Genomic DNA, 57,461 nt, shown 5'->3' with positions numbered 1-57,461 from the left:
CTCTTCCCCGTTACCCTTCCGAGCCTGGAAGTCGTGGATATTGTCCGGGGCGGCGCCTCGGTTCATTACGGGCCTAACAACGTGGGTGGCGTGGTGAACTTCGTTACCAAGCCGATTCCGGCGGAAACCTCCCAGACCCTTCGTGAGCGGGTAACCATTGCGGAGGAGACCGGCAACGTCTTTACCGACACCTATTACCGGGTCGGTGGCCGGGCCACTGACAAGCTCGACCTGCAGTTCCAGGCTAATGTCCAGCGCGGCGACGGCTTTCGTGACCACTCCGATACCGAAGTGGATAACCTGATCCTGGATGCCCGTTATTACCTGAACGACCAGCATGAACTGGCGTCGCAGCTGCAGTACTACCGTGTCGATGCCGAACTGCCCGGCGCCCTGACGCCACAAGCCTATGAGCAGGATCGCACCCAGAGCCAGCGTCCCTACGACGGCTACGAAGCGGACATGAGCCGCGCCACCTTCACCTGGACCTACACGCCGACCGACAATATGGAATTCCAGTGGCGCAATTTCGTGCACGATGCCGACCGCACCTTCTTCTTCGGCCAGAACCTCAGCGGCACTGGCCACTGGGCGGACCCGGGGCTGGATTCGACTCACGTCGCGGATTCACCACGTTTGTTCACGGCACTGGGCACTGAGCCCCGGCTCGCGATTCGCCATGGCCGCCATGACATCACCCTGGGCGCGCGATTTGTCAGCGAGGATGTGGAGTTCGACGTCAATCGCCTGGAGTTGTCCTCCGGTAACCGTTCCGTGGCACGTGACTGGCACCTGGACACCCGGGCCATGGCCTTCTACGTCAGCGATACCGTGTCCTTCCTGGATGATCGCCTGACGGTAACGCCGGGCCTGCGTTATGAAGACGTTGATATGGATTTCCGCGACAACCTCAGTGGCAACACCGAGGAAAACAACGCGGAGGAGCTGCTGCCGGGCCTGACCGTCGGCTACCAGGCGTCTGATGACCTGTTTGTCTTTGCCAACAGTCAGCGTTCCCTGGTGCCAGTCCAGATTGCCCAGACCACCCGTGAAGGTGCAGTGGCCAATGAAACCGCCTGGAACCATGAGCTGGGCGCACGCCTGCAGGTCACACCGGACCTGTTCTCATCCGCCACCCTGTTCCGTATCGATTATGAAGACCAGATCCAGTTCAATCGCTCAACCAGCCGCTTCGAGAACCTGGGCGAAACCCGCCACCAGGGCATCGAACTGGCAAACCGCTGGAATGTGAACAGCCAGTGGGAACTGGGCCTGGGTTACACCTTCCTGGACACCGAACAGCTGTCCGGCGATAACAAAGGCAACGAGCTTCCCAACGCGCCCACCCATAAGGTCAGCGCCGATGCGGTATATAGCTACCAGGCCTGGGACGCCAGCGTGAACTGGGTGTACGTGAGCGAAAGCTACAGCGATGCCGACAACACCGAAGAAGAAACCAGCAATGGCAGCGCCGGTGAATTGCCGGATTACCACCTGGTGACTGCCCGGGTCGGGCGCGACTTCGCGGTGGGCGGTGATCGTGTGCTGAACCTTGGCCTGGCGGTCAACAACCTGCTGGATGAGGATTACTACTTCCGGGGCGTGGACGTCAGCCCGGTCGGCCGGGTACCTCAGCCGGGCCGAAGCTTCATCCTCGAGGCCCAGCTGGACTTCTGATGGCCTCACTACCGAAACGGATTGCAACGAGCCTGCTGGTTGTCCTGCTTTCGCCTGTATCGGGCTGGGCGGACAACCACAGCATCCGGCTGACGGATGACCGCGGGGAAACCCTGCGGTTGCCCGCTGCGGCAACCCGGCCCGCGGCGATTTCGACTTTCGGCGCGGATGTCGCACTGGCGCTGGGAACAGCGCCGGTCGCGGTCACCGACTACGGACTCCAGGGGGTGCCTGACTACCTGGCGTCACAGTTAAGCGGTGTGCGGGGTCTCGGACCGCGACACCAGCCCAACCTGGAAGTGCTGTCGTCGGTCCGCCCAGATCTCGTAATCGCCATCCGCCGCTATACCGAGAAGGACGGTGATCAGATCGAAGCCATCGCGCCGCTCCTGGCCCTGGACCTGATAACGGTCGAGGACAGCCTGCGGGCGGTGGAGCTGGCAGGCCAGGCGCTGGGTAAGCCGGCCAAAGCGGAGGCACTCAACGATCGATTCCTCGAACACGTTCAATCGCTCGCGCAGCGCAATCACGGCAAGCCCATGGGGACCGTGGCACTGCTGACCAGCGGCAGTGAAACGCCCTTTGTCTACTACGACCACTTTCTGCCCACCGCGCTGCTGGAACGCCTGGGCTTCGACAATGTTGGTGGCAAGCCACCCAATCCCGAGAGCGGCATTCCCCTGGGCTACCGGATCAGCCTTGAGGCCCTGCTGAAACTCAATCCAGACACCATTCTCCTGTTACCCACCAGTCGTCAGCGGGCGTTCACAATGAATCCAATCTGGCCCTATCTCAAGGCCGTAAGCACCGGCCAGGTCTACGAAATGCCGCACTACTGGAAAGAGGGCGCCGGACCCATCGCCCGGGAGCGCATCCTTGATGACATTCAGCGTCTGTTGCTGGCCCCGGACTCCGGCACATGATCGGTAGCGCTTCGACAGCACGCCCCTCCACGCTCTATGTGGCAACACTGCTGTTTCTGGTTCTGCTGTTTCTCGTTGGTCTGATGGCCGGTTCCCAGTGGGTGTCGCCGCTCCAGCTGCTGTCAGCCATTGATGGCACCAGCGGCCTGCTGACGCGCATTACCGTGCTGGAGTTGCGACTGCCCCGCAACCTGCTCGGCATTCTTGGTGGTGCCGCGCTTGGGGTTGCCGGGGCCGTCATGCAAGGCGTTACCCGGAACCCCCTGGCATCCCCCGGCCTGACCGGTGTGATTGCGTCCGCCGCCCTGGCGGTGGTGTCACTTCGAACCCTGAGCTCCCCGGGCGCAATGTGGCTGCCTTTGATGGCGCTGGGCGGGGGCCTGCTCGGGGGTGCTCTGACCTTCGCCATCGCCGGTCGAAGAAGGCTCCAGCCGGAGCGCGTGGTACTCGCCGGCATCGCCGTGACCTCGCTGGCAACGGCACTGACCACCGGCCTTCTGCTGGTATCCGGGGCGGAGGCGGCAGAACTCTACTATTGGCTGGCGGGCAGCCTGATGGGACGGGGCTGGCTCCAGCTCCAGATGGTGCTGCCCTGGCTGCTACTGCCACTCGGTGCCCTGCTGGTCATGCAGCGCCCCTTTCATGTGTTGCAGTTGGACGACGACCTGGCGCTGGCCATGGGCCTGGCCGTCGGACGCTGGCGCCTGACTTTCCTGTTACTGGCATTGCTGCTGGCTGCCGCGCTGGTCGCCTTCACCGGTCCGATCGTGTTTATTGGCCTGGTGGCGCCACACATCGCCCGGCGGCTCACGGGCGATCAGATTCAGCACTGGCTACCGTTGAGCGCTCTGTTTGGAGGACTGTTGCTGCTGGCTGCCGATATCCTGGCAAGGCAACTGGCCTTCCCCCAGGAATTACCCGTCGGTATGCTGACCGCCCTGATCGGAGCCCCATGGCTGATCTACCTGCTCAATTCGCGAGCCTCAACCCGGAGCGCATAACGTGACCAATCCGGCGACGACACCAACCCGCGCAAACCGGCCTCCCGGTGCCAGTCCTGTCGCCAGGCTGTTTCTGGCCGGCGGGCTCAGCCTGGTTGTTGTCATCGTCGCGGGCGTCCAGCTGGGGGCGGTGGACCTTAGCTGGTCCCAGGTGTGGGCGGGGCTCACCGGAGACAGCTCACAACACGTACAGAGAGTCGTCTTCGAACTGCGGCTACCCCGCACCCTGACCGGCGCCCTTATCGGTATTCACTTTGCCCTGTCGGGGTGGCTGTTGCAGTTGCTCAGCCGCAACCCCCTCGCCGAAGCCGGTATTCTCGGCATCTCCGCCGGCGCAAGCCTGGTGGCCGTTATCGCCTTCATCGTCGGTGACTGGCTGGTGTCCAGTGAGAATCCGTACAGCAATACCTCCTTTGCCCTGCAATACCTGCCGCTGTTTGCGATGGCAGGCGGACTGGTGACGGCGCTTGCGGTGTATTGCCTGGGCATGCGCCATGGCCAGCTGTCGCCGGTGAAAATGACGCTGACCGGCGCGGTCATCGCCGGTATGCTGCACGGGCTGACCACCGGCGCACTGGCATTCTGGGGCCACGCCCATACCGAGCTGGTGGCCCAGTGGCTGGCCGGCTCGCTGTACGGTAGCGAATGGCAACACCTGCACACGTTGCTGCCATGGACTCTCGTTGGGCTGATCGGTGTGGTTCTGCTCATGCGCCCACTGAATGTGATGCAACTCGACGACCAACACTCACGCACCCTGGGCCTGGGTCTCAACCGATGGCGTTTCTTTGCCCTGCTGATCGCCACCCTGTTGGCGGCCAGCGCGGTCGGCGTGGTCGGGCCCGTTGGCTTCATTGGCCTGCTTATCCCCCACATCAGCCGCCGGCTGGCCGGCGCTAACCTTCCGGTCCAGTTGGTGTTGTGTGTACTATTGGGTGCGGTGCTGGCAGTACTGGCGGATTTACTGGGCCGAACGCTGTTCACACCCTATGAAGTGCCCGTGGGCGTCGTTTCCGCCGTCCTTGGTGTACCCTTCTTTTTGTATCTATTATCGCGTCAACCCTGAAGGCGGACCCCTTCTCCATGTTACGAACCGAGTCTCTCTCGCTGGCTTATGGCGACAAAACGGTTGTAGACAACGTCTCGCTGATTATTCCCGAGGGTGGCATTACCTGCCTGCTGGGCCCCAATGGCTCGGGCAAAAGTACCTTGCTGAAAAGTTTCGCCGGCCTGTTGCCCCCGCGGTCCGGTCAGGTTTACCTGGACGATCAGCCAGTTGACCAATGGCACCGGGGCAAACTGGCCCTGAGGCTCGCCATGCTGCCCCAGAAGCCGATTGTGCCCGATGGTATCCGGGTTCGGGACTTGATTGCGCTGGGTCGCTTCCCCCACCGTAAATGGTGGCAGAGGAATCTCACCACTGACGACAATGTAACCCTCGACGCTATGGCAATGACCGGGGTATCAGACCTTGCGGAACGACCGGTGGAATCGCTCTCCGGAGGGCAGCAGCAGCGGGTCTGGATTGCCATGGCACTGGCGCAGGAGACTGATATCCTGTTGCTAGACGAGCCAACCACGTTTCTGGATTGGGGCTACCAGTTGGAAGTATTGGAGCTCCTGTCTACGTTAAACCAGCAACAAGGACTGACCGTGGTCATGTCACTTCATGACCTCAACCAGGCCGCGCAATTTGCGGACCGGATTGCGGTGCTGGCTGACGGCCAACTCGACACCATCGGTAGCCCTGCGGAAGTTATTACTGAATCCCTCGTCAACCGGGTATTTCGGGTGCATACAAGCATTACTACGGGGCAGGAAGGTCGTCCGTTTTGCACCGGATTTGCAGAATCGGCTCAAAGCTGGTCCAAGCAACGTCCTCGCTGTGTCGCTACCTCTTAATTCAGAACTCGTAGCCAGCACTCGGGTTCTATCCCGTTACTGCAGATACTTATAACGAAAGAGGCTGAATTTCGGCAGGGGAAGTTTGGTCTATCGGTCAGAACGTAGGCTTGGCGCCCCTGGTCTGCCAGTTCCCCTTGCAGGCAGAAAACTCTATAACGAGTCATGATTTTCGGTACCTATCCTCTAAAGGGGGCCGAATCATGACACTTTCCACCAGTCATTTACCCTGGAACAAGGGAAAACTAGTCGGAAAAAAGTTTCCACTAAAACTCGAACAGACCTGGGCAATCCGCATTCGGTTAGAAATCGCAGAGAATGTCCGAGAACTGGCGATGGTCAACATGGCGATCGACTGCAAACTGCGTTCTTTCGACATGGTTAGGTTATTGGTTCGGGATATTTCCAGAAATGGAGAGGTTCTGGACCGGGCGCAAGTGATTCAGCAGAAAACCAGTCAGCCCGTCAGGTTTGAGATAACAAAAAAGACACGTGAGTCGGTTTAGTCGTGGATCAAACATCGCGGACTCTCTGGTGAGGTAGTGGTTCTCAAAGGAAGCCGGTGATCCTACTTGGGATTATGCCGAGCATCTTAGGCGCCTAAACAAAAGCGAACAATCGAGTCAGGGCTTTCCTCCGGAGCCTCCAAACTAATCACAACCATTTCGTACAGTATGATTGGCGGAGCCTCTTCTGTTCATGAAACCTGCTCATATGCAGTACTTGAGTATGAAGCCATGGACCGTTCCCTGTAGTTTGGCTGTAGGAAGCTCACCCAAGCCTTCCGAGAACCGGAAACGTCGACAACATCCACGACGCAAAGAGTGTCATCCGACCGGTGAGCACCATTACTCCCATTACAACGAGCACCAAGCCAGCAAGCACTCTCAGCAGTCTACTCCAGCGACTGAACCAGCGTACTCGTTGCCGAAAGTGTTCAATAAACAGGGCAGTTCCGAGAAAAGGAAGAGCCAACCCCAACGAATACGCCGCCAGATACAGCATGCCCGCCTCAGCATTGGCATGCGTGGAGCTGAGCGCCAATATGGCCCCGAGTATGGGGCCTATACAGGGTGTCCAGCCGATGGCAAACGCGGCGCCAATTCCCCAGGTTGCAAGATCAGGAATTTAGTCCCCTAAGTTTTGTAAGTCCGTTAAACTGCCCAGAAATCAAATTTGATACCTTCACTGGAAGGGTCGTTGTCGATGATAACCCTCGACCGCCATAGCATCTTGCCGGTACCGCACTCCGGCAGGGTAATGGTTCCCTGGTAAACACCCTGGGCATTCGGTAGCAGCTGGGTGCGGACCACGCCCATGTACATTTCAAGCCCTTCGAAATCCACGATCAGGGAGTCTGCTGTCATGTTATCGAGACGCACACGAATGGGAATCTCTGTCATCGATTCGATGGCTTCATTACCTAAGCCGACTGTGATGGTTTGATCGCCCTTTCGCCCGATACACTGACCTTCAAAAGGTGCGCATCCCTCGGTGGCGTAAAAAGTGACACCGGCATCCAGATCAGGCTTCAGGTACTGCGGCAACACGAAAATTGCAGCGACCACCAGACTGAAACCGGCTATACCGAATAACCATGACCATTTATTGAAGTGCTGCTTCAACGACATTTTCGAGTTACCGAGATTTAAAGGAGTGTTGTCTGGTATCCGTGAGAAGTCAGGAGGGGCTCTCGGCCTGGTTAATGTCCTGACTTTCGTTCTGTTGATAGCGGCGCTGGTCGTCTGTCCATAGTGTTCTCAGGTACTCGATCACCCACTGAATTTCCTCGTCGGTGAGGGTGTCCTCAAATGCTGGCATAGCCAGCCGATCTGTTTTGTTGAAGGGATGCCGCCATCCCTCGGCAATCATCCTGAACAGCATGGCATCACTGTGGCGCCAGGTGTGGCCGGTCTCATCGTGTGGTGGCGGGGGCATTTCGCCTTTCTCATCCGGTTTGTTCCAGTTGGCCGCACCTTCACCCTGCCATCCGTGGCAGGCGGCGCAGTATTGCTCGTAGATCTGGCGACCCTTGGCCACTTCGGTCGGCAAGCTGTCGCTGTTTGGTGGCGCGCCACCGGCCATCAGAAGGGCCGGGGCAACGAGCAAGACCAGCGGGACAAACCACTTATTCATGAACAGGCACCCATTCGCCAGAGGCGTTCCGCGAAAGCAGGTCTCCGTTTTCCGTGCCCACCACGAGTCCTTCCTTGGGTGAGAATGTCAGAGCGGTGATTGCCTGGGGTATTTCAAGGCCAACCCAGGTTTCGCCGCCGTCAGAACTGTGGTGAAGTTGCCCCTCGATTACGGCGTAGACGTTCTCCGGGGCCGAAGGATCGTAATCAATGGCCGTCACCGCCCCTCGCAATTCGCCGGCATCGCCCCAGAAGCAAAAACAGTCCATGGAACGGGCCACACCACGGGTGGTGCCCGCGAACAGCCAGCCACTTTCCATGCTGCCGGGCATATCCGAGTGCAGGAACGCCTGCACCGGCTCCCGGGGTCCACCGTCAACCTTCACCCATTCGCCACCGCCGTCCCTGGATCGGAACATGCCACCTTCACCAAGATAGGCGTAGAGCGTTTCCGGTTGGGTGGCGTGGGCGGCAATGGCGGTGATTCCGAGATCCGGCAGGGTGTCATTGAGGGAATGCCAGCGCTCGCTAGCATACTCATAGCGCCAGATGCCAAGGCCTGGCCCTGCCAGGTACAGGCGTTCGTCCGCGCCCTTTGCCATGGAACGGGGTTGAGCGCCGGAATCGGACGGTGGCAGCGGGATGTCGGCGGCAGTCTTATCATCAAGAACAAGCAGGCCGCTATCCCGAAGCACCAGCAGGGCGCCGGAGGAGTCAGTCGCCAGCGCTTTCACTGCTTGGGCATCATTCGCAGACTCGGCTTGAACCAGGGCCGGCATGACGGCAACCAACGCGAACAGGAAAAGCCTGGAAACGCCAGAATTCAGGCGGTAAACCATCGTTTTCATGGGGCTGACCTCAGTAATCCTTGTGTTCACGGAAAACACCTTGCTTGCCATTGGCATTAAAAGCGATGACCTGGTAATCGTCCTTCCGGCCGGTTTCCATGCCGGGGGTGCCATGGGGCATGCCCGGCACTGATAGCCCAATCGTATTGAACTGCGGGTCCTCAAGGTAGGCGACGATGTCATTGGCCGGCACATGGCCCTCAATCACCAGGTCTCCGATCAGCGCAGTGTGGCAGGACGCCATATCTCGGGGTACGTCGTACTCTTGCTTGATTTCATTGAGGTTGTCGGTTTCAACGATGCGGGTCTCAAAGCCATTGGCCGCGAGGTGCTCGGCCCAGTCCTGGCAGCAACCGCAATTGGGGCTCTTGTAAATGGTGATGGCCTGAACTGTCTTTCCACTCTCGGCTTGCGCAACCGATGACTGGTCAGATTCGTTGGCCTGGATGGCCAAGGTGGCGCCAGCGCCGATAACGACAGCGGCTATACCCGTATAAAGGGCGAGTTTCATGGTCTTCATGGAAAATCCTCGGTTGGAATCGCTTATATGCAGTGCAGGGCTCGGGGATGCACATGCATCCCCGGCCCATAGCTTCAGTTCATGAGGGTGTCCAAATGGTTATTTGGTGCCGGTGTCTTTGTCTTTCATGCCATCGCCACCATGAGCCTGCATCATCTTCATGCACGCTGCGGTCATGGCTTTACGGTCTTCAGGGGACATATCGGACATCATGTTCATCATCCCCATCATGCCGCCCATACCCTCCGTGCCTTGCGAGGACATCATGCCATTCTGCTCGGAGTGTCCGGCCATCATGCCGGCGCCTTCGCCGTGGGCAACGGCAGAGAAGAGGGCAACACTGCCTGCCAGAACGGCGGCGGTTACGGTAAGCTTGAGTTTTGAATTACGCATTTGATTTACTCCAGTTAAAGTCTCGTTACGGATGGACGGAAGTACGAGACTTTGTTGTAAGAATTAACGTTAAAGAGCTTGCCTCCTAGAGGCAAAAATCCGGGTTAAAACTCAGGAGTGGTGTTCTGGAGGAGGCGTAATAGAGGCCAGGAACGGATCCTGGTAGAAGGTTGATCGTGCGGTCAATACCGGGTGGGAGCCCGTATCGGTAAAACCGATGGAATCCCCCGGTAACAGGGCAACGCTGACGCTGACCCCGCATTTGATCAGCCCACTGGCGCTCGGGCAGGCCATGTCAGGGGCTGAGGAACAATCCGTTTCAGTATCTGTTGAGGAGCCGGCGCTCTCAGCCTGAGCCATCATCATGGAACCACAATCCGGCATCGCAGTGTCCGCGTCGCTGTCCGCTATTTTGGACATAGCCAATGCCGGCCCGCTTATCACCAGAAGCAGTGATAGCAGCGCGGAAATAAATTGGCGGGTTGTTGCGGTCATCCTGATTCCAAGCACCAAGCTGTAAAGGTTCAACGCTGTGACACACAGCTCGTCTTTCAGTTCACCAAATCCTAGCAGTTTTTATTTCAATGATACAACGCCATCGATACCCAAAGGCCCAAGGTGAATTCACTTTGGCCATTCTGATAAAAGCCTTGACCTTAAACCTTGCTTCAACGTTATTTTCTTAAGGAGGCTCTGAATAAGTCTCAAAATCAGCGATAATACGGTCATCGTCAACTGCACAGGATTCGTTGCCACCATGGATCAGATCACCTTCTCCGAAGCCGAGTACCAGACCAAGAAGCGTAAAACCCGCCGCGAGATTTATCTGGAACGGATGGACAAGCTGATTCCGTGGAAGCAGTTGGAGAAGAAGGTAGCCCTATATTACCCCAAGGGCCAGACTGGCCGGCCACCGTATCCGCTGCCGACCATGCTGCGAGTCCACTGCATGCAATTGTTCTATAACCTCAGTGATCCTGCCATGGAAGACGCATTGTATGAGATCGAATCCATGCGCCAGTTCGCCGGCCTGAAGCTGGACCGATTGCCGGACGAAACCACCATTCTCAAGTTTCGTCATTTCCTGGAGCGCCATGGCCTTGGCAAGGTGTTGTTCAAAGAGGTGAACAAGCACCTGGAGAAAAATGGTTTGATGCTGCGTGAAGGCAGCATTGTGGATGCTTCCATCATTTCTGCACCAAGCTCCACGAAGAATGAAAGCGGCCAGCGCGACCCTGAGATGCGACAAACCAGAAAAGGCAACCAGTGGTACTTTGGCATGAAGATGCATATCGGCGTGGACGATACGCTCGGCTTGATCCACAGCATCGATACCACCGCTGCCAATGTCCACGACATCGTGTCCGCCGGCAACCTTCTTCACGGTGACGAGCTGCGCGTGTTCGGTGATGCCGGTTATCTTGGCATTCAAAAGCGGGATGAGCATAAAGATCGCCAAAATGTATCCTGGTTCATTGCCAAGCGCCCCGGTTCTCGTAAAAAACTGGACGACCGAAAGCTAAAGGCCGAGAAGCTCAAAGCCAGCGCCCGGGCCAAAGTGGAACACCCATTCCGGTACATCAAGCAGGTCTTTGGCTATAGCAACGTTCGCTATCGCGGCTTGGCCAAAAACAGTAACCGATTGCACTTGCTGGCTGCGTTCAGCAACCTGCTGATGGGTGAAAAATACCTGCTGTCGTAGGGTCAGTTCGCCTGTTTTCCGCCAAAACGGCGGGAAATAGGCAAAAATCGAACAAAACAGAGGGTGATAACGCCAAAATCGCGCTTGAATGGCTTTTTTTCGAGTTGAAAAGCGATTCAGCGATAAATCAGGCGTTAATCAGACCCTCCTTAATCCTCCTCATCCCTGGTCGGACAGTCGCCGCCACGCCCAATTCAGGATCCTACGCAGCTTTAAGATATATCTCACACGAATCCTGCATTGACAATGATAGGGTTGGGGCCGAGTCAGCTGGTCAGGACGACCGGGACTCAACGCCGGCACGGATGCTAGGCAAACGCGACACCTGCCCAGTGGTGTGACGCGCCAAGGAGAGACTTGGCACCACCCCCGCTTGTGACAATTCGCACCCTTTGATCGACCCAATCTTGACCTAGTCAATCAGGATTATCAGAATAATGTTCGAATATTCAGTTTTGGGTCAGAGGTGTTCCATCACTCTCAATGAGCATCGGTTACTGTCCGCATTGCCTTTGGAAAGGTTACGGTATTTGCCTTCTGACCTTACTAGTTGGAAATCCACGTGAACGGGATTAGCGAGCTGAGGACGGAGTTTCGTCGCCGACACAATATGACTACGCCACCCTTCAAGCGTTTGCGTCAATGGAAACCGTCGGCATCGTTACAGAAGATAATATTGAGCTTTCTCATTGGCTCGGCGTGGCGGACCGCAGGATTCTACGATTAGTTCTAGAGTTAAAGTCGGTTCTATTGGATATCGAAGCTTGGCGAACGATGATTCTTGAGCCCTACAAACGGCTTGGCCCCGGTGTCTACATGGTAGGGGCTTTCATCGGATATGACAGAATTGTTGGCGTCGTGGAAGGACGACAGCCAATGGTCAGGGTTTTTTCGTCTAAACCGGACGCGCTGGGCCGGTCCTTCGGCCAAGACACTGAATAGATCTAATTCCGAAACTCTGACACCTGGCGCTCTAGGTTCGCGTACATTGCCAGAAGATCATCCTCGTTGAGCTTTCCTCTGGTGGTTGCCTTAGCCTTATGTTTTTCCAGCTGGCTACGTTGTTCGGCGTAAACATGATGGAGGACGCTGGCTTGATAGTCGCAGCCCTCGTGATTGTTCAGTTGTTTTCGAAGCGATTTGAACTGATCAGGACTGGGAACCTGTTCGAGCTTTTTAGCTATGTCTTTGGGTCGGATATTGAACACTTCTCCCCAATGTTTTACGGCATGCTCCCAGGCCTGAGATAGAGATGCCCGCTCATCTATGTAGAATTTGTTAGCAGCTCCTCGTTTGTTTACGGAGAAATAGCAGGTTTCCTGTGCAGTACTTTTCCCGCTTCCGATGCCAAGCGTGATGCCCTGGAAGCCAACACCGCGACAGGGGAGGGTTGAGGGATGGTCTTTTCCAATGAAATCCAGATATTGAAGTGCTGCGGAGCGGGCCATGTAACGGGCCTCATAGTACTTGGCCCTGGTCTCTTGATACTGGTACCAGAGTTCTTGAGTAATTCTGTTGTTCGGCCTCTTAAGAGAGAAATACTTCTGATAGCGTTTGCCTCGGATGGTGGCAACAACTCGCCAACCGTGGAAGCCAGAGGTCAGCTCCCCTTTTTCATAAAAGCTAATAGCCATGGATAGTCGATCTTTCCCGTCCAAATCACGTTAAAGATAGTACGCAGCCAAGCAGGCGTCGCCTGCTCTACTCTGAGGCCTACGTCAGCTTGCTGCAATCGAAAATGGTCAATAAACTTCTCAGCCTCTTTGGGCTGCAAACTGGAAACACCGACCTTCGGTCAATCGTTGTCGCTTCCTAGGAGTGAAGCATCGTCCATGGAGTGTAAGGCTGCGAGGGACCATACGTGTGCAGCCTTCCGTAAGTTTACACTTGAGAGAGCCTTTACACATCATGGTTTGCGCTTTAAGAATCCTCCCCCTCTTCGTTTTTGTGGTAGCAGGTCTTATCAGTGCTCCGGCTCACGCTTCCAATATAAAAAGTCGAGCAGCGGCCTTTGCCATCCACCGCAAGGAAGTTGGTATGAGCGAATCAAGAAATATCAACCCTACGACTCTGTTGATGCCTGCCTGGATTCAGGCGGTAAACTTCCGGATGGTGTCTCTTTGGCCTCGGTTCAACAGGTCCAAGAGCAGAAAGGCAAGTTACAAAGCTACGAACGGTCTGCGTTCGGGCAAGGTTGGGAAGACGCCGATGGAGATTGTCAAGACAGCCGTACTGAGGCATTGATTGCACAATCCACGACCAAGGTCCGGCTTGCAGATGAACGTCGTTGCAGAGTGGTTTCGGGCCGCTGAATCAGTCCGTTCACAGGCAAAGTCATCCAGAACAGCAGTGAGATCGACATCGAGCATGTGGTCCCGCTGAATGGTTGCCACCGTCAGGCCAGTGCGGTTGTGTGGCAAATCGTACTTGTTTGACTGCGTTGGTTCTTGCTAAGGGTAGAGTTGTCAGAGTTTTTCAGGCGCGATAACCCACTCGTTAACTTTCGTGAATTCAAAATTCAATCGTGACCTTTAATCCACCCCGTGGGCGATTTGAAAAGACGATCTTCCCACCATACCGGCTAACAATGTCTTGAACGATTGCAAGGCCGAGCCCGTGGCCCGGAGTCTGTTCGTCCAGCCTTAATCCTCGTTGACCAAGCTTGCTCAATTCAGCTTCCTCAACGCCGGGACCATCGTCTGTCACGACAATTCGTTTTGAGGGGCCGCGTTGTTCCAATATTAGCTCCACCTCTCTATGTGACCACTTCCCCGCATTGTCCAGCACGATCCCCAGTATTTCAGATAGGTCGTATTCTACAATTGGCCAACGGCTATTCTCTGGGAGAGAACTTGATAACTCAAATGATTTTGCCGGGTATAGTCTTCCCATCATCCACAGAAGGTCCCGTGCTTTTTCTACTGGATAGCAGCTTTTTCCTACCTGCGGCCCAGCAAACCGGCTGCGGCGCATTTCAGCTTCAAGTTGTTTGTCAATATCCCCGAGACGCGCAGCTATTTGCTGCCTTAACTCGCTATCTAGCGGCGTAGAAGTGTCGCTGAGAATTTGTTGGACAGACGCAATCGGAGTTTTAACGCTGTGGGATAGGTTTGCCAGCGCATTCCTCGAGCGCTCCAATCGTTGATCAAGTGAGTCAAGCAGCTGGTTCAACTGTTCGACGAGAGGGTGGAACTCCTCGGGGACAGTCATATCTATACGCGAGACGCTCCCATCCTGGAGTCTTTTCAGTGACGCCTTGAGTCGTGTGACAGAATGCATGGACAAATTGACGCCGAGCCAGATTGCACAAACCAATAGCGAGATAAGTAAAAGAGATGCGATTGCCGTCCATGCATGTAGCTCTGCCTGGCTATTCTTCAATGCGCCGAGGTCTTCTGCAACGATAACAACAAACGGTTTTTCGTTTGCGATGAAGGAACTCCGATATGCCAATATGTCCGTTGGGGCCCCTGCTATTTCAGAATTTTCGACCCGAATCGTGCCCTCTTTTTCCGATTTGATGAGCGGCGATAGTAGCGGTTTCCATGATTCTGGCGAAATGATGGTCCTGGAATCGGAGTGTTGAACAAAAGCATGGTGGAATACGCGCTGAAAGTAATCGCCCGTCTTGAGTCCGTCGAAGGCTCCGTCACTGTCCCGAATCTGATGCTCTAAAAACGAAACCTCCTCTTTCAGCCTGTCCGTGACAAATTCACGGGACATTCTTTCGAGCAGAGCACCATGTGCAAACCAGGCTATTGCCATCAAGGCAACACCTGCGGGCAGCAGTATTACAAGCAGGGTGCCTTTTACAGAGGCAGGTTTCTTAAACGTTGTCATTGAACATATAGCCTTGGCCACGTCGGGTTGAGATTGTGGAATTTCCCACCAGTCTTCGCAGCCTCCGAATATATGCCTCGATAACGTTCGCGCTTGGGCTATCTTCGAGACTGTAAAGCTGCTCTAGCAGTTGGTCTTTTGAAAAGACATGGCCCGGCTTACTCATCAGGCAGCGCAGAAGACGAAACTCTGTGCCGGTAAGTGGATGTTCAGTTCCATCGTCCACCGACAAGCATTGACGATTATCATCCAGCACAAAGCGGCCTGCCTTAACCAATGAATGTGTTCTCCCTTCGCTCCTGCGAACAATAGCATTCAGCCGTGCAATTAACTCTTCGGTCTGGAAAGGTTTTGCGAGGTAGTCGTCTGCCCCTGCCTTTAGTCCAGCCACTTTATCATGCCAGTCATCTCGCGCTGTCAGGATTAGTACGGGAAAGGCAATGTTCTTTGCGCGCCACTTTTTTAAAACATCTAAACCGTTGCCGTCGGGCAGCCCCAGATCCAAGATGCTGACCCGATAATCTTCCTGTTCACCCAGAGTTATTGCTTCTTTTGCCGTATACGCAGGGTCCACGCTGAACCCCGATTTTTCAAGTTGATGCAAAAGGCTGTTTGAGAGCATCTGATCGTCTTCAACCAGTAGTAAACGCATTTTTTTTCCTTTTTGCTGAGCGGCGACTGTGAATTCAACGTAATGTCTTTAGTAGTCCTGAATTCAGCCTAAATAAATTTTTTTGAATTTTCAGTAAGAATTCAGGTTGGTAAGCGATCTTATGTAACGATTCTGGACATTGATCAAGTGTCCTGAAAATACAATTAATTGTTGCTGAACGATTTCACAGGAGAAGATGGTATGAATGTATCAAAGTTGTTGGTAGCGGGTGTGGCCTTTTCAATGTCAGCGGGTGCTTTTGCAGCAGGAGCCCACGGTGGCGGGCACGGGGCTAGCAGCGGAGAACCTGCTAAAGCGTCCGAAGCTGCCCGCACGATCACGGTTGAAATGTACGACAACTACTATGAGCCGGAAGAAATAACTGTGAAGCCTGGTGAAACCGTGAGATTTGTGGTGGAGAATAAGGGCAGTCTTGTCCATGAGTTCAACATTGGCACCCCCGCCATGCACGAGAGCCATCAAAAAGAAATGATGATGATGGTTGAGCATGGCGTGATTCAGGGCGGCAAGCTGAACCACGACATGATGAACATGGATATGGGCAATGGTCATTCCATGAAACACGACGATCCCAACAGCGTCTTACTGGAACCCGGGCAGAGCAAGGAAGTTGTCTGGAAGTTCTCTGATAAAGGCAATATCGAATTTGCCTGTAACGTGCCGGGCCATTACCAGTCAGGAATGTACGGTGACGTAAATTTCGAATAATACAGTGTGCTGAGCGCCGCACGATTGCAAGGGCTGGTGAAGGCTTTCCAGCCTAGGAGTCTGCGCGGCAGAAGCTACATTCTGGCACAATAGATCAAAATTCTTCAGCAACAGGATGACTGATGGGAACCACTTTCCGCCCGTATTCGCCTGGCCAGGAACTGCTTCTTCCCCCGAGCCTGAACGAGTGGCTGCCTGAGGGGCATCTGGCCTATTTTGTCAGTGATGTCGTCGAGGAGTTGGATTTAAGTGCGTTTTATGCCCGCTACGAGGGCAACGGCCGACGCAACTCGCCCTTCGATCCACGAATGATGCTGAAGATTTTGATCTACGCCTACGCCACCGGCGTTTTCTCTTCACGCAAGATCGCCCGGAAGCTGGAAGAAGACGTGGCCTTCCGGGTTCTGGCGGCAGGCAACTTCCCCAGGCATCGCACGATCTGTGATTTCCGCAAACACCATTTGGTTGCCTTCAAGGCCGTGTTTATTCAGGTGGTCCGGATTGCCCGGGAAGCGGAGCTGATCACGCTGGGAACACTGGCGATTGATGGCACCAAGGTTCGGGCTAATGCCAGCAAGCATAAGGCCATGAGCTATGGCCGCATGGGCGAGGAAGGCGATCGTTTATCGAAAGAGATCGATGCACTTTGTCGTCAGGCACGTCAGACAGACCAGTCGGAAGACCGACAGTTCGGCCCGGATAACCGGGGTGATGAACTGCCTGAAGAGCTTCAGTACCGGCAGGCGCGGCTGGAAAAGATTCGTGCTGCCAAAGAGAAATTGGAAGCAGACCAGAAAGAGCGGGACAAGGCTCGGGGTCGGTCCCCGGACGATGATCGGCGCTCACCTCGCGGGGGCCCGAACTTCAAGCGGGATTACGGGGTTCCGGATGACAAGGATCAGAGCAATTTTACCGATCCGCAAAGCCGGATTATGAAAACGGCGGACGGGTTCCAGCAATGCTACAACGGCCAGTTGGCCGTGGATGGTGAATTCCAGCTGATTGTCGCCAACCACCTGGGCAATAATCCCAGTGACAATGGCTGTCTGATACCACTGCTGGATCAGGCAAAAGACACTCTGGAAACCTATCCGGATCAGTGTCTGGCTGACGCGGGTTACCGTAAAGAAGAAGATCTACAGACCCTGGAAGACAAAAGCATCGACGGCTATGTCTCGCTGCGTCGGGAGGGCAAGAAGAGTTCAGAGATAGACGCGAGCCGTTATCCGGCCAGCGCCCGGATGGCCGGGAAGCTGGCCACGGCAACCGGGCGATCGGTTTACGCTCAGCGCAAGCATCTGGTTGAGGCGGTCAACGGCTGGATCAAGCATGTTCTGGGCTTCCGACAGTTCAGTCTGCGGGGCCTTCACGCCGTGCAGGGTGAATGGGATCTGGTCTGTCTGTCGCTTAATCTCAGGCGGATGAGTTCACTGATGAGGCTGAAATAGAGGGTCCGAGGGATCCTTGGGCGTACTGAGTGATCGGACTACGATAACGCATTCGCTGATAACCGTCTTGACTGACTGAATAGAGAGAATCGAGACTCTATTCGGCTGGATATTGTGGATACGTTCTCGGGCCGAACTGTGATTCGACGCGGCGGGGTCACTTGCTCAAAATACTTCTGCCGCGCAGACTCCTAGCTCCAATGAAGTGCAGTTGGGAATAAAACAGATGAAGATACGCCTTTTGACAGGGCTTTTGACCCTGCTGATGCCGGCCATGGTCATGGCCGGTGAATACGGCCTGACGGTTGACCGGGTTAAAATTGATACCGGCGATTTCGTGAAAGAAGGTATCGGCTACAATGGTGCATCTCCGGGACCGGTGATGCGCTTCAAGGAAGGTGAAAACGTCAAAATCAACGTGACCAACAACCTGGACGAGATGACCTCGATCCACTGGCACGGACTGATCCTTCCCTTCGACCAGGATGGTGTGCCAGGTATCAGTTTTCCAGGTATCAAGCCGGGTGAAACATTCACCTATGAATTTCCTATCCAGCAAGCAGGCACCTATTGGTTCCACAGCCACTCTGGTTTTCAGGAGCCAGACGGAGCCTATGGCGCCATTGTCATTGAGCCCGAGGGCCGTGAACCGTTCCGCTACGATCGTGAATACGTGGTGCAGCTGACCGATAAACACCCCCATTCCGGTGACCGCATCATGCGCAACCTGAAAATGATGCCGGATTATTACAACCGTGAGCAGCAAACTGTGGGCGAGTTTTTCTCGGACGTGTCCGAAAACGGCCTGATGAGTACTGTCCGAGATCGGATGGCATGGGGCGATATGCGCATGATGAAAGCGGACGTTGAGGATCTGCAGGGCTTTACGGGCCTGATCAACGGTAAAGGACCGGACCAAAACTGGACCGGAATCTTTGAGCCCGGCGAACGCATCCGGCTGCGCTTCATCAACTCCTCGGCGATGACCTATTTTGACGTCCGGATCCCTGGCCTGGATATGACGGTCGTGCAGGCGGACGGCAACAACGTTCAGCCGGTTAACGTGGACGAATTCCGTATTGGTGTGGCGGAAACCTACGATGTGATTGTGCGCCCCAAAGATGAGCAGGCTTACACCATTTTCGCCGAATCCATGGGGCGTTCCGGTTATGCGAGGGCAACACTGGCCCCCGAAGAGGGTATGGAAGCGGCCGTGCCGCAACTGCGTGAAGCTGCCCGACTGACCATGGCGGATATGGGCGGTATGCCCGGTATGGACCATGGCAGCATGGCAGGCATGGATCATGGAAACATGGATATGGGCAGCTCAGAAGGTGTGTCCGGAATGGACCACTCAAACATGGGCAGCATGGACCATTCGAATATGAAAGGAATGGATCACTCCAACATGAAAGGAATGGATCACTCTGACATGTCCGGCATGGACCATGGTTCCATGGCGATGGGAAAAGGCGGTCCCAGCGATCCCTTCTATGCCAAGGGCAGTGGCCTTGTGCCGACGGCGGCCAATGGTGGCAAGTTCCTGTCCTATGCTGATCTGAAGGCTCAGGACCCGTTGTACGAAGACCGCGAACCGACTCGGGAGATCGAGCTTCGTTTGACCGGCAATATGGAGCGCTACACGTGGAGTATCAACGGTGTTAAATACGAAGACGCGGATCCCATTCGTCTCAAATATGGTGAACGGGTCCGTTTCAAGTTTGTGAACGAAACCATGATGACTCATCCCATGCACCTGCACGGTATGTGGTCCATCCTTGATGTTGGCGCAGGTCAGTGGAACCCGATCAAACACACCGTTAGCGTGAACCCGGGCACTACGGTGTACATGGAAACCGAGGTTGACGAGCTAGGCCAATGGGCGTTCCATTGCCATCTTTCTTACCATGCGGCTGCCGGGATGTTCCGCAAGGTGATTGTTGAGGGTGGCCCTGAGTCCACGCAGGCCAAGACAGGCGTTGTTGCTGAAGATGGAGGTGAGGCATGAGCTGTATTCGATCACTTGCCGCAGTCAGTTTCCTTGCCTCTATTGGTTTCTCAACGACGGTGATAGCTCAGGAAATGATTTCCGATACCACCGCTCGTAAACAACCGCTCACAGCCTGGGGTGTTCAATTTGAGGAGTTTGAGTACCGATACAGCGATGATGATGAGGAACTGGGCGTCTGGAATGCGGATGCCTTCTATGGCACCGACGAGTTCAAAGTCCGGCTGCTCACAACCGGGGAATACGAGATAGAGGAACAGGCCTACGAAACACTGGAAAACCAGTTGGTCGGCCAGATCCCCATCTCCAAGTTCTTCGACGCCAAAGCGGGTGTTCGCTTCGACACCCCTGAAGGGCCGGATCGCACTTATGCCGTGCTGGGTGTCGCTGGGCTTGCCCCACAATGGTTTGAGGTCGATGCCAACCTGTATGTTAGCAAGGATGGTGATTCGTCTGCCGAAATCGACGCGGAATACGAGCTGCTGTTCACTAACTACTGGATCCTGTCTGCGACGCTGGATGCAACGGTAGCATTCAGCGAGGACGAGGAAATTGGCGTGGGTAAAGGCTTGGTTTCCACCGAAACTGGGCTCCGGTTACGCTATGACCTGATCGATCGCGCATTCTCGCCTTACGTGGGCGTGGTGCATGAGCGCAAGTACGGTGATACCGCAGATCTCGCTAAAGCCGAAGGCGGTGGCACAGAAGACTGGTTCGCAGTCGTCGGTGCCCGCATCTCGTTCTGATCGGAATGAATAAGGAGCCAGGGGTTGCCCTGGCTCTATTTTATGATGTACGTCAATTTCATCGAAAACCTTCACTGATTTTCAGTCGCAGTTCAGGTCCGCATGTTGTCATTGAGGGGAAATGATAAGGCGAAGAGGGGCCCGCCATGACTAAAGCACATAAAACATCGAACCAGGAACAGTTCCTGCTGCGACGGAAACTTGTCGTGGAAGGTTTTGAAGAGAGTGAATGGTCTGACTTTATTCACGAACTCAATCATCACCCCTGTGTTGATTTTGCCGAACGCAAGCCAAATAATCTGTTAGACGTTACCTTCGATGGGACTCATTGGTCTACCGACGAGTTATTGGAGGTGATTGGAGCACATGGTGGCCGGTTGAAGGCGGGGTGGTGGGCTCAAAGGAAGCTGGCGTGGTATCGATTTACAGATGACAACGTTCGTGCCAATGCCAAGCATGATCCGTTTTGCTGTTCAAAGATCCCGCCCATGAAACGAAAATAACCGGAGGTTAAATGAGCAGGGAACAAGATAGAACCACTCGCTATAAGGAAGGCAGTCTCACACTCGCGGGAACCGTTATGCTCGGTACCGGCGTCATGATCGGCGCCGGTATCTTTGCACTTACCGGGCAGATGGCGCAGATGACCGGTGTTCTTTTCCCATTGGCGTTTCTGGCGGCTGCGGTGATCGTCAGCTTCAGCTCTTATTCCTATATCAAGATTTCTGATGCCTACCCCTCAGCCGGGGGCATTGGCATGTACCTTCACAAGGCTTACGGAAACCGGCTGCCGACGGCGTTTAACGCTCTGCTGATGTATTTCTCGATGGTGATCGCCCAGAGCTTTCTTGCGCGCACCTTTGGTTCCTACACCATGCAGCTGTTCGGTGGCGATGAAAGCGGTCGCATGGTGCCCATTCTCGGCGTGTCCCTGATCCTGGCAGCGTTTCTGATCAACCTGCTCGGTAACCGAATGATTCAGGGGGTGGCCTCCTTCATAGGCATCCTGAAGATCGGAGGCATACTGATTTTCGGGGTCGTGGGTGTATGGGTTGCCGACAGTCTGTTGGTCGACTTTTCAAGCACGGGCGAAGCCGGAGCAACGGGTAATTTCCTGGGTGCGACGGCACTTGGAATACTGGCCTTCAAGGGCTTTACTACGATCACTAACAGCGGCTCTGAAGTCATAGATCCCAAGCGGAATGTAGGGCGGGCCATCATTATTTCCATCGCGGCCTGCGTGGTGATTTATACTTTGGTTGGTTTTGCTGTGGCCAGTAACCTGTCGCTGGCTGAAATCATCGAAACGCAGGATTACTCGCTTGCTGCCGCCGCGCGCCCGGCTCTGGGAGAGTACGCGGTCTGGTTCACCGTTGCCATTGCCATGATGGCCACCGCCGGCGGTATTCTAGCCAGTATTTTTGCGGTCTCACGTATGCTTGCGATGTTAACCGAAATGAAACTGGTTCCCCATCGTCATTTCGGTATGCCGGGCAGTATCCAAAAGCACACGTTGGTGTACACCGTGGTCCTGGGGCTGGTTCTGACGGCTTTCTTTGATCTCTCCCGGATTGCAGCATTAGGTATCGTATTCTATTTGGTAATGGATATTGCCATTCACTGGGGAGTCCTTCGTTATTTGCGCCACGATGTGAAGGCAAAGGCGTGGGTGCCAGCGGTTGCCATCCTCCTGGATTTGCTCGTACTCGGAGGGTTTGTTTGGGTCAAACTGAACTCTGACCCGTTTGTGATTGGCGTTGCGGTTGGCACGATGGTTGTTATTGCGGCAGCAGAGCAGTTTTTTCTGAAAAGGTTCCAGGAAACCGGACATTCGGGACATGATGAATCTCATGCCCATGATCACCACTAATCAGTAGTCAACCGGGAGGACAGCACCGTGATGGAAGGTGATATGTTTGGCAACACAATGTGGGCAGGTCACTGGCTCTGGATGCTGGTGATTGGCATTGTGGTAGTGATACCGGCCTGGCGTATCTGCCAGCGCACGGGATATCCGGGGTGGATGGGGGTCTTGATACTTATCCCCATCGTCAATCTGGTTTTGCTCTACTTCATCGCTTTTAGTGACTGGCCAGTTGAGCGGAGTGGAAAATAAGTGGACTGTTGTAATGCAATTGATACATTGAGCTTTCTTCACAATCCTACGATACGACTTAAGGCTGTTGTTCGTGTGATCACAATAATTGAAAGAAACTGGGAGATAACCAGATGAAAGCAATAAATTTTAAACTGTTCGTATTTTTGACTTTTTTGCAAGCGCCATTTTTGCACGCTGAAGAAGTTCTTTCTGGCGAAGGTGTCGCAGATGTTGTCGTCGGAAACACGGTGCAAATGGAATTCCGAGATGCTCAGGACAATTTTCGCACTCGAACTTTTCATGAGTACTATGATCCTGATGGTTCGATCTATGGAATGACCAAATATCGCGAACAGCAGGGAAACCTTACCCACTATATCGGAAGATGGGAGGTCAAAGACGGTAAATTTTGCACATCTGTCTATGGTCGCGACTATTCCTGTAACAAGATAAAGCCTTTGTCTGGAAATGATTTCGAATTGCTCAATGAGGGAGGCAAGATAAGGAACGTCAAGGTATATGAAGGGAAGCATCATGGACTGGAGTAAGGATATCTGCGGGTGAGTTTTTAGCCTCTGTTTGCTCGGGAAGTACGGTTCGCCCATGCGGAACCAAGAAGCGAGTTAAGGGCATATTGATCTTGTCTCTGGAGAACGCTATCGGAGTGCAGACTCCGTTGCGCGACTTGAGGATTGGATGATGAGTATTTTGGAGCAGTACGGTCTGCTGCTTGCCTTGGTGCTTGGCATCGCAGCTACGGTTTTGGCCCTGTTTGGGATTGCCCGTGCCATGGGCCCGACGCGTCGGGAGCCGGGCAAGGACGTGCCAGCGAGTTCCGGAGTGTTGTCACGGGACCCGGTCTGGGGCCGCTATCACGCACGGTACTACGGCTACGCGCTGCTCTTTCTGGCCTTCGACATGGAAATGGCATTTATGTACCCCTGGGCAGTTGTATACAGGGAAGTAGGGCTGGTTGCTTTGTATGACATGGGGGTGTTCCTTGCCATTCTCTTTCTTGGTTTGCTCTACGGCTGGAGTCAGGGGGCATTGAGGCGGCAATGACTTCTGACCCGACAATGAGCATTACGGGCGCGCGCCAGCGGCAGGAGCGGTTCACGGTACTTCAGAAGTGGGTTTCCCGGGCCCTCGCGGGCAACCTGAGCTGCCTGATCGTCCCGGGGCCTGAAGTGGCACTGTCCCATGGCCTGGATGTGACAGCGGCAGGTATGCGCATCACCGCGACACCTCGCGATGCGAGCGTGCTCCTGATTATCGGCGAGCTTTCAGAGAAAATGAACGAGGCCGTGGCGGTGCTCTATGCGCAGATGCCGAGGCCGCGAGCCATTGTCAATTTGGGCGGACAGACGCCGTCAACGCTACCGGACCCTGATTTTTCCGCGGATGTTTCGCAAGCCGGCCTGATCGACGCGGTTGACTGGTTGAAGCGCGCGCTGGCCAAGGGCGCATTCTCAGACTCCCCCGAGGATTTCGACGCCCCTGTTCTGCACGCCAGAATCGAGTATGTCTGCCCCATGCACCCGGAAGTTGTCCAGAACGAGCCGGGTAGTTGCCCCAAGTGTGGCATGGACCTGGTCGCCCGGGAGGCAGGGGAGCCGGCCCCCGAGCATGACCATGGGCACGATCATCGCGAGCACCGGCACCATGAGCACGAACACCAGCATCATGAGCACGAACACCAGCATCATGAGAACGAACACCAGCATCATGATCATGCGCAGCAGCACGAACACCATGAACACGAACACGATCATGGTCACTGCCATGACCATCATGATTCGCATGAGCACGATCATGAGCAGCACGAGGGTCATCAGCACTCGCACGAAAACCATCATGATCACGGACACAAGCACCAGCACGATGAGTCCGACGGCGACGCGGAGGAGAAAAATTCGGGGCATGATCACAGTGAGCACGGTCATGATAGCCACGAACATGGTGGCCATGATCATGTAGGTCACGGTCATAGTGGTCATGATCATGGTGGGCATGACCACGGCGCCTCGGGATTCATGTCCATGATTGAAGTGACCAAGGACCTGCCTCGTAGCGCCGACGGGTTGGCGATGGACTGGATGGAGGTGCCGTTCGGTCCGGTTTTCCCCGGTCTGCCTGGTGGGCTCAAGTTGACGCTGACTCTTGACGGTGACGGCGTAACAGAAGGACAGGCCACATCCTTGGTGGGCATGATCAATGAGAGTGAAGAAGGCAAGGAGATCGACGCCGAGACCTTTATCGAGCGCCTGGCGTCGGCCATGCCACTGGCCAGCGTGAGCTACCGACTGCTGGCCTGCCTGGCAATCGAGCGGGCGGCTGGTCTGGAGAACGATTCGGCAACCGATCAGGCCCGGGCTGTGGCGCTTGAATGTGAGCGCATCGCCAGTCACCTGGGTTGGCTGGCGCAAACGGGGCGCCAGCTCGGCTTCGCCTGGTTGACGGATCGTGCCGCAACCCTGCAACTGGAGATCCGCCGCGCCAGTGGAAAACGGCTTGTGGAACTGACGCCCGCTCTGCAGGCATTGGCGGCTCGTCTTGGGCGAACGCCTTTGCTCAAATCGCGATTGAAGGGGATCGGCGTACTGCCATCGGGCACTGCGGGCCTGAGTGGCCCCGTGGCGCGCGCTGCTGACGACGCCGGAGATGCCTGGGCGCGCCTGTGGCAGCGCCTGGACGAAATCATCACGAGCCTCGACTACATCAAGGCAACCGGGGAGCCGGGGCTACCTGTTTTGCGAAACATCGGGCGTGGATCAGGCACCGGTGAGGCCACCGTGGAAACCCCGCGCGGCGAGGCTCAACTGAGCCTGATTCTGGAACACGGCCAGGTGAAATCCTACAGGTTGGACACCGCCTGCAGTCACCATATCGGCCTGGTCGCAAAGCTTGTCGAGGGCCGGGAACTGGGCGACGCACTGGTGGCGGTCGGATCACTTGACCTTTCGCCCTGGGAGGTGATCTCGTGAACTTCGTCATCGTGTTGCTTGCGTTGCTTGGTAGCGTCTGGCTGCTCGCCGTGGTCGAGGGCTGGACGACAACGGGCCGCCTGCGTCCGGCCGCGCCCCTACTCAGCGGCCTGGCGCACCTCGGTCGTGAATCCATTGTACCGCGCACGCCGGACCGGGTCTTTTTCGAGACGGCGCCGGTGCTACTGCTGATCGTCGCGGTGCTTGGCGCGGCGGTTCTGCCGCTGGCGCCGACCCTGGTGATCGCGGATCTGGCTACCGGTGCGCTGTTCATCAACGCGGCGCTTGCCTATGTGCTGGTGGCGCTGATCATGGCCGGCTGGGGCCCGAATGGCGCCTACGCCATGATCGGCGGCTGGCGATTCCTTGGCCAGCTCATCGCCTACGCCATGCTTATTGTCATGCCCATCACTGCGGTGGCGATGCGCGCCGAATCCCTGGTGACCACGGTGATCGTTGGCTCCCAAGACGGCTTGTGGAACATTGTCTATCAGCCGCTTGGTTTCGTGCTGTTTTTCATTGCCGCCATGGCGCTGGCGTTTCGTGCGCCTTTTGATCTGCCAACCGCACCCGGGGAACTGGGCGGGGGTGTGGACGCGGAATACACCGGCGTGCGCCTGGGGGTGTTGCGCCTGGCCAGGCTGACGCTGGTGATCACGCTGGCTTCCGCGACCACGGTGTTCTACCTCGGCGGCTGGCATGGGCCGCTGCTGCCTCCCTGGGCCTGGAGCCTGATCAAGACCCTGGCCGTGGCCGTGTCGATGCTCCTGGCCGGTCGCTATCTGCCGCGCATTCGCGAGGCGGATCTGATGCGGTGGTGCTGGACCCTGGGGATTCCCCTGGCACTGCTCAATATCATTGTTGTCGGTTTACTGGTTCTGGTGGTTCCATAATGTACGCTCAGGCTTTTTTTGTTGCCGTTTTCGGGCTGGCCGCCATCGGCTTCGGCGTGGTGGTGTTTCGCACCTCGTCCATGGTTCGTTCCGCGCTGGCTCTGCTGTTTTCACAGACGGCCGTCGGCTGCATGTTCCTGGCGATGCAGACCGAATTCCTGGGAGTGCTGCAGATCATGATGATGGCGACGGAGATGAGCATCATGGCCATTTTCATGGTGATGTTCATGATGGACCCGGGCGGGATGGGGGGCATGGATATGACCCACCAGAAGCGCTTTTCAATTGGCGCTGGCGTGGTCGCTGCCGGTGTTGCGATAGTGGTCGCGTTTTGGGCCGATTGGGGACCTGTAACGGCCGAGGCGCCGGATGCGGCGATGCAGACACGGGCGCTGGGCATGGAATTGCTGGGTCGTTCCATGCTGATCTTCGAAACCGCCGGTATCACTATCCTGACCGCGATGATTGCGGCCACGGCGGTGGCGATACCGGTGCAAACGACGGCCAATATTGCTGACAAGGAGGATACGGAATGACTCTCGTCCTGATCGTGGCGCTTGTAACCGGTGCAATCCTGTTCGGTATTGGTGTTTATGGCGCGTTGTCCCAGACCAATCTGGTTATGATCATGATGGGGGTGGAGCTGATTCTTGCGGGCGCGTTGGTGAACCTGGTCGCCTTCTGGCGTTTTCTGCACCCCGAAAGCTACTCCGGCCAGATGTTCGTGCTGGTGGTGATGACCGTCATGGCGGTCGAAATGGCGGTTGGCTTCGGTGTCGCGATTGCGCGTTTCCGGGCCAAGGGCTCGGTTGAAATGGAAGAAGCCGGGGACCTGAAAGGATGAGTGCAGTGCTTCTACCGATAATGCCACCGCTGATCGCGGCCATGGCGTTGCTGGTCCTGCGCCGGGGCTCCACGGCGCTGGTTCTCGGCGGGGCGACGTTGAGTCTGGGCGGCAGTCTATGGTTACTGACCCGGGTCGCCGGCGGGCAGGCCGAAACCCTGCTTCTGCCGGGGCTGCCAGACATGCCGCTTCGAATGGTTGCCGGACCTCTGGAAGCGCTGTTGACGGTGGCGGTGGCCACCGTAGGCACGTTCGTGCTGATTTATGCAGTTGGTTATATGAAGCGGGAGTCCGGCCTGTGCCGCTTCTACGCCGTAATGTCCCTGTTCCTGGCTGCCATGCAGGCGCTGGTGCTGTCCGGCGACTGGGTTCTGTTGCTGGCGGCCTGGGAATTGATCGGTTTGTGCAGTTACCTGCTGATTGGCTTCTGGTTCCAGCGACCCGAGGCCGCGGATGCCGCCGGTCGCGCTTTCCTCTACACTCGTAGCGCCGATCTGGGTTTGTACGTGGCGGTATTTATGCTGATTGGGTCGGCCGGTACCGGCGAGATTGCCGCCTCCCTGGAGGCCGGCGGCAGTGCCTCGACCGCCGCGGGGCTTTTGTTGCTACTGGCCGCCATGGGTAAGTCGGCCCAGGTCCCCTTGCAGGACTGGCTTATGCGTGCCATGGCGGGGCCGACACCGGTCTCGGCGCTGCTGCACTCGGCCACGCTGGTGGCGGCGGGTGCCATCCTGCTGATCCGTTCGGCCCCGCTGCTGACACCCGAGGTGTTGCTCGTCGTCGGACTTGTCGGCGGCGTTACCACGGTGGCAGCCGGGGTTATTGCACTTGCCGAGCGTGATCTCAAACGCCTGCTCGCGGCTTCCACTGCCAGTCAATATGGCTTGATGCTGGTTGCGGTTGGAGCCGGCGTTCCGCTGGCGGCTCTCATGCATTTGCTCGCCCATGCAGCCATCAAGAGCACCCTGTTTCTTGCCGCCGGCGACTTCCAGCATGCTCGCGGGGGTACCGGGTTCGATCAGTTGGAGGGGGTTGGTCGTGACAGACCCTGGACTTTTGCCGGCTTTGCGCTGGCAGCGCTGGCACTGGCCGGTATCCCGCCACTGAGTGGGTTCTTCTCCAAGGATGCGGTAATCGCCGCCGCCCTGTCTGCGCAGGGTGCCGCCTGGCTCGGCCCCCTGGCGCTGGCCGGTACCCTACTGACCGGCGGCTATATGGCCCGGGCCTTGTGCCTGCTGTGGCGAGGCTCCGGCGAAACCCGACCGGTTGCCGGTAGTGCCTGGATGCGCGTGGGCATTTGGGGGTTGGCGGTCCCTGCCACGATTCTCGGCCTGGCCTTCGGCCCCATCGAGGCCGTTCTTGATCTGCCCGCCGTCACCGCAGGCACATTGGCCGTGCTCCTCGGGCTTCTTGCTGCCGCGTGTGGCCTCGGCCTGGGCTGGCTCGTGCCGGCTCCCCGCCTGCTAGGTCCGGTCTATCCGTGGGCGCGACGCGGACTTTCCGTTGGCGGTGGGCTTACGGTCTGGGTCGGTAGGCCAGCAATGGCTGTAGCCCGAGGATGTGAGCGTTTGGAAGGGCGTCTGTATGAAGCTGTGCTTTCTCTTGGGCGCGCCGGTCTCTTCCTTGCCTCTGCGGGCGAGCGAGCGGAGCGGGGCTTGTTCAAGATTGTGCTTTGCGTGGGCAGAGTGAGCCTGAGGGTCGCGACCTACGTGCGGTTTGGAGATGAACGCCGTATCGACGGCCTGATTTTCGCCCTGGTGGCGGCTGTGCGTGCACTGGGTGCACGAGCCCGAAACCTCCAAAGCGGCCTCATCCACCACAGCCTGGCGATCAGTGCGGTCGCAATCGCCGTCACATTGGCTGTTCTGCTTTTTGCTTCATCGACGAGCTTTTAGAGGAAACCCATATTCATGTTACCACTTGTCTCGCTCACCCTGTTTTTGCCACTGGTCGGCGCGGTGCTGATTCTGTGTCTTCCGAAGCCCGCAACGCGTACGGTACACGTCATAGCGATTATTACCGCCGCCCTTACACTGATCGGTGCTCTGTCCATGTGGTTTCAGGGTGCGAGCGGTGCAGGCTTTTCCCAGGTCGAAGAGCTGCAATGGATACCAGCCATCGGTGCCGCCTACCGGGTTGGAGTTGATGGGATCAGTCTGCCTTTGGTGCTGTTGAGCGCTGTTCTTTTCCTGGTTGCTGTGATCTATACGTCGTCGCTTCGTGAACGTCCGCGCGCCTATATTGCTCTGGTACTTCTTCTGGAAACTGCGTCTATCGGTACCTTTACAGCCCTCGACGGTATCCTGTTCTACGTCTTCTTCGAGGTTTCCCTTGTCTCCATGTATTTCATGATCGCCGGGTGGGGCCACGAAGACAGGCAACGGGCAGCGTTGATGTTTTTTATATACACCTTGCTGGGAAGTCTGCCGCTTCTGCTTGCTATCCTCGGGCTTTATCTGGGCAGCCCCGAACCGACCTTCGACATGCGAGCCTGGATTGAGAATCCCCCCCTGGAGGGCGCGGCGGCCATGTGGGCATTGATCGCTATGCTGATCACCTTTGCGGTAAAGATCCCCGCGGTGCCCCTGCATACCTGGTTGCCCGCCGCACACGTGCAGGCGCCGACCGTCGGCAGCGTCATCCTCGCCGGCGTCATGCTGAAATTCGGCACTTACGGGCTGGTTCGATTTGCTCTGCAAATGACCCCCGATGCGTTCCGTGAAGCGGGCGTTGTTGTTCTTGTTCTCGGTGTTGTCAGCGCGCTCTACGGGGCTTTTGCCGCTCTGGCCCAGAGTGATCTGAAACGCTTGGTCGCCTATACGTCGGTTAACCACATGGGGTATGTCATTGTCGGTGTGGCCGTGGCGGCAATAACTCTGGATCCCTCGGTGCGAACTGTTGCTTTGGATGGTGCGGTATTGCAGATGTTCAGCCATGGACTGGTTACCGGTGCCTTGTTCTTGCTGGTGGGCATGATCCAGGACCGTGCCCACACCCGTGAAATGGGCGAATTGGGTGGGTTGCTCAAGACGGTCCCAATGCTCGGCTGGACCTTTGTGTTGGCGGCCTTTGCATCGCTGGGCTTGCCCGGGCTGGCGCACTTTCCGGCAGAGTTTCAGATATTTCTTGCCACTTTAAGCGCTTCGCCTGCCGCGGTGGTTGTGATTTTGGGTATTGCCATTATTGCCGGTACGTTTCTCAAAGCACTGCGGGAAACCTTTCTGGGCGAGCCCCGGCAGCGCTGGCAGTCCATGCCTGATTTGAGCGCTCGTGAGTGGCTTGCTGTGGGGCCATTGCTGGTGCTCACTGTCGGCACTGGCGTGGCACCCTCCTGGGTGCTGGGTATCATCCACCGCACTACATCGGCGCTGGCACTGTGATGGCTCGTGATCTTGCACTGTTGATTCCTGAAATTGCCGTACTGTTGACGGCTGTCGGTGCGCTGATCGCGGAAATGCTGCGTAGGCCGCAAATTGCGCTGCTGGTCGCAGTTAGCGGTCTGATCGTTGCCACGGGTCTGACCGTCAGTCTGATTGGTGAGGACACAACGGTGTTTGGTGGCAGTTTCCGGGTTGACGACCTCAGTGTGTGGGCCAAACTCATTCTGCTGCCGGCCACCATCCTCGCCATATTTTTGGCGAGAGTGGATGTGAGAGGCACCGTGCGAGAGGGCACGGTTTACAGCCTGCTTTGCTTTGCCACCATCGGCGCGCTCGTTCTGGCAGGCGCGGGTGATACGATGTTCCTTGTATTGGGTACATTATTAACTGGCCTGGCCACCTTTGCCTTGGTTGCCTACCCGGATACCGACCCTGCCACAGAGGCCGCCATGAAGTTTTTCGTGTTCGCCTCGGTCACAGGTGCGATCATGATTTTCGGCCTGAGTTACTGGTTCGGCGCTGCGGGATCCACGTTACTCGCGGATCTTCCTGGTATGGATACCATGCCAATGGCGGTTCTTCTTGGGTTCGTGGCGGTGGTTGTCGGTCTGGGTTACAAAGCCTCGCTGGTTCCATTCCATTTCTGGGCGCCAGATGCCTATGAGGGTGGGCCACTGTCAATAGCGGCCTACCTGTCAGTGGTGCCCAAGATCGGTGCTCTGTTCGCACTCGCTCAGGTGGTTCGCGATCTACCCCCGGAAAGTGGTTGGACCGCCATCATCGCCGGTCTGGCTGTTCTGACCATGACCTATGGTTATCTGGCCGCGCTGGTGCAGGATAACGTCGTTCGGCTGCTGGCCTATTCGTCGATTGCCCAATCCGGCTATTTCCTTCTGGGTATCCTGGCAGTCGGCGCCAGTGAGCTTGCGCTGCCATCCATCATCCTGTTTGCCGCAGCCTATGCGGCCATGAACCTGGGCGCTTTCGCCGTTGCCGCCAGTACTGGACGGACTCTGAACGATTTTGACGGATTGGGTCGCGCCCAGCCGCTTATTGGCCTCGCAATGGTTATCTTTCTGCTATCGCTGGTTGGGATTCCCCCATTGGCGGGTTTTGTCGGCAAGTTCCTTTTGTTTGCCGCAGTCATCGACGTGCAGTACACCTGGGTGGCAGTGGTGGCGATCATCAATAGCGTACTCTCGCTGGCAGTTTATCTGCGCCTCGTTGTGCCGATGTACAGGCAAGGGAATGTCGTGGTGGCTAGAACTGATATCTGGTTGAAAGCTGTACTGATAATAGCGCTGACTGTCACACTCCTTTTGGGTGTATTTGCGCAAGTGTTTGTAGGGCCGTTTGCATGATGGCCGAAGCCCATTATTTATTGCCGAGAGTAATCACCGCCCTGACGTCTGAGATCAAGCCAGCCTCTGTAGAGCCAACGCAAACCAAAGAGCGAGACTGTTGGAACGATAATCCACTGCGCTAGAGGGGCGATACCTGTGCCAAGGAAGGGAAACAGGGGCATAGAATCATTGTAGCTCCAGCGCTGGCCTGCGCCTGTGGCCCAGGCTTCAAAGACTATGGTTATAAGCAGACCGGTAGCAAAATACGCTCCTAAAGCATGGCGGCGCCACCGTCCCTGTATCCAAAAGCCATCTTTAGTTGCCGCTGCGGCGACGCCATAGGCAAATAGTGCAATATTGGCATCGCCGATTGCCGCCCGCGTGCACAGCCAGACGACCGCACCATGGGACGCCTCCATCATCCCTGTAAAGAAAGGCACCTGGATCATTTCCCAAAAAAAATGCAGCAAAAAGCTGACAGACCAGATTAAAAAAAACAGGAACCAGCCTCTACGTGATGGTCGACGTGAACAATGCATAATCTATCCAGCCAATCTAATAACTTCAGGCAGCCGAAGTTGAAATCGCAACCCTTCATCGCAGCGCCCTCCTGACCACCCGATATTTCGGAAATGGCCAGAACCGGTCCACCCAAAAACAACGGCAGCAGCAAGGAGATAACTCGTCGGTTCATTGCGGCCATCTCGATTTCATGCGCCAAATGGTCGGATTGCATGCTTGGCGCCCAGTATGCCTTTCAATAGTGAGCAATCATAGCACCTCTCCAAGATGGGCGCTGGGGGCGAAATAGCCTCTTTGATGCGTCGTCAGGTCTGACAGTCTGACGGGTGGGGATGTCAGTACGAAAATCGGGAAAATGAAATTTAGCTGAAAATTCAGGTTCGTTTCAGTTGACCACTACAAACTTTGTGCGTCAAGATTAAGTGCCGTTTAACTGGCACATCCATATTGAGGCAATAAATCGTTGTCGATATGAAAATTAAAATAAGGAGTTTCAGGTGAGCAAAATCTTCAAATCAATAAGCGCTCCGCTGGCGATAGCTTTAGTAGCAACACCGGCGTTGGCCGCGGAGCCGGTCGGGCGTGCGTCACCGACCGTAGAAGACCTGAAGGTTGAAATAAATCAACTGACGGCTGAAGTGGAAGAGCTCAAGAAAGGCGATTCCCCCTTCACGGTGAACGGTTATTACCGCCTGCAGGCGACCTCAGAAAGCCTGGATGAAACCAACGAGAACAGCAGTTCATTTGTTGACCAGCGCCTGCGTGCAAAGATCACCGGCGACCTCAACGATAACGTGAGCCTGGTTTGGTACGGTGAGCTCGATTCTCCCTGGGGTGAGAAGGGAAGCTGCCAGGGTGACAATTGCGGCAAACTCAGCGCCGACGGCGTTGGCGTTGAGACCAAAAATGTCTACGCTGAACTGAAGGTGCCGAACAGCGACTGGAAGGTGCGAGCGGGCGTCCAGGGGTATGGCTTCGGCAAGTACGAGAGCCTTGTTACCAACGACGACATGAATGGCGTCTCCTTTGCGGGCAATGTTGGTATGGCCACGCTGACAGGTGGCTGGTTCAAGTGGGAAGAAAACGATAGAGATTCTGCGGACGACGTGGACTTCTACATGTTGAGTGCCGAACTTCATCCCAGCGAGGTTTTCCACTACGGCCTTACCGGAGCTCAGATCAGCAACAGCAGTCAGGCTGCTCTGAATGGTACGGCGGCTCGAACGGATGACAACTATTTCGGTGCCTACGCCGATTTTACCTATAACAAAATGGCCTATAGCGGCTCGGTACTTTACAAAAAGTCGTCCGGGCGTGACTCTGACGCAACAGATGGCGACACGTACATGTTGAATCTGTATGCCCAGAGGCATTGGGGCAACGCAAGCCTCAAGATTCACGGCATCTACATTCCGGCTGATGACAGCAGCAATGGTGCAGATCGCTTCGCGGCAAACCAGTCAGGCTGGGAGCTGAATAGCAGCAATCTGCAAATCTTCGGAACAGACTACTACTACAACAATGGTGCCCAGGGTGCTAGGTCAGTTAAGGATGCGGCTTACCAGGGATATGGTCTGATGGGGCTGATAGTCTCGGGTGATCAGGAACTTTCCAACGACTACTACCTGAAGTACGGCACCGGTTACTTCCGCGTTGCCGACGACGCGCCCGACAGCGCTGCTCAGGCCAACGGCTCAACCCTTGGTACTGAAGTCGCTGCTCAGGTTGGTAAAAAGTTTGCTGGCTTGTATGACATCAGCCTCCGCGGCTCTTACGGTTTCATGGGGGACTTCTACGGAGATGACCCGGAGGATACCTATAAGGTCGTAGCTATGGTCAATATCAGTTACTGATCAACGTGTAATTTCATGATCTGATACAACGGCCGGGCCTTAGTCCGGCCGTTTGTCATTGAGCCGGACATGCGGAAGGTCGGCAATGATTTTGACGAAATCCTCCAAATGAGGACACTAGCTGACCCACGCAAAGGGGCCAGCCTTTTCTACTGGGCATTATCGTACTAAAACCACCACCGGACGCCCGCCACGAAGCTGGAGGACTCGACGTCTTCCCCCTCGCGCTCACGAAGGTCCTCTGTGTTGCCCAGAAAGCGGGTGTAAGAAACACCCACGTAGGGCGCAAACTCCCTCGAAAAGTGGTATCTCAGACGGAGCCCCAGGCCCACATTATTGATGCCACTACCGACGCCCCACTCCTCAACATCGCTGAAGGCAACGAGCGTTTCGCCGCGGCCCTGCAAAATGAGCCTTTGGGTCAGCAGCCAGTCGTACTCGGCTTCAAGATCGTATGACACGTCACCGTCGTCGGTGACTCGGAGATTTGTGTCTACCTCAAACCAGTAGGGGGCAAGTCCCTGCAATCCAACAATGGCCGAATAGCGCTCCTTATTAGGGCTGGGGCCAAACGTTGTCTGGGCACCCAATCCTGTCTGTATATCCCAGAAGCGATCGAAGCGATAGCTGTACTGCACATCAAAATTTTCGATGTCGCCGCTGTCGCTGGATAGATCAGTCTCACCTTCCGTTTCGACCCAGAGCCGATTGCGATCTTTACCAATCCAGGCCTGGGCGTCCCACAGGGCCAATTCGTTGTCGCCGTCACGCTGGTATTCCATCCGGTCAAACAGAACCTGGCCAAACACCTGGTTGTCGTGTATCGGCAGCGTCCAGTCCGGTTCGGCCTGAACGCCAGTACCGGCGGCGCCGGCTCCCGAGGCAAGCGTTAAGGCTGAGGCACCCACAACCCACTTGATGCGATTCATCATAATGTTCATCCCCTATCCCGTTAAACGACCGACACGACACGAAACATGCCTGCGTCCATGTGGTACAGAAGGTGGCAATGGAAAGCCCAGTCACCCGGTGCATCCGCTGTGATCAGCGCGGATACACGCTCGCCGGGTTTGACGGAAATCGTGTGTTTGCGTGGACGATATTCACCTGCACCGGTTTCCAGTTCCATCCACATGCCATGCAGGTGAATGGGGTGATCCATCATCGAGTCGTTGACGAGGATCAATCGCAGGCGCTCGCCATGGTAGAACTTGACCGGGCCATCGACTTCAGAGAACTTTTTGCCGTCGAACGACCACATGTAACGTTCCATATTGCCGGTAAGGTGCAGTTCCACCTCGCGTTCGGCCGGGCGCTTGTCGGGCCAGCCCTCAATGCTCTGCAACTGGGAATAAGTCAGCACCCGATGGTTGGCTGTTTCAAAGCCTACACCAGGGTCATCCAGACGCGATTGCGGGCTGGAAGCCACCATGGCTGCGCCGGGACCGTGATTGTCGGGGCCATGGGATATCGGCCGACCCGCCGTCGGGACCTCATTCATCGTTGCTTTGTCGGAGTTCATCTTGCTCATTCCCGAGCCGGTGCCATCCATCATCATTTTGCCATGGGCTTTGTCGTTGCTGCCTGACATCATTTCCATCTTGCCACCCATGTCCATGCCGCTGTCCATGTTCATATCGCCGTCCTTGCCCATGGCGCCCATGCTCATCGCGCCCATGCCCATGGCGGCCATACCGCGCTCGGTTCGCGGATACATGGGCGGTACTGGCGCCTCCATTCCCTTGCGGGTGGCTAACGTTCCGCGCACATACCCCGACCGATCCTGTGACTGGGCAAACACGGTGTGAGCCGTGTCGGTTGGCTGTACAATCACGTCGTAGGTTTCCGCCACGCCAATGCGGAATTCATCCGTTTCAACGGGTTGCACTGGTTGGCCGTCAGCGGAAATAACCGTCATCGGGAGGCCCGGGACACGGACATCAAAGTAGGTCATCGCCGAGGCATTGATGAATCTCAGGCGAATTTTCTCGCCGGGACGGAACAGCCCGGTCCAGTTGCTGGCGGAAGGCGATCCATTCATCAGGTAGGTGTATTCAGAACCGGTTACATCCAGGATATCCCGGGGGCTCATTCGCATTCTGCCCCACATGCCGGCTTTGCTCCACGCGGCATCCCAACCCATAGTTTCGACATCCTTGAAGAAGTCGCCAACGGTGCGCTGGTTGTAGTTATAGTAGCCCTCTGCCACTTTCAGGTTGCGGAATACGTCCTCGGGAGAGTCAAAGGTCCAGTCAGATAGAACCACAACGTATTCGCGATCATAGGCCACCGATTCGGGCTCGGCAGGATCAATGATAATCGGCCCATAGTGGCCTAGCTGTTCCTGAAGGCCAGAGTGGCTGTGGTACCAGTAGGTGCCATGCTGTTCGACCGGAAAACGGTACTCAAACGTTTCGCCGGGCATGATGCCGGGAAAGCTGACGCCAGGAACGCCATCCATCTGGTACGGCAGAATCAGACCGTGCCAGTGAATGGATGTTGCCTCCGGTAGCGTATTGGTGACACGCAAGATTGCCTCGCGCCCCTGTTTGAGGCGCACCAGAGGCGCTGGCAGAGTGCCGTTGATGGTGATGGGCTGTTCCGAGACTGTGCCCCCTATCTTGAGAGGTGTTCTCGCGACGGTCAGGTCGTAGATGTCAGCGCCATTACGCACGGTGTGAAATGCGTTCGTGTTGTCCAGTTGTCCTCTAGCATAGGCCGGCAACAAGCTGTCGAAACCGGCAAGAAGTCCCATTGTGGCAGCTCCTTGTATAAGGCGGCGCCTGGACACACCTGCATAGAAATGTCTATCGCTCATAGGTTGCTCCTAAAACCATGTATATACAGCTTCTTGCGTTCGTGACTCGATTATTGATGCTACCCGGTGCAACTGAAATCAAACTGAAAAGTCGACCGGTAACCCCCCATTTTTAACGGGTTGCTGTTTTTCTGGGGAGTTGCCGTTACTGGTACAATCCATGGCAGACTGGCGAAACTTTCCCACCACGAAAAACGGCGCTTACAAATGAAAATTCTGATTGTTGAAGACAATGCTGTACTTGCCAAAAAAATATCGGACTGGCTTGCGCAGGCGCACTACACAGTAGATATCGCCAAAACCGGCAAAGAAGCGGACTCGTTGATTGAAACAAGCTCCTACCAGGCCGTTATTCTCGATATCGGACTGCCCGATGAAAATGGACTTTCTTTAATGCAAAGATGGAGAAAAAACGGGAAAAAAGAGGCCATCCTTATTCTGACCGCACGCTCCAACTGGACTGAGAGAGTAGAAGGGTTGAACGCGGGTGCCGACGATTACCTTCCCAAACCGTTTGAGTTTGATGAACTGAAAGCCCGGCTCAGTGCGATTATCCGCAGAAAGGACGGCAGAACGACAGACCAGATCAGCGTCGACGGATTTCATCTCAACGCCACCTACCGAACGCTTACCACGCCCGACCAGAAAGAGTTCAGACTGACAGCTACGGAATTCCGCCTTTTACAGTGTTTCCTCCGTTCACCGGACCGAGTGTTTTCCCAGGACGAACTGGTTGAATCCCTCTACAACATAGAAAGATGCCCCACCAGAAATGTCGTTCAGGTTTACATAACCCGGCTTAGAAAAATAATAGGGGTCAATAAAATAAAAACATTGCGTGGCCAGGGCTACTACTTCGAAAAAGATCCTAACCGCTGAACGCCCGAGTGAACCAACCAGGTTAAAATATGTCTGCTCCGAAAAGTATCCGCAGAACAGCCATTCAGTATGGTGCTGTTTTCAGCCTCGTATATTTTACTCTGATATTCTTTTCACACACCTACGTGATAAAGCAACTATCGGACGAGTCCAGGAAGCAACACCTGAACAAAGAGCTGGGAAACTTTCAGGCAATCATTGAGGCTGAATCCCCCACAACCGACGACCTCAGCAACATGATCAATCAGTTTGAAATGCTTCTGGGGCATGCCATCGTCATCGAAACGGCTAGCGGAAGCGTCCTGGCGAGCCCGAACTTTGACCAGAGCCAACTGCAGGGCGCTGCAGAGAAGCCCGAGGGTTTCATCCACATAGCGCAGGGTGCGAACACGCTTTTCGGGCTTAGACGTACGTTCACTGCTACTGGAAAGCTGGCCTCAATCACCGTTCTTGAAACCGAGGGGGCGCTCTCTGAACGACCGCTGAAGGCCCACCTGACATTGCTCGGTGCCTCGGCCGTTCTTCTGGCGATACTGCTGGCACTGATTGGAACCACCACACATCTGACGTTAAAGCCCATCAGTAGGATAAAAGAGGACCTGAGACGGCTCCAATCCGGGAAACAAAGTCGTCTGAACCCTCACGTGCCGGAAGAGTTTCGTCCGCTGATCCGGCAGCTCAATGATTTGCTCGAGCTGTCAAACCGGCGGCTGGACCGCCACCGCCGCCTGAATTCCGATCTCTCTCACCTGGTCAAAACCTCTATTTCTGCCAATCTTGCCATTTTGTCGGATATCGATACCTTGCCTCCGTCCCGGGAGGATGTTGTGTTTATGGCCTCTAACTTGCGGGAGCTTGACAAATCCCTGAAATACCGGATGAGCAAAGCAGACATATCAGGCAGACAGATGGGACGGACGTGCATGCCGGTTGAAATCACGGCAAGTGTCATCACCGTTATGGAAAAAATCTTCCCTGACACGGTTTTTCGCCTCCACACCAACTTACCTGAAAACTTCAGCTGGCCAATGGAACGGCAGGATCTTTCAGAGCTACTTGGCAATTTACTCGAAAATGGCGGGAAGTGGTGCCAGACAACCGTCGACGTTACAATCGCCCGCACGTCATCAGGACTCTCCATAGAAGTAGCGGACGATGGCCCCGGAATTTCTCCCGAGGCGGCAGCCACTGTCATGAACAGGGGTACCAGGCTGGATGAAACGGTCGCCGGTTTTGGGCTCGGATTGTCCATCGTGTCCGAGATTGTCGAAGACAACCTCGGACAGATGAACATGGGTACCTCAAAAAACGGAGGAGCCAGGATTCTGATTTTACTGCCATTTCCGGACTAGATCACTGCCAAAAGGCCAGCCATCTTGAAAATCCGGCCTTCAAAGACTCAGTTTTAGCAGTAATCAGCTGCGTCATTAATCATTCTTCGAGTTTAATTCAGAATCAACGGGGTCATTCTGGCTGTCTGTTGGCGGAAGATCGATCGAGAATAGCTGGTACCGTTCGTTCTCCCCCAACTTCTGAGCGTCAGTGGCCCGCGGACCAAGAACCTCATCGACCGCATGGTTTGGAATTACTGCAAAGACCCTGGCGTACCCGTCAGCTTCCAGCAGACTGTTGAATTCTGTGGAGATGATTTCCACAGCGTCGCCTAACGAATAAAAACGTGCCGAAAATGGCATCTCACCAATGTAGAAGATCGGACTGTCCCCCGCTTGATGGATGCTCTCATACCGGCTTATCAATTGTTTCTCGGTTTTTAGTGGAATGACTCCGCTCACACTGATGAACACAACAAGGGTAATGAGAACGGGCACAAGCAATACAGCCCCCGACCTGACTCTGGACCAGGCACCTAGATCGAGCTTCGACACCCATCCGGCAATCAGAATGGCCGAGAACGGAAGAGAAGGAAGTATGTACGTCCAAAGCGTGTTGCCTGCCAGGGTGAAGAACAGCATTGGCGTTATCGCACAAAACAACAGATACAGCGTTGAGGCGTCTTGAACAGCACCAGTGAATATATCCTTTGTTTTGCCTCGCGCCGCCGCAAGGCCAAAGCCAACCAAGCCAATGATACCCCAGGGGAATGAAGCCCAAAGCCAGAATATCCAGATCATGCCCTTGGGCCGGTCATGGGCACTACCGTACAAATCGCCGGCCCACCCGGGGTCCAGAAACCGGCTAAAGTGTTCGCCAATGATGAAATAGTTGAGGAACCCTGGCGTTTTCAATTCAGCGAGCACGTACCATGGCACGGCAATCGCCAGTGTCAGAAGTGAGCCAAGAAGCCAGGGTAATTTTTTCAACGGCTGTAACCGCTGCCTGAAAATAGCAGCCCATAGCACCAGGGGGATAACGGTCAGTACAACAGCCAACGGTCCCTTTGACAACAAACCGATGGCCAGGCCCATGAAAAACCACCAGCGCCAATAGTCAGAGCGCCCTGAAAGCACAAACCACACGCTCACCAAGGAGAGGGTCGTTCCAAATACCAGGAACGTATCCGTCATGACTGCGCCGGCACTGATATAGGTGAGTACCATCGTGGAAAGCACAAGAGTAGACCATCGAGCGACCGCAGCACCGCGCGCATGATTTGCAAGGCACCACGTCAGCCATACGATTCCAATCGTGGCGAACCATGCCGGTAGCCGCAGAGAAAATTCAGACAGTCCAAATATTTTTATAGAGGCAGCCTGAGCCCAGAACGACAGTGGAGGTTTCCCCCAGAACGGAACGCCGGGTTCAAACCAGGGCGTTATCCAGTCCCCGGTTTCAGCCATTAAACGAGCGATTTCAGCGTATCGGGGCTCCGTTGTATCCACGAAGGGAAACAGCGTCATTCCGATAAAGCGACTGAACAATACGGCAGCCAGTACCCAGAACCAGGGCTCAAATCGCTTTAGCATTCTTGACGCCTCTGAAGTTGCTGATTTGGTCTCGGCTTGATACCTCTTTGTTCTCGACCACTTCTTCGGTCAGATACAGTGGTCGCTGTTTCGATTCGATGTAGGTTTTGCCCACATACTCACCAACGATACCAACGCTCACCAGTTGTATGCCGCCCAGAAAACTGATGAGGGCGATTAACGATGGGTAGCCGTCAGTCGGATCGCCGAGCATTATTGCCTTCGCTACAATCCAGACACCGAACAATCCACCAACGGAGGCGGCCAGCAAGCCGACAAGCGTTGCCCATCTGAGAGGTGACACTGAGAAGGAAGTCAGGCCTTCAAGGGCCAGGCCGACCAGGCCCGGGTAGTCCCACTTACTCTCGCCAGCCACTCTCAATGCCCGGTCGTATTCGATGATCGTCGTTGGCATACCAACCCAGGCAAAGAGTCCCTTCATGTAGCGGTTGCGCTCTCCTAACCGGAGAAGGGCATCAACTGCCCGCCTGCTCATCAATCGGAAATCACCCGTGTCGACCGGGATTTCAGTGCGACTGGTCTTATTCAGCAAGCGATAGAAAAGGTGCGCACTCCAGCGCTTGAGAAAACTCTCGCCTACACGTGATCGACGTTGCATCAGAACGACATCAAAGCCGGACTTCCAACTCCTGACCATCTCGGGAATGTATTCAGGTGGATCCTGAAGGTCCGCATCCAGAACGATCACCGCATCCCCCTTGGCATGCTCCAGCCCTGCTGTTACCGCTGCCTCTTTGCCAAAGTTGCGGCTTAGCTTGACGAGACGGATGCTCGATTTCCTTTTAATGAAAGTCCTAACAAATTCGGCACTGCCATCCTCGCTACCATCGTCCACAACCACGATCTCCGAGCGAATATCGAGGCTCGCAAGGATCGGCAATACATGCTCAAAGAATAGGGGAAGCATCGAACGCTCATTGAACACCGGAACCACCAGGGAAAGCAGCTCTGATTCATTCGGCGCACGGGAAGTCTCAAGAGGTTTGTTCATGAAACACCAGCCTTTGGTAGACAACATAGTTAAATACAGCGACAGCCGCAGTGGTTAGAAGCTGAGCAGGCACAACAGAGATTTCAAACAGTTGATGCAGGACTAAAAAGATCAGAACGTTCAGGAGAGCTGCGAGTGAACAGGAAAAGGCATATCGCCAGATGGCCTGGATGTGTGGGCGTGCGTTTGGAAAGGCCAAAGTTCGCTGCAACCAGTAGTTGGTAACCGCTCCTACAACGCTTCCAGAAAAGGTGGCTGCTACGGGGGCCATGCCAAGCAGAACCAGGCCGGACATGGCCGCCCAATGGAAAAGGGTTGCCATTCCTCCGGCGGCAATAAATCCACTTATTCTTTTAAAGGGAACCTTCTTCATCCTGGCCGACACACCCGTGGCTATAACCATCGTGCCCGATGTTTCAACAACAATTCCGGAAATGGTGAACATTGACTCTTCAGAAACATCGGGCACCAGAATCACAGTCACAGCCTTCTTTCTAGGAGCAAAGTTCAACAGCAAGACCCTCGTCTCCGTTAAAACGGGCGGAATTACACTTCCATGCATGTAACCGCAACTATGCATTTCCGCCTCACATCTACCGCTGAATATCACCCACCTTGGCTCTTGAAAAGCGACCGAACAGAACCGGCAAAACAAAGAGTGTCAGGAAAGTTGCAGTCACGAGACCACCAACAATCACGCTGGCCAGTGGCTTCTGGATTTCCGCTCCCACGCCCGTCGACAACAGCATCGGTATCAAGCCGAGCGCCGAGGTTATTGCTGTCATCAAGACAGGACGTAAACGGGAGACGGCACCTTCAAACACCGCGGTATCCACGTTCAACCCATCCTGTATTCGCTGATTGATGCTTTCGACCATAACGACCCCGTTAAGCACCGCCACACCAAACAGTGTGATAAATCCAACGGAACTGGGCACTGAAAGATACTGGCCGGAGACCCAGAGCGAAAAGACACCACCAATTACGGCAAGCGGCACGTTGACCAGAATCAACAGCGCTTGACCAACCGAACTGAAAGCGAAGTAGAGCAACAGCGCAATCAGGCCCAGAGATACAGGTACCACAATGGTCAATCGTTTCTGAGCTCGCTGCTGGTTTTCGAACTGACCACCAATATCCACCGAATAGCCGGGGGGAAGGTTCACTTCTGACGCGATGGTATCCTGAATATCGGCAACCACACTGCCCATGTCACGACCCTGCACATTGGACTGAATGACCACACGGCGCTGAACGTCGTCGCGGCGCACCTGGGGCGGGCCAGACTCAATAGACACATCGGCCACATCACCGAGTCTCACCCAGGCTCCGGAAGGCGCCTGCAACCTGAGATCAGCAATGGCATCCCGGTCTTCCCGGAAACGTTTGGCCAGGCGCACATAGATATCGTACCGCTCATTTCCGTTGATGATCTGGCCCGCGGCGGCACCACCCAGTCCGTCCCGGACGACACTCATCACATCAGACACGGCGAGTCCGTACCGGGAAAGTGCCTGACGGTCTGGCTGAACCACCAACTGCGCTTCACCGGCAATCTGCTCCATGGCCACATCCCGGGTCCCCTGAACAGTTTGGACCGCCGCTTCAATCTGCTGGCCTTTCTCCGCCAGTACGTCGAGATCCGGGCCAAAGAGTTTGATGGCCAACTGCGCACGAACACCTGACAACAATTCATCAACCCGAGTCGCGATAGGCTGAGAAAAGTTAAACAGTAGTCCCGGGTGCTGTTCGAGCTTCTCCTCAAACAGAGCCTGCAATTCATAGCGATTACTGGCGCTGGTCCACTCCGAAGTTGGTTTTAAGCCAATATAGACCTCTATGTTGTTAACTGGCTCCGGGTCGCCGCCTATTTCTGCTCGGCCAGCCCTGGACAGAGCGTAAGTCACCTCTGGAAACTCCATCAGCATGGCCTCCAGTTTCGGCGCCACTTCAAGCGCCGTATCGAGGCTTGATGAAGGGGCCAGGGTCACCCGGAGGTTAATCGTGCCCTCTTCCAGTTCAGGCACGAACTCCGTGCCCAGTCGTGGAACAATCAGCGCCGCCAGTACAACAAGAACCGCCGCCGCGCCAACAACCACGCGGCTATGCTTCAGTGACCAGGCAAGCCCCATGCGATAGAGCTTTTCCAGGGGTTTTAGAATGAAGCTTTCCCGCTCCCGGATACCCTTACGGAACATGTATGACGCCAGCGCGGGTACAACCACCAGAGCGACGATCACCGCCGACACGATAGCCAGCATGATGCTGATTGCCATTGGCTGGAACAGCTTGGCTTCCACACCTTCGAAGCTGAACAGAGGCATGAAAACGACCAGGATAATCGCCGTCGCGAAAAAAATCGGCCGTGCCACTTCCCGGCCGGCTTCCTGGAGACGAAGGGCAATGCCATGATCATCGTGTGACGCGTCCAATGGATCGGGGTCATCTCCAGCCAACTCATCCCGATGGGCGTCATGCTCGCCATCAGGATGGGTCAGATGTTTGAACATGTTCTCGACCATAACAACAGAGCCGTCTACCAGCATGCCAATTGCCACAGCAATACCGCCAAGAGACATCAGGTTGGCCGAGAGGCCGAACCAGGCCATGATCATCAGCGCAATTCCGATGGAAATCGGTATTGAAAGCAGCACCAGCGTTGTTGCCCGCAGATTCATCAGGAACAGGGCAAGCACGATCGCAATAAACACAAAAGCCAACAGAAGCGCATTGGTCACCGTCTCTACGGCCTTGGTCACCAGATCCGCCTGGTTGTAATAGGGCTCAAAACGAACCCCACTCGGAAGCGCCTGATTTATGCGATCAATGCGGGCCTCGATGCCGTCGATGGTGGCTTTTGTGTTGGCCCCCATTCGTTTGAGTACAATGCCAGAAACCACTTCACCCAGTTGTTCAACCTGACCGGCTTCATCCTTCCGGGTCATGGTTACCGCACCCTGGCGAATTTCAGTGCCCAGCGCTACCTCGGCGACATCGTTCACTGTCACTGTAATGCCATCACTGGTTTTAACGGGCACCTGACGGATCTGCTCGAGCCCCTGCTCGCCATTACCCAGCCAGCCCATACCGCGAATAACCAACTGCTCCTGCCCGCGGCCCATATACCAGCCCCCAACATTGGAGTTGTTGTTCTCCAGGGCTTCCATGACATCGTTCTGTGATAAGTCATAGGACAGCATTCGCGCCGGGTTCAGGTTAACCTGGTACTGGCGGACCTCTCCGCCAAACGACAGGATTTCCGTAACCCCTTCAGCCGGTATCAGCAACAGTTTGACCAGCCAGTCGTGCAAGCTGCGCAATTCCATTGCGTCGTACCCCGAATCCGGGTCCGCTATCAGCAAGTACTGGTAGACCTGGCCAAGACCGGACGTATTCGGCCCCATTTCAGGCACCCCGACCCCGTCCGGAATCAGCTCCCGCGCGGCCTGCAACCGCTCGAAAACCAGTTGGCGCGCGAAATAGATATCCGTGCCCTCTTTAAAGACCACGGTGACACCAGACAACCCGGTTTTGGAGATGGACCGAACCTCCTCAACATCCGGCAACGCATACATCACCGCTTCAATGGGATAGGTGATCAGCTGCTCGACTTCCTCAGCCGCAAGTCCGGGCGCCTCTGTATTAACAGCGACCTGGACGTTTGTAACGTCGGGGAAAGCATCAAGATTCAGTTTTGGTATCTGAAACGCGGCCGTGGCGATAAGCACTGCAAGCGCAATAAGAACCAACAGGCGGTTCTGAACCGCCAAGTCGACAACTCGGTTGAACATAATGACTCCCGGAATCAGTGGTTGTGCGGATCAAAGCCGCCTTTGGCAATCTCAGAGGCCACAAAAAATGCGCCCCGCAAAACGACTCGTTGGCCCGCAGCCAGGCCGGAAACCTCACGGAGCCCGCCAATTGAGCGGCCCAGTTCCACTTCCACGGGTTCATACTCGCCTTCGGCCTCTTCCACATAGACCGTCCAGTCGCCGTCCGCGCCACGCATCAATGCAGTCTCCGGCACGGCAAGCACCGGCTCGCTGGTCTTAAAACGAAAATACACATCTGCGAACATTCCTGGATGAAAACGATCTTCAGGATTGTCCAGCTCCAGCCTGACAATCCGCGTGCGGGTCACAGGATCAATGGTGTGGGCTTCCTGGGACACCGTTGCCACGCCCACACGACCCGCTGCCCTGACTTCGGCTTCCGCGCCCTTCTCTAGAACAATGTCGGAGCTTGCTGGCAGATGGGCTTCTACCCAAAGCTCACTCTCATCAGCAAGAGTCACCAGCGGCTGGCCAGCCTCAACTCTTTGTCCTTGCTCAAACTCATCGGTCAGTACTGCACCATCCACGCGAGCCCTGAGCATGTATTCACCGAGACTATCCACCCCGCTGGCCTTCAACGCACCAATGTCATCATCGTTCAGCCCGTAAGCAAGCAGAGTCGCCCTTGCTGCTTCAATGTTGGCTTTCGCTGTATTGAACCGCTGATCGCCAACCACGGAACGACCCAGCCCGCTGATTCGCTTCCATTCAGGAAAAGCTTTCCTGTAATCCGCCTGCGCCTGTGCCACCGTCTCACTGAACAGGGTTACCAGCGGCTGGCCCTTGGTTACGTGCTCACCCAGTTCCACGTGACGCCGCAGCACCACTGAGGCAACCCGGGGGGACACGTGATAGCTGGTATAGCCGTTGGTCAGCAGCTCACCGGGAGCGTAGATTTCATAGTCAACGTGCTTGCTTTCGAGGGTTGCTACTTCAATGCCGGCGAGCTCTTTCTGTTTGGCATTGATGCTTGCGGTAGTTGCTTTTTCCTCTTCATGCTCACCTTCTTCACCATGATCTTCCTTATGCTCGCCCTTCTCACCGGTGACTTCCTGATGATCGTCGCCACTGGCAGCATGATCATGACCGGCTTCCTGATGAGCATCTTCCTCTGCCTGTACAAAAGAAAGTGGGGCTGTAAGCAACGTCAATGCGAATACTGAAATCAGAGCTTTTTTCATAATGAATATCCAGTTTCCAGACTAGTATTGGAAGAGGGTGATCAGTTCGCCAGACTGGCTCAAGAGCTCAATCAGACCCAACTGCGCCTGCTTTTCCAGTTCAATACCGGTTTTCAGGCTCTCCGCGCGCTGGCCCAGCGCCTGGAGATACTCAGAGGTGGAGAGGTCGCCGACCTGCCACTGCTTCTCAAGCAAATCGGCACTTCGCTGTACACGCCCCTGGGATAGTTCTTTCCATCGACGAAGTTGCTTGTCGTATCGCTTCCAGGAAGCGCGAGCGCCTGCCAGGTCATATTGTCGTTTCCGGTAGAGCGCCTGAAACCGCGCTTCCGCCTCCAGAGCCCGTCGATTCGCAGCCCGGGTTTCAGCGCTGTAGTTATTACGGACGTTCAGAGGGATCGAGAACGTCAGGCCAACCAGGTTCTCACCGCCATCACGCCCTCCGCTCAGCCCGACCGTGGGAGATGCCGTCGCTCTGCGACTGACCACCTCGGCTTCGCTCCGCAGCACCTGCCACCTCGCGCGGGCAGCAGCAATTGACGGATGATCCAGCAAATTGTCGTTATCGACCCTGGAAGCAAGAGCCGGCCAAATGTGCCCGGGGATTCCCCCATCCTGAGGCCTCCAGTCCGGCAGACGTTCTCTAACTTGAGTTTCTGCTCGATCAACTGCGGCCTTTGCCTGGGCGAGTTCACTGAGCTGCTGAGAAAGGCTTAAAAAAAGCAACTCTGCATCGGTACTCCCCAGGTCGCCCGCCTGCTGGCGTTGCTCAACCTGCTCCAGCAAGGCATTCAGACGGTGTTGCTGGGATTCCGCAATTTCTTCGGCACGCGTCGCCGCGCGCCACTCGACAAGCGCAAACAGCGACTCGGACGTTTGTGCCAAAACCGCCTCGTTCAAATCAGCTTCAGCGGAAAGCCTGATCAGCTTTGCCTTGTCCTTTAGCGCACCCTGTTGATCAGACCAATCGATCGTTTGTGATAGCCCTGCCACAAAGTTGTTGTCACTGCCCGTTCTGTCTGCTCCAACAGACAGCTCCGGGTTATACAGCGGTTGTTCGCTTGCCTCAGCATCCTGATTCCGGGCTGCCGCCTGCTCTGTCGCCGCCATGACATCCGGATGCTTGCTTATCTGGCCAGTGAGCCAATTTGTCCAATTCACAGTCTCCGCTTGACCGAACAGAGGAATAGACAATAGTACTGAACACAGCAACGCCCTGGGCGAGTGCTTGCTTGCCTTCATCGACTTTCTCCCGAAGGGGTTGTTAGCCACAATTCATGGGGGCGAGACGCCCATGACAAGGTAGGTGGAGATAGTAAGTGAAAAGGTTGAAATGAACTTGAATTTGGAAGGCATTAGCTCAGGGAACTTGAAAGTGCTCCTCAATAAGGGCGGGGAGAAGCGGCATCGCGACTCATGGCCACGATGCCGCCATCCAATCTAGGAAAAGCGCTGGTTTGATGCCGGTTGAAGTGCGCTCTCGTCGGTCGCACCATCGTCGATACGAACAGCCCGAACCAGGCGGGATACAAGCACCTTGCCGTCACCCGGGTGCCCTTCCTGGGTTCTGCCCGTTCTGACAATGAGTTCCACAACTTCACCAGCGACATCATCGGTCGCTACGTCTATTTCCAGCTTGACCATCTTCACTTTCTCCAGAGGCGACTCATCGCCGACCAGATGACCAAATTCGCCGAGAGACACGACAGCAATACTTGCCACCCCCTTAACTTTGGCCAGAGCATCAACCACATGCTCTGCCATCACTTCTCTGACATACGCTTTTATTTCATACATAAACCGTCTCCTGACTATCAGACTGAAATGTCACGACGTTCAGATGCAAACCACTGGTACACACTGGGCAACACCACCAGCGTCAGCAGCGTTGAAGTGATCAGACCGCCAACCACAACCGTTGCCAGTGGCCGTTGGACATTAGAGCCAATGCCATCGGCCAGCAGCAGGGGAATCAGCCCCAGAATAGCCACAGAGGCGGTCATCAGAACCGGCCGCAAACGGCGTTGAGCACCCAGCTTGACTGCTTCAATGACTTCGTAGCCTTCGTCCCGCAACTGGTTGATGTAACTCACCATCACCACGCCGTTAAGTACGGCCACACCAAACACCGCGATGAATCCCACGGCAGCGGGCACAGAGAGGTAAAGCCCCGTCACAAACAGCGCGACAATGCCACCGGTAATCGCAAAGGGCACATTCATGAAGATCAGCACCGCATAGCGCAGACTACTGAATGCCGAGAAAAGAAGCAGGAAAATAAGCGCCAGGGTAATGGGCACAACGATCGCAAGCCGAGCCATGGCCCTTTCCTGGTTCTCAAACTGACCGCCGAACTCCACGAAATACCCCGGCGGCATGTCCACTTGCTCCTCGATCCGCTTGCGCAAATCCTGAACAACACCGCCCATATCGCGACCACGCACGTTCATCTGCACGTACTGTCGCCGACTGGCATTGGAGCGCGAAATTTTCTTCGGGCCGGCGTACATTTCAACATCAGCCACCCGTGAAAGCGGAATAAGCTCGCCACTGTTGCCCCTGAGGGGAAGCTTTCTGATTTCATCAATGGACCCACGGTAGGACTCTTGCAGTCGGGTGAAAATCTCAAATCGCCGGACACCGTCAAAGACCAGCCCGGCCCCTTTACCGCCAATTCCGGTTTCGACCGTACTCATCAGGTTATCAATGCTGATGCCGAACTGCGCCAGCACTTCACGGTCGGGGCGAATAACAATTTGCTTCTTGCCCGCACTCTGCTGGGCGCGGACGTCCGTTGCACCAGGCACCTCTCTGGCCAGGGCAGCGACTTCCCTGCCGATCCGACCCAGTTCATCCAGGTCGTCACCGAAAATGCTGGCGACCAATTGCGCCTGAACGCCCGACAGAAGTTCGTCGGTACGGAGTTGAATCGGCTGGGACAGATTGTTGGCAAGCCCTGGGACTCGTTCATTCAACGCTTCTGCGATCTCGCTCTGAAGATCCTCATAGCGCACATCCTCTCTCCACTGATCCAAAGGCTTGAGGTTAACAAGCGTCGCCACTACGTTTACCGGCTCAGGGTCGCCTCCCACCTCGGCTCGACCGATCCGTGCGTAGGTGCCTGTTACCTCGGGAAATTCTTCCACAACGGACTGGACTCGTTTGCCATATTTAATCGCGGACTCCAGGCTGGCTCCCGGCGGCAGTGTTGAGCGGATCTGGAAAGTGCCCTCCCTCAGGGTGGGGACGAATTCGCTCCCAAGATAGGGAAACAGCAGGAGGCTTCCGACAAAGGCCAGCACTGCAACGCCCATCACCACCTTTGGCGCCTTGACGACCACATTGACCACCGGTTTGTAAAGCCGGTTAAGGAATAGAACCAGCTTCGGCTCCTTATGGTGCCCACCCATCCTGAATGAGAGCGAGGCCAGAACCGGCACCAACGTCAACGCGAGCAGCAATGCGCCGATCAGAGCGAAACTGATGGTGTAAGCCATGGGCGAAAACAGCTTGCCCTCGACGCCCTGCAGCGTAAATAGCGGCAGAAAAACGATAATAATGATGCCGATGGCAAAGACGATCGGACGAGCCACTTCCCGTGCGGATTCACCAACAAGCCTGAGCACGCTGATTTTCTCGTCCGATCGCTCTTCAATATGTCGGAAGATGTTCTCTATCATCACCACAGCGCCGTCCACCATCATGCCGATGCCGATAGCCAGCCCGCCCAGACTCATCAGGTTGGCCGACAGGCCCGACATGCGCATAGCAATGAACGCAAAGAGTACAGACAACGGCAACGTCGCCACCACGATCAGTGTGGAACGAATGTTTCCCAGGAACAGATAAAGGAACACCAGCACCAGAACCGAGCCCTCAAGCAACGCTTTCTCGACAGTGCCTATAGCCTTGCCCACCAACTCCGCCTGGGAGTAATACGCTTCGATCTTCAGACCCTCCGGAAGTGACTTGTTCAGGTCGTCGATTTTTGCATTGACGTCCTCAAGCACCTGGCTGGTGTTGGTCCCGATCAACTTCATCACGTAACCGCCAACGGACTCCTCACCCGAGGACACCTCTGCACCACGGCGAATTGCCGGTCCAAGACCAACCTCCGCAACATCCTTGACGTAAATTGGGGACTCCCCCTCACTCTTGGACACAATGATGTTCTGGATGTCTTTGATGCCTTCGGAACCAGAGTTGACCCAGCCGTAACCGCGAACAATGTATTCTTCACCTCCTCTGGTAATGAAAGAGGCGCCGACATTGCGATTGTTCTGGGTAAGGGCACCGCGAACATCCGAGACCGTCAGGCTCCTTGCCTGAAGCTTGTGCGCGTCGATATTGACCTGGTATTGCTTAACCTCGCCTCCGATGGACAGCACACCGGTTACCCCGGGTACGGTTCTGAGCTGCGGCTTAACAATCCAGTCCTGGATCGTGCGAATTTCCTGCAAGCTGTACTGGCTCTCGTCCTCAGCTTTCAGGGAATACATCAGGATACGTCCCAAGCCCGTGGTGATGGGTCCTAGTTCGGGTTCCCCCATGCCCTCCGGGATCTGGCGCTTGGCTTCTGAAAGCCGTTCGTTTACCAGCCGCCTGGCGAAGTATATATCGGTGCCATCTTCGAAATAGATGGTCACCCGGGAAAGCCCGAAAATCGACGTGCTCTGAACCTTCTGCAACTTGGGGATGCCGTACATGCTGATTTCAATGGGATAGGAAATCAGCGTTTCAATATCCACCGGCGACAGACCAGGACTGGCAGTAAAAACCTGAACCATGGTAGGCGTCGCGTCGGGAAATGCGTCCACCGGCAGTTTTTGAAATGAAAATACCCCGGCAACGATCACGGCGATAGCAAAAACAATCGTCATCAGACGGTTGTTCAGCGCATAATTCACAATTGCGTTAACCATGTTCCCCCCGGGTTTTAGTGTCCGTGAGCGGCGCTACGGCCACTGGCGGTAATGGCCGACATCAGATCAAAAGCGCCTACTGAAACCACTTCCGTGCCCGCGCTGATCCCGGACTTGATCTCAATCAAGCCGTTTGCTTCCTTGCCAAGCGTGACGGGAACAGCCTTGTAAGCCCCTTTCTCATCGCCCGGAACAAACACAACAGATTCACCGCTAATGGTTTGAACCGCATCATCCGGAACCAGCGGCAGTGATGCCTCCGCTTCCGTCATGATTCTGGCGGTGGTATAGGTATTCGGGCGAAGGTCGCCCCTGGGAGACTTCAGTACAACGCGAACGGGGATGGTGCGGGTCTTTCCATCCAGCATGCTCGACACCCAGGATACCTGCCCACTGTGAAACCGGTCAGAACCTGAATCCCTGGAGGCAATCTGAACCTCGTCTCCCGTTGAAATCTGGTCAATATCGGATTCCGACACCTGAAGAATGGCCCACAAAACCGAGGTGTCTGCCACGATGAAAGGCGTATCCGATGGACTTAACGTCTGACCCAGCCGGACAGGCATCTGTTCGACACGCCCCTCAATGGGTGAGCGAAGCGCGTATTGCGCCAGCCCCCCACTGTCACCTGGCGACTCACTACCGTATACCGCCAGTTGTTCCCGCACGGAATCGTACTCCGCTTTTGTGGCAAGGTAGATCGCCTTGGCATCAAGAAATTCTTCCTCGCTGGAAATACCTTGGTCCTGCAATTGTCTTTCGCGATTGTAGTCTGACTCGGCTGCTTCTTTACGGGCCTCCAGCGAGATCAACCGGGAGCGAATCCGGGCCAACTCCACACTGTTCAAGGTTGCCAATAGCTGCCCTTTCTTGACGTAATCCCCCAGGTCAACCACCAACCCCGTCAACTTTCCTTCCAACAGCGGACCAACCTCGGCCACGCGATCCGGCACATACTGAATCTCGGCAGGTGCCGTAACAATTGCGCCAGCGCGCCCCTTGGCAGCCGTCACCGTCTCAATGGACAATAACTCTGTCTGCTCCGGCGTCAGATGGATCTGGCGGGACTGGTTCTCCTCTCCGGCATGCTCGACGCTTTCATCACCGTGTTGGTCACCTCCAGCTTCTCCGGCAGCGTATGCTTGCTGCAGGCTCAGAATGCTGGCAACTATTAAAAATATCTTCAGATTGCGAATCATTCATTCACCCTCGCTATTTAAAGAACGGTCAGTTTTGAATTTCGTACCCTCAGGAACCGGCTGACATCGACAGAGCACCTCCTGTGCTTATCTCCAGCGCCCGGACGGCATCGATATAATCATTCTGCGCCTGAACGTATTCCTGCCTTACCGACAGGAGATTGTCCTGTGCTGCCAGAACATCCGAGGCACCGACCTTGCCCGCCCGAAATGCTTTCTGCATCAGTTGTAATGTTTCCTCTGAACGCTCCAGGATCGACTCGTTCATCTGGCGCAGCCGAACGGCGGTGGATTTATACCGGGCCACAGCCGACACAACCTGACGCTCTGTAGCCAGGCGCAAGGCCTCTGCCTCAAGCTCGGAGGTTTTCAGCCGCGCAGCAGCTTGTCTCTGCTCACCGGAATAATCATGGAAAACGGTCAAAGGCATCGACACCCCTGCACCGAAAAGGTTGGAGCCTTCCTCACGATCATAAAATCCGAAGACTTTCAGATTTGGAATCGTCAGGCTTTTCGCAACTTCAAGGCCAGATTCATCCGCTGCAATTCTGGCGGCCGCCGCTTTCAGGTCCGCTCTCTGACTCTGTGCCATCTCGACAAGCTGGCTGGTCGGAGGCAGGTCTTCGAGCGTCACATCAAGCTCGCCGGTCACCCCAACGGCATCGGAGGGGGACACCCCGAGCACTTCGGTAAGGTCAATTTTTGATTGCTCGAGCTTTTGTTCCGCCGAGGCTTTTTGATTCCGGGCCCTGGCAAGCCCAATGACTGCGGTATTGAGATCAATCCGGGTTTGTTTACCCTGTTTTACGGACATTTCAACCAGGTCTTTGGTGCGTTGCATAAGTTCAACGGCACGGGTTGCGGTTTCCAACTCTTTCTGAGCCAGCAGTATCCGGAAATAGGCGGCCCGCACCCGCGCCTTGGTGGCTACCTTCAGGTATTCAAGCTCCTGTTGCCGGGACGTGAGATTACTCCGGGCACGCGACTGCCCAAGGTCGCCGCGATTACCCATCCAGATCTCCTGAGTAACCCTCACCCCATATTCCAGGGACTCGTCGGCCTGATCCGGGGCCTGACGGGCCCCCAACTCAAACTCTGGATTGCTCGGCGCCCAGCGGCTGGCATGATCAAGCTGTCCCTGCTGTATCGAGACCGCGGCCCGCCTCAAAGCCAATACCGGGCTATTCTCGAAAGCCATCACCATGGCCTGGTTCAGGGAAACAGCCTGGCTGGCTTTGGCCTGCTGATATTCTTTCAGCGACACACTCTCTTTTGCCTGGGCCGACACCATAGGAGAGACGGCCAAGGCTCCCGGAACTATCATCGCGCACAACAACAATCGTTTGTTCATTCAGTATCATCCTGGCTGTTTGACTGAGGTCAGTGAGTCAGCATTTTTGCGTGGGAATCTGGAACGACCTTACAGACAAACCTTTAATACAGTTTGAAATTCAGGCACCGGATAAGAAATGAGCTTTGGCGGCAGGGGGGGGCAGAGGTAAGGGCGAGGATGTCGAGTCACCGGGCGTCAAGGCAGGCGCACGATGGTGGGTTCTTGCATGATAAATAAAAACCGGCCCGTCATTTGGGCCGGCTTTTTATTCTGGATCTGAATTGCTTGTGATCACTTGGCCGATCAGAAACTCCTGCTCCAACCCAGCCAGAACTTCGGATCATCCGAGTTGACAGAGCCAAGCGCGTCGGTTGACTCAATGTCCGCGTACTCCACGTTAACACTGAAAGAACCGAAGTTTCCCGCATCCTTTGTAACGTTGGCGGCGACGTGTGAATAACTTGCCTCGCCGACAGAAGCCTTGCCGTCATCAGCGAAGTCGTAATAGCCAAGCGTCACACCGGCACTGTAGCTGTCCTCCAGAGGCACCCCAACAGAGGCGTAGTAATAGGCATCCCCCTGCACGAACACCCCATCACCACTGGTGTCGCTGTTGATCGTGTAGGCCAGGCCTACAGCAGCAATGCCATAGCTGATCTCGCCGTAAAGTTCGCCGAAATCAATGGAGTCCGGCGCGTCAGGATACGCATAATAAATGTACCCAACGTCATAACCCAGTTCTTCCACAGAGCCGGAGAATCCGGCATAAAGATCAAGCTCATAGCTGGTGCCGTCACCAAAATCGACATTGGAACCCCAGCCACCGGCGTAGAAGCCCGACGCATGCTCATAATCCAACCCTCCCTGGACAGCCGCAGCCCCGTCTGTCTGGGTGACGCCCCGGAACAGATAGTTGCTGCTGGCGCTCACATTTGAGCTGACGTCAGCGCTAACAATGGCGGGCGCAGCCTGAAGTGCTGCAAGCAAAGTGATACTGATAAATCCGGATTTGGTGAAAAACTGCTTCTTCATAATGGATACCTTCGGTTGGGTTTCATTGCTCCAAATATGATTTAGCAAAAGTCTTGCCACATCTTATTTATTCTTGTTTATCATTATTATAGAGACAAATCGGCACATTCTGAGCTTGCCCCCGAAAAACGACCCAACACCTAGCGCCCCAGAACCTGTCACCGGCCCGGACCAGCGCCCTGTTTTGATGCATTCTCTGTAACCATTCTGTAATCTTTGCCAAATAGACTTTAATAGCGCTTCAACACACACAAGCAAACCGAAAAAGGTGAGACAGATCATGAGCAAGAAATATTTGGGCTTGGCTTTGGCGATTTCTGCCGCTTCTGCTGCACAGGCCGGAAACGTTACGACCAGCGGCGAAGACCTTGTGATCGATACCGACAGCGGTATCAAAGTGAAAGTGTCGGATAACTCTGCGTCTTTTCAGCTCGGCGGGCGCATTCAGTGGGATTACGACGCCACGCAGTCTGACGACAACGGTGTTGACACTACCGATTTCGATGTGCGCCGGGCACGCCTCTACGCCAAGGGCCACTTTGGCGACTGGGCGTACAAGACCCAGTTCAACGTCGCTGAAAGTGATGGCGCCGACGGCGGTACTGCTGAAGACCTGTACATTCGCTACCTGGGATTTGGCTCAGCTGCAACCGTGACTATCGGTAAACAGAAAGAGCCATTCGGCCTGGAAGAATTAACGAGCTCAAAAGACATCTCAGCGCTTGAGCGATCTGCCATGACCGAGCGTTATGCCCCCGGTCGCAGCGGCGGCATCCAGCTCAGCGGCAAAGGCAGCAACTGGACCTACGGTATCGGCTACTTCGAGGCAGGCGGCAATGGCAGCGACGATTTCAATAACACGGCAGTAACCGCACGGGGCACGGTTGCACCGATTCAAACGAACAATATGGTTGTTCATCTTGGTGCGGGTTATACCACGCGTGATGCCGACACTCAGGCCGATGAGGTCGATACGTTTAATCTGGAGCTCGCCGGCGCTTCCGGGCCCTTCCATGCCCAGGCCGAATATTTCGATTCCGAGGAAGGCCAGGTGGATGTTGATGGTTATTACGTACAGCTTGGCTGGATCATCACCGGCGAAAGCCGTCCTTACAAAGCCGGAGCATTCAAGCGGGTAAAACCGGCATCACCCAAAGGGGCCTGGGAAGTTGTTGCCCGCTTTGAGGATGGTGACGGAAAATACAGTGATGTGGGGCTGGCCACAACTGACGGCGAGCAAACGACACTGGGGCTCAACTATTACGCCAACAGTAATGTCCGACTTGGCGTGAGCTATATGGATGGGGAAGAAGCCAATGGCACTAGTGGAGATGAAGTGCGTGCAAGGTTGCAATATGCATTTTGAACGCATGGGAGGGGGCTTGGTTGAGCTCACCACTTGATAGGGCACTGGTACGGGAAACATTGCGATCAAAAACAATCGGAAAATTCAGTTAGAGTTCAGTTTAGCTTGATATAGTTCTTGCGAGTTAATGAAGTACTCAGGTTTTTAGGGCAGATATTCATCTGCCCATTTTTTTGTCTGCCCCGCTCTGAATAGAGTTCATCTGAAGTTTCTGGGTACATAGCTATCTGGCAATAATCAATTCCTGAAAAAGGGGCGCACCGACGCGCACGTGGAGTCGTCTGGCAGTCTGTCGGGATTAGGTTGTTAGGTCTCTCATAGCCAGAAAACCCCGGCTGGAAACCGGGGCTATGACAGAGAGGGAATGCAAAGGCGAACTCGCCGCCGATCAGTTGGCCTTGGGTTGTTGATCAGAAATTAACGCTGATCCCCAGCGAAGCGGTACGTGGCATGTTTGGCCTGGCGCCATCGGGCAAACGTGAGACAATTTGCTGTTCATCGAACAGGTTGTCCACTTTCAG

General features: G+C 55.5%; 54 protein-coding genes and 2 pseudogenes (2 of these 56 running past the window's edge). 29 read left to right on the top strand and 27 right to left on the bottom strand.

All coding sequences use genetic code 11. The annotated features are described in order from the left end of the window. The 6 genes from OZ656_RS16965 to OZ656_RS16940 all read left to right on the top strand — a co-directional run. Positions 1–1,677, top strand: the 3' portion of a protein-coding gene (locus tag OZ656_RS16965) for a TonB-dependent receptor family protein (protein WP_379944741.1). Its footprint begins 216 nt before the window's first position; the window shows 1,677 of its 1,893 coding nt (coding positions 217–1,893); its start codon lies beyond the left edge, outside the window; the stop codon is at positions 1,675–1,677. Continuing rightward, positions 1,677–2,600: an ABC transporter substrate-binding protein gene (locus OZ656_RS16960; protein ID WP_228285563.1), complete on the top strand. Its 924-nt coding sequence runs from the start codon at positions 1,677–1,679 to the stop codon at positions 2,598–2,600. Before OZ656_RS16965 ends, OZ656_RS16960 begins: the two co-directional genes overlap by 1 nt. Further along, positions 2,597–3,601: an iron ABC transporter permease gene (locus OZ656_RS16955; RefSeq protein ID WP_199452698.1), complete on the top strand. Its 1,005-nt coding sequence runs from the start codon at positions 2,597–2,599 to the stop codon at positions 3,599–3,601. The genes OZ656_RS16960 and OZ656_RS16955 overlap by 4 nt, the downstream gene beginning before the upstream one ends. 1 nt (position 3,602) lies before the next feature. Beyond that, positions 3,603–4,667: an iron ABC transporter permease gene (locus OZ656_RS16950; protein WP_199452696.1), complete on the top strand. Its 1,065-nt coding sequence runs from the start codon at positions 3,603–3,605 to the stop codon at positions 4,665–4,667. Positions 4,668–4,684: 17 nt separating this feature from the next. Then, on the top strand, positions 4,685–5,503 hold the full coding sequence (locus tag OZ656_RS16945; RefSeq protein WP_199452694.1) for an ABC transporter ATP-binding protein: 819 nt from the start codon (positions 4,685–4,687) through the stop codon (positions 5,501–5,503). 203 nt (positions 5,504–5,706) lie between these two features. Further along, on the top strand, positions 5,707–6,009 hold the full coding sequence (locus tag OZ656_RS16940; RefSeq protein WP_228285562.1) for a hypothetical protein: 303 nt from the start codon (positions 5,707–5,709) through the stop codon (positions 6,007–6,009). A gap of 265 nt (positions 6,010–6,274) precedes the next feature. On the opposite strand, the pseudogene OZ656_RS16935 reads toward OZ656_RS16940, so the two are convergent. The 7 genes and pseudogenes from OZ656_RS16935 to OZ656_RS16905 all read right to left on the bottom strand — a co-directional run. Beyond that, positions 6,275–6,604 (bottom strand): annotated as a pseudogene (locus OZ656_RS16935) (cytochrome c biogenesis CcdA family protein); the annotation flags it as partial. Positions 6,605–6,657: 53 nt separating this feature from the next. Beyond that, positions 6,658–7,134, bottom strand: coding sequence for a hypothetical protein (locus OZ656_RS16930; protein ID WP_011784881.1), 477 nt, complete (start codon positions 7,132–7,134; stop codon positions 6,658–6,660). A 49-nt stretch (positions 7,135–7,183) separates the two neighbouring features. Next, on the bottom strand, positions 7,184–7,639 hold the full coding sequence (locus OZ656_RS16925; RefSeq protein ID WP_011784882.1) for a cytochrome c: 456 nt from the start codon (positions 7,637–7,639) through the stop codon (positions 7,184–7,186). Next, positions 7,632–8,486 (bottom strand): hypothetical protein, encoded by an 855-nt coding sequence (locus tag OZ656_RS16920; RefSeq protein WP_053115571.1) that lies wholly within the window; start codon positions 8,484–8,486, stop codon positions 7,632–7,634. The genes OZ656_RS16925 and OZ656_RS16920 overlap by 8 nt, the downstream gene beginning before the upstream one ends. A 10-nt stretch (positions 8,487–8,496) precedes the next feature. Beyond that, positions 8,497–9,006, bottom strand: a complete 510-nt coding sequence (locus OZ656_RS16915) for a DUF411 domain-containing protein (protein ID WP_094625678.1) — start codon at positions 9,004–9,006, stop codon at positions 8,497–8,499. Positions 9,007–9,105: 99 nt separating this feature from the next. Then, positions 9,106–9,399: a hypothetical protein gene (locus tag OZ656_RS16910; protein WP_094625679.1), complete on the bottom strand. Its 294-nt coding sequence runs from the start codon at positions 9,397–9,399 to the stop codon at positions 9,106–9,108. Between the two features lie 111 nt (positions 9,400–9,510). Further along, on the bottom strand, positions 9,511–9,894 hold the full coding sequence (locus tag OZ656_RS16905) for a hypothetical protein (protein WP_199453991.1): 384 nt from the start codon (positions 9,892–9,894) through the stop codon (positions 9,511–9,513). Positions 9,895–10,156: 262 nt separating this feature from the next. On the opposite strand from OZ656_RS16905, the gene OZ656_RS16900 reads away from it, so the two are divergent. Both OZ656_RS16900 and OZ656_RS16895 read left to right on the top strand, forming a co-directional pair. After that, a complete protein-coding gene (locus OZ656_RS16900) occupies positions 10,157–11,101 on the top strand; it encodes an IS5 family transposase (RefSeq protein ID WP_379944739.1) in 945 nt (314 codons plus the stop codon). A gap of 642 nt (positions 11,102–11,743) precedes the next feature. Then, a complete protein-coding gene (locus tag OZ656_RS16895; protein WP_199452688.1) occupies positions 11,744–12,043 on the top strand; it encodes a hypothetical protein in 300 nt (99 codons plus the stop codon). A 2-nt stretch (positions 12,044–12,045) separates the two neighbouring features. Here the strand turns inward: OZ656_RS16895 and OZ656_RS16890 are convergent, their stop codons facing one another. From OZ656_RS16890 to OZ656_RS16880, 3 genes are all read right to left on the bottom strand, one after another. Beyond that, the gene (locus OZ656_RS16890; protein ID WP_199452686.1) at positions 12,046–12,735 is read right to left on the bottom strand and encodes a hypothetical protein; all 690 of its coding nucleotides are present in this window, start codon (positions 12,733–12,735) and stop codon (positions 12,046–12,048) included. A gap of 877 nt (positions 12,736–13,612) precedes the next feature. Next, on the bottom strand, positions 13,613–14,941 hold the full coding sequence (locus tag OZ656_RS16885; protein ID WP_199452684.1) for a sensor histidine kinase: 1,329 nt from the start codon (positions 14,939–14,941) through the stop codon (positions 13,613–13,615). Further along, positions 14,928–15,593, bottom strand: a complete 666-nt coding sequence (locus OZ656_RS16880) for a response regulator transcription factor (protein WP_379944738.1) — start codon at positions 15,591–15,593, stop codon at positions 14,928–14,930. Before OZ656_RS16880 ends, OZ656_RS16885 begins: the two co-directional genes overlap by 14 nt. Positions 15,594–15,794: 201 nt before the next feature. Between OZ656_RS16880 and OZ656_RS16875 the strand changes: the two genes are divergently transcribed. The 10 genes and pseudogenes from OZ656_RS16875 to OZ656_RS16830 all read left to right on the top strand — a co-directional run. Further along, positions 15,795–16,322 carry a cupredoxin domain-containing protein gene (locus OZ656_RS16875; RefSeq protein ID WP_199452690.1) on the top strand — a complete coding sequence of 176 codons (528 nt, stop codon included), beginning with the start codon at positions 15,795–15,797 and terminating at the stop codon, positions 16,320–16,322. A 122-nt stretch (positions 16,323–16,444) separates the two neighbouring features. Further along, positions 16,445–17,770, top strand: coding sequence for an IS1182 family transposase (locus tag OZ656_RS16870; protein ID WP_075196030.1), 1,326 nt, complete (start codon positions 16,445–16,447; stop codon positions 17,768–17,770). A gap of 226 nt (positions 17,771–17,996) precedes the next feature. Continuing rightward, on the top strand, positions 17,997–19,778 hold the full coding sequence (locus tag OZ656_RS16865) for a copper resistance system multicopper oxidase (protein WP_278350859.1): 1,782 nt from the start codon (positions 17,997–17,999) through the stop codon (positions 19,776–19,778). Beyond that, positions 19,775–20,524 (top strand): copper resistance protein B, encoded by a 750-nt coding sequence (locus tag OZ656_RS16860; RefSeq protein WP_278350853.1) that lies wholly within the window; start codon positions 19,775–19,777, stop codon positions 20,522–20,524. Before OZ656_RS16865 ends, OZ656_RS16860 begins: the two co-directional genes overlap by 4 nt. 146 nt (positions 20,525–20,670) lie before the next feature. After that, entirely contained in the window at positions 20,671–21,027 is a 357-nt protein-coding gene (locus OZ656_RS16855) for a hypothetical protein (protein WP_008169428.1), read from the top strand. 11 nt (positions 21,028–21,038) lie between these two features. Continuing rightward, complete coding sequence (locus tag OZ656_RS16850) at positions 21,039–22,394, top strand: APC family permease (RefSeq protein ID WP_278350854.1); 1,356 nt, start codon at positions 21,039–21,041, stop codon at positions 22,392–22,394. Between the two features lie 27 nt (positions 22,395–22,421). Then, positions 22,422–22,640 (top strand): hypothetical protein, encoded by a 219-nt coding sequence (locus tag OZ656_RS16845; protein WP_099615972.1) that lies wholly within the window; start codon positions 22,422–22,424, stop codon positions 22,638–22,640. 113 nt (positions 22,641–22,753) lie between these two features. Beyond that, positions 22,754–23,170, top strand: a complete 417-nt coding sequence (locus OZ656_RS16840; protein WP_153741171.1) for a hypothetical protein — start codon at positions 22,754–22,756, stop codon at positions 23,168–23,170. 148 nt (positions 23,171–23,318) lie between these two features. Further along, positions 23,319–23,684, top strand: a complete 366-nt coding sequence (locus OZ656_RS16835; protein ID WP_199452674.1) for an NADH-quinone oxidoreductase subunit A — start codon at positions 23,319–23,321, stop codon at positions 23,682–23,684. Next, positions 23,681–24,184, top strand: a pseudogene (locus tag OZ656_RS16830) (hypothetical protein); the annotation flags it as partial. The gene OZ656_RS16835 and the pseudogene OZ656_RS16830, both read left to right, overlap by 4 nt. Here OZ656_RS16830 and OZ656_RS16825 read toward each other — a convergent pair. Next, positions 24,092–24,634, bottom strand: a complete 543-nt coding sequence (locus OZ656_RS16825) for a hypothetical protein (RefSeq protein WP_053113955.1) — start codon at positions 24,632–24,634, stop codon at positions 24,092–24,094. The pseudogene OZ656_RS16830 and the gene OZ656_RS16825 overlap by 93 nt on opposite strands. A 27-nt stretch (positions 24,635–24,661) precedes the next feature. On the opposite strand from OZ656_RS16825, the gene OZ656_RS16820 reads away from it, so the two are divergent. From OZ656_RS16820 to OZ656_RS16790, 7 genes are read left to right on the top strand one after another with little or no spacing between them, the layout of a single operon-like run. Next, on the top strand, positions 24,662–25,606 hold the full coding sequence (locus OZ656_RS16820; RefSeq protein WP_053115522.1) for a Ni Fe-hydrogenase III large subunit: 945 nt from the start codon (positions 24,662–24,664) through the stop codon (positions 25,604–25,606). Further along, positions 25,603–26,499 (top strand): complex I subunit 1 family protein, encoded by an 897-nt coding sequence (locus OZ656_RS16815; RefSeq protein ID WP_008169443.1) that lies wholly within the window; start codon positions 25,603–25,605, stop codon positions 26,497–26,499. The genes OZ656_RS16820 and OZ656_RS16815 overlap by 4 nt, the downstream gene beginning before the upstream one ends. Then, the gene (locus tag OZ656_RS16810) at positions 26,499–27,035 is read left to right on the top strand and encodes an NADH-quinone oxidoreductase subunit J (protein WP_199452670.1); all 537 of its coding nucleotides are present in this window, start codon (positions 26,499–26,501) and stop codon (positions 27,033–27,035) included. Before OZ656_RS16815 ends, OZ656_RS16810 begins: the two co-directional genes overlap by 1 nt. After that, positions 27,032–27,343 (top strand): NADH-quinone oxidoreductase subunit NuoK, encoded by a 312-nt coding sequence (nuoK, locus tag OZ656_RS16805; protein WP_053113951.1) that lies wholly within the window; start codon positions 27,032–27,034, stop codon positions 27,341–27,343. Before OZ656_RS16810 ends, nuoK begins: the two co-directional genes overlap by 4 nt. Beyond that, positions 27,340–29,238, top strand: coding sequence for an NADH-quinone oxidoreductase subunit L (locus OZ656_RS16800; protein WP_199456071.1), 1,899 nt, complete (start codon positions 27,340–27,342; stop codon positions 29,236–29,238). Before nuoK ends, OZ656_RS16800 begins: the two co-directional genes overlap by 4 nt. A gap of 15 nt (positions 29,239–29,253) precedes the next feature. Next, positions 29,254–30,723, top strand: a complete 1,470-nt coding sequence (locus tag OZ656_RS16795; protein ID WP_248185538.1) for a NuoM family protein — start codon at positions 29,254–29,256, stop codon at positions 30,721–30,723. Further along, positions 30,723–32,084 carry an NADH-quinone oxidoreductase subunit N gene (locus OZ656_RS16790; protein WP_278350857.1) on the top strand — a complete coding sequence of 454 codons (1,362 nt, stop codon included), beginning with the start codon at positions 30,723–30,725 and terminating at the stop codon, positions 32,082–32,084. Before OZ656_RS16795 ends, OZ656_RS16790 begins: the two co-directional genes overlap by 1 nt. Positions 32,085–32,101: 17 nt before the next feature. Here OZ656_RS16790 and OZ656_RS16785 read toward each other — a convergent pair whose 3' ends face one another. Next, on the bottom strand, positions 32,102–32,605 hold the full coding sequence (locus OZ656_RS16785) for a hypothetical protein (RefSeq protein WP_058577644.1): 504 nt from the start codon (positions 32,603–32,605) through the stop codon (positions 32,102–32,104). Then, positions 32,554–32,802 carry a hypothetical protein gene (locus OZ656_RS16780; protein ID WP_194841919.1) on the bottom strand — a complete coding sequence of 83 codons (249 nt, stop codon included), beginning with the start codon at positions 32,800–32,802 and terminating at the stop codon, positions 32,554–32,556. The genes OZ656_RS16785 and OZ656_RS16780 overlap by 52 nt, the downstream gene beginning before the upstream one ends. 283 nt (positions 32,803–33,085) lie before the next feature. Here OZ656_RS16780 and OZ656_RS16775 point away from each other — a divergent pair, with 283 nt between their 5' ends. Further along, the gene (locus OZ656_RS16775) at positions 33,086–34,441 is read left to right on the top strand and encodes a hypothetical protein (RefSeq protein WP_278350858.1); all 1,356 of its coding nucleotides are present in this window, start codon (positions 33,086–33,088) and stop codon (positions 34,439–34,441) included. 167 nt (positions 34,442–34,608) lie between these two features. Here the strand turns inward: OZ656_RS16775 and OZ656_RS16770 are convergent, their stop codons facing one another. Together OZ656_RS16770 and OZ656_RS16765 are read right to left on the bottom strand one after the other, a co-directional pair. Then, the gene (locus tag OZ656_RS16770) at positions 34,609–35,373 is read right to left on the bottom strand and encodes a copper resistance protein B (protein WP_199451743.1); all 765 of its coding nucleotides are present in this window, start codon (positions 35,371–35,373) and stop codon (positions 34,609–34,611) included. 20 nt (positions 35,374–35,393) lie between these two features. Further along, positions 35,394–37,196 carry a copper resistance system multicopper oxidase gene (locus tag OZ656_RS16765; protein ID WP_379944736.1) on the bottom strand — a complete coding sequence of 601 codons (1,803 nt, stop codon included), beginning with the start codon at positions 37,194–37,196 and terminating at the stop codon, positions 35,394–35,396. Between the two features lie 270 nt (positions 37,197–37,466). Between OZ656_RS16765 and OZ656_RS16760 the strand changes: the two genes are divergently transcribed. Then, on the top strand, positions 37,467–38,138 hold the full coding sequence (locus OZ656_RS16760; RefSeq protein WP_123891321.1) for a response regulator transcription factor: 672 nt from the start codon (positions 37,467–37,469) through the stop codon (positions 38,136–38,138). 29 nt (positions 38,139–38,167) lie between these two features. Further along, positions 38,168–39,490, top strand: coding sequence for an ATP-binding protein (locus OZ656_RS16755; protein WP_379944694.1), 1,323 nt, complete (start codon positions 38,168–38,170; stop codon positions 39,488–39,490). A 75-nt stretch (positions 39,491–39,565) separates the two neighbouring features. Here OZ656_RS16755 and OZ656_RS16750 read toward each other — a convergent pair whose 3' ends face one another. The 11 genes from OZ656_RS16750 to OZ656_RS16700 all read right to left on the bottom strand — a co-directional run bounded on the left by OZ656_RS16750 (position 39,566) and on the right by OZ656_RS16700 (position 55,574). Further along, on the bottom strand, positions 39,566–41,062 hold the full coding sequence (locus OZ656_RS16750) for a glycosyltransferase family 39 protein (protein ID WP_123891319.1): 1,497 nt from the start codon (positions 41,060–41,062) through the stop codon (positions 39,566–39,568). Beyond that, a complete protein-coding gene (locus OZ656_RS16745) occupies positions 41,046–42,074 on the bottom strand; it encodes a glycosyltransferase family 2 protein (RefSeq protein WP_008169859.1) in 1,029 nt (342 codons plus the stop codon). Before OZ656_RS16745 ends, OZ656_RS16750 begins: the two co-directional genes overlap by 17 nt. After that, on the bottom strand, positions 42,058–42,591 hold the full coding sequence (locus OZ656_RS16740) for a GtrA family protein (protein ID WP_278351261.1): 534 nt from the start codon (positions 42,589–42,591) through the stop codon (positions 42,058–42,060). Before OZ656_RS16740 ends, OZ656_RS16745 begins: the two co-directional genes overlap by 17 nt. A 76-nt stretch (positions 42,592–42,667) precedes the next feature. Beyond that, positions 42,668–45,865, bottom strand: a complete 3,198-nt coding sequence (locus tag OZ656_RS16735; protein WP_379944693.1) for an efflux RND transporter permease subunit — start codon at positions 45,863–45,865, stop codon at positions 42,668–42,670. Positions 45,866–45,879: 14 nt separating this feature from the next. Further along, positions 45,880–47,088, bottom strand: a complete 1,209-nt coding sequence (locus OZ656_RS16730; RefSeq protein ID WP_348680983.1) for an efflux RND transporter periplasmic adaptor subunit — start codon at positions 47,086–47,088, stop codon at positions 45,880–45,882. Positions 47,089–47,109: 21 nt separating this feature from the next. Then, positions 47,110–48,249 carry a TolC family protein gene (locus tag OZ656_RS16725; RefSeq protein ID WP_339666746.1) on the bottom strand — a complete coding sequence of 380 codons (1,140 nt, stop codon included), beginning with the start codon at positions 48,247–48,249 and terminating at the stop codon, positions 47,110–47,112. Positions 48,250–48,528: 279 nt separating this feature from the next. After that, entirely contained in the window at positions 48,529–48,885 is a 357-nt protein-coding gene (locus OZ656_RS16720) for a P-II family nitrogen regulator (RefSeq protein ID WP_035561679.1), read from the bottom strand. Positions 48,886–48,902: 17 nt separating this feature from the next. Beyond that, positions 48,903–52,010: a CusA/CzcA family heavy metal efflux RND transporter gene (locus OZ656_RS16715; RefSeq protein WP_278350552.1), complete on the bottom strand. Its 3,108-nt coding sequence runs from the start codon at positions 52,008–52,010 to the stop codon at positions 48,903–48,905. Between the two features lie 14 nt (positions 52,011–52,024). Then, a complete protein-coding gene (locus OZ656_RS16710; protein WP_136629913.1) occupies positions 52,025–53,209 on the bottom strand; it encodes an efflux RND transporter periplasmic adaptor subunit in 1,185 nt (394 codons plus the stop codon). Between the two features lie 49 nt (positions 53,210–53,258). Further along, the gene (locus tag OZ656_RS16705; protein ID WP_199451736.1) at positions 53,259–54,560 is read right to left on the bottom strand and encodes a TolC family protein; all 1,302 of its coding nucleotides are present in this window, start codon (positions 54,558–54,560) and stop codon (positions 53,259–53,261) included. Positions 54,561–54,845: 285 nt separating this feature from the next. Continuing rightward, positions 54,846–55,574, bottom strand: a complete 729-nt coding sequence (locus tag OZ656_RS16700) for a TorF family putative porin (protein ID WP_303293690.1) — start codon at positions 55,572–55,574, stop codon at positions 54,846–54,848. Positions 55,575–55,854: 280 nt separating this feature from the next. Between OZ656_RS16700 and OZ656_RS16695 the strand changes: the two genes are divergently transcribed. After that, a complete protein-coding gene (locus OZ656_RS16695) occupies positions 55,855–56,940 on the top strand; it encodes an OprO/OprP family phosphate-selective porin (protein WP_379944734.1) in 1,086 nt (361 codons plus the stop codon). 410 nt (positions 56,941–57,350) lie between these two features. Here the strand turns inward: OZ656_RS16695 and OZ656_RS16690 are convergent, their stop codons facing one another. After that, positions 57,351–57,461, bottom strand: the end of a protein-coding gene (locus OZ656_RS16690; RefSeq protein WP_199451734.1) for a TonB-dependent receptor domain-containing protein. It continues 2,031 nt past the right edge of the window; 111 of the gene's 2,142 nt are visible here — the last part of the coding sequence; its start codon lies beyond the right edge, outside the window; it ends in the stop codon at positions 57,351–57,353.

Source organism: Marinobacter sp. LM1 (assembly GCF_042763285.1).
Taxonomy (GTDB): domain Bacteria; phylum Pseudomonadota; class Gammaproteobacteria; order Pseudomonadales; family Oleiphilaceae; genus Marinobacter; species Marinobacter nauticus.
This window is presented reverse-complemented; position numbering and strand designations above follow the sequence as displayed.

Excerpts from the sequence above, each read along its gene's own strand:
- OZ656_RS16785 (WP_058577644.1), bottom strand. The coding sequence starts at position 32,605 with ATGCATTGTTCACGTCGACCATCACGTAGAGGCTGGTTCCTGTTTTTT.
- OZ656_RS16695 (WP_379944734.1), top strand. The coding sequence starts at position 55,855 with ATGAGCAAGAAATATTTGGGCTTGGCTTTGGCGATTTCTGCCGCTTCT.
- OZ656_RS16735 (WP_379944693.1), bottom strand. The coding sequence starts at position 45,865 with ATGTTCAACCGAGTTGTCGACTTGGCGGTTCAGAACCGCCTGTTGGTT.
- OZ656_RS16755 (WP_379944694.1), top strand. The coding sequence starts at position 38,168 with ATGTCTGCTCCGAAAAGTATCCGCAGAACAGCCATTCAGTATGGTGCT.
- OZ656_RS16795 (WP_248185538.1), top strand. The coding sequence starts at position 29,254 with ATGTTACCACTTGTCTCGCTCACCCTGTTTTTGCCACTGGTCGGCGCG.
- OZ656_RS16810 (WP_199452670.1), top strand. The coding sequence starts at position 26,499 with ATGTACGCTCAGGCTTTTTTTGTTGCCGTTTTCGGGCTGGCCGCCATC.
- OZ656_RS16875 (WP_199452690.1), top strand. The coding sequence starts at position 15,795 with ATGAATGTATCAAAGTTGTTGGTAGCGGGTGTGGCCTTTTCAATGTCA.
- OZ656_RS16890 (WP_199452686.1), bottom strand. The coding sequence starts at position 12,735 with ATGGCTATTAGCTTTTATGAAAAAGGGGAGCTGACCTCTGGCTTCCAC.
- OZ656_RS16700 (WP_303293690.1), bottom strand. The coding sequence starts at position 55,574 with ATGAAGAAGCAGTTTTTCACCAAATCCGGATTTATCAGTATCACTTTG.
- OZ656_RS16895 (WP_199452688.1), top strand. The coding sequence starts at position 11,744 with ATGGAAACCGTCGGCATCGTTACAGAAGATAATATTGAGCTTTCTCAT.
- OZ656_RS16820 (WP_053115522.1), top strand. The coding sequence starts at position 24,662 with ATGATTGAAGTGACCAAGGACCTGCCTCGTAGCGCCGACGGGTTGGCG.
- OZ656_RS16945 (WP_199452694.1), top strand. The coding sequence starts at position 4,685 with ATGTTACGAACCGAGTCTCTCTCGCTGGCTTATGGCGACAAAACGGTT.
- OZ656_RS16910 (WP_094625679.1), bottom strand. The coding sequence starts at position 9,399 with ATGCGTAATTCAAAACTCAAGCTTACCGTAACCGCCGCCGTTCTGGCA.
- OZ656_RS16865 (WP_278350859.1), top strand. The coding sequence starts at position 17,997 with ATGAAGATACGCCTTTTGACAGGGCTTTTGACCCTGCTGATGCCGGCC.
- OZ656_RS16855 (WP_008169428.1), top strand. The coding sequence starts at position 20,671 with ATGACTAAAGCACATAAAACATCGAACCAGGAACAGTTCCTGCTGCGA.
- OZ656_RS16835 (WP_199452674.1), top strand. The coding sequence starts at position 23,319 with ATGATGAGTATTTTGGAGCAGTACGGTCTGCTGCTTGCCTTGGTGCTT.
- OZ656_RS16730 (WP_348680983.1), bottom strand. The coding sequence starts at position 47,088 with ATGAAAAAAGCTCTGATTTCAGTATTCGCATTGACGTTGCTTACAGCC.
- OZ656_RS16710 (WP_136629913.1), bottom strand. The coding sequence starts at position 53,209 with ATGATTCGCAATCTGAAGATATTTTTAATAGTTGCCAGCATTCTGAGC.
- OZ656_RS16905 (WP_199453991.1), bottom strand. The coding sequence starts at position 9,894 with ATGACCGCAACAACCCGCCAATTTATTTCCGCGCTGCTATCACTGCTT.
- OZ656_RS16870 (WP_075196030.1), top strand. The coding sequence starts at position 16,445 with ATGGGAACCACTTTCCGCCCGTATTCGCCTGGCCAGGAACTGCTTCTT.
- OZ656_RS16760 (WP_123891321.1), top strand. The coding sequence starts at position 37,467 with ATGAAAATTCTGATTGTTGAAGACAATGCTGTACTTGCCAAAAAAATA.
- OZ656_RS16920 (WP_053115571.1), bottom strand. The coding sequence starts at position 8,486 with ATGAAAACGATGGTTTACCGCCTGAATTCTGGCGTTTCCAGGCTTTTC.
- OZ656_RS16800 (WP_199456071.1), top strand. The coding sequence starts at position 27,340 with ATGAGTGCAGTGCTTCTACCGATAATGCCACCGCTGATCGCGGCCATG.
- OZ656_RS16720 (WP_035561679.1), bottom strand. The coding sequence starts at position 48,885 with ATGTATGAAATAAAAGCGTATGTCAGAGAAGTGATGGCAGAGCATGTG.
- OZ656_RS16860 (WP_278350853.1), top strand. The coding sequence starts at position 19,775 with ATGAGCTGTATTCGATCACTTGCCGCAGTCAGTTTCCTTGCCTCTATT.
- OZ656_RS16705 (WP_199451736.1), bottom strand. The coding sequence starts at position 54,560 with ATGAACAAACGATTGTTGTTGTGCGCGATGATAGTTCCGGGAGCCTTG.
- OZ656_RS16840 (WP_153741171.1), top strand. The coding sequence starts at position 22,754 with ATGAAAGCAATAAATTTTAAACTGTTCGTATTTTTGACTTTTTTGCAA.
- OZ656_RS16955 (WP_199452698.1), top strand. The coding sequence starts at position 2,597 with ATGATCGGTAGCGCTTCGACAGCACGCCCCTCCACGCTCTATGTGGCA.
- OZ656_RS16750 (WP_123891319.1), bottom strand. The coding sequence starts at position 41,062 with ATGCTAAAGCGATTTGAGCCCTGGTTCTGGGTACTGGCTGCCGTATTG.
- OZ656_RS16825 (WP_053113955.1), bottom strand. The coding sequence starts at position 24,634 with ATGCCCACCATGATCATGACCACTATGACCGTGACCTACATGATCATG.
- OZ656_RS16915 (WP_094625678.1), bottom strand. The coding sequence starts at position 9,006 with ATGAAGACCATGAAACTCGCCCTTTATACGGGTATAGCCGCTGTCGTT.
- OZ656_RS16930 (WP_011784881.1), bottom strand. The coding sequence starts at position 7,134 with ATGTCGTTGAAGCAGCACTTCAATAAATGGTCATGGTTATTCGGTATA.
- OZ656_RS16770 (WP_199451743.1), bottom strand. The coding sequence starts at position 35,373 with ATGATGAATCGCATCAAGTGGGTTGTGGGTGCCTCAGCCTTAACGCTT.
- OZ656_RS16885 (WP_199452684.1), bottom strand. The coding sequence starts at position 14,941 with ATGACAACGTTTAAGAAACCTGCCTCTGTAAAAGGCACCCTGCTTGTA.
- OZ656_RS16780 (WP_194841919.1), bottom strand. The coding sequence starts at position 32,802 with ATGCAATCCGACCATTTGGCGCATGAAATCGAGATGGCCGCAATGAAC.
- OZ656_RS16900 (WP_379944739.1), top strand. The coding sequence starts at position 10,157 with ATGGATCAGATCACCTTCTCCGAAGCCGAGTACCAGACCAAGAAGCGT.
- OZ656_RS16765 (WP_379944736.1), bottom strand. The coding sequence starts at position 37,196 with ATGGGACTTCTTGCCGGTTTCGACAGCTTGTTGCCGGCCTATGCTAGA.
- OZ656_RS16940 (WP_228285562.1), top strand. The coding sequence starts at position 5,707 with ATGACACTTTCCACCAGTCATTTACCCTGGAACAAGGGAAAACTAGTC.
- OZ656_RS16790 (WP_278350857.1), top strand. The coding sequence starts at position 30,723 with ATGGCTCGTGATCTTGCACTGTTGATTCCTGAAATTGCCGTACTGTTG.
- OZ656_RS16715 (WP_278350552.1), bottom strand. The coding sequence starts at position 52,010 with ATGGTTAACGCAATTGTGAATTATGCGCTGAACAACCGTCTGATGACG.
- OZ656_RS16880 (WP_379944738.1), bottom strand. The coding sequence starts at position 15,593 with ATGCGTTTACTACTGGTTGAAGACGATCAGATGCTCTCAAACAGCCTT.
- OZ656_RS16960 (WP_228285563.1), top strand. The coding sequence starts at position 1,677 with ATGGCCTCACTACCGAAACGGATTGCAACGAGCCTGCTGGTTGTCCTG.
- nuoK (WP_053113951.1), top strand. The coding sequence starts at position 27,032 with ATGACTCTCGTCCTGATCGTGGCGCTTGTAACCGGTGCAATCCTGTTC.
- OZ656_RS16925 (WP_011784882.1), bottom strand. The coding sequence starts at position 7,639 with ATGAATAAGTGGTTTGTCCCGCTGGTCTTGCTCGTTGCCCCGGCCCTT.
- OZ656_RS16850 (WP_278350854.1), top strand. The coding sequence starts at position 21,039 with ATGAGCAGGGAACAAGATAGAACCACTCGCTATAAGGAAGGCAGTCTC.
- OZ656_RS16745 (WP_008169859.1), bottom strand. The coding sequence starts at position 42,074 with ATGAACAAACCTCTTGAGACTTCCCGTGCGCCGAATGAATCAGAGCTG.